Source organism: Actinomadura monticuli (assembly GCF_041463655.1).
Taxonomy (GTDB): Bacteria; Actinomycetota; Actinomycetes; order Streptosporangiales; family Streptosporangiaceae; genus Spirillospora; species Spirillospora monticuli.
In genome coordinates this window covers 57392-110381 of sequence record NZ_JAXCEI010000022.1, presented here as the reverse complement: position 1 = coordinate 110381, position 52990 = coordinate 57392, and the positions used below count along the sequence as shown (strand labels likewise).

68 protein-coding genes (2 of these 68 cut by a window edge) are annotated in these 52990 nt (G+C 71.1%); 12 read left to right on the top strand and 56 right to left on the bottom strand.

Annotation, left to right across the window (positions count from 1 at the left end):
* Positions 1–882, top strand: the 3' portion of a protein-coding gene (locus SM611_RS33830) for a phosphotransferase family protein (RefSeq protein WP_371954401.1). 48 nt of this gene lie to the left of the window's left edge; only the last 882 of its 930 coding nucleotides appear in the window; its start codon lies off the left edge, out of view; its stop codon occupies positions 880–882.
* A 25-nt stretch (positions 883–907) separates the two neighbouring features.
* Here SM611_RS33830 and tsaD read toward each other — a convergent pair whose 3' ends face one another.
* The 8 genes from tsaD to SM611_RS33790 all read right to left on the bottom strand — a co-directional run bounded on the left by tsaD (position 908) and on the right by SM611_RS33790 (position 9200).
* Positions 908–1945, bottom strand: a complete 1038-nt coding sequence (gene tsaD / locus SM611_RS33825) for a tRNA (adenosine(37)-N6)-threonylcarbamoyltransferase complex transferase subunit TsaD (RefSeq protein WP_371954400.1) — start codon at positions 1943–1945, stop codon at positions 908–910.
* Between the two features lie 102 nt (positions 1946–2047).
* The gene (gene rimI, locus SM611_RS33820; RefSeq protein WP_371954399.1) at positions 2048–2539 is read right to left on the bottom strand and encodes a ribosomal protein S18-alanine N-acetyltransferase; all 492 of its coding nucleotides are present in this window, start codon (positions 2537–2539) and stop codon (positions 2048–2050) included.
* Positions 2536–3204, bottom strand: coding sequence for a tRNA (adenosine(37)-N6)-threonylcarbamoyltransferase complex dimerization subunit type 1 TsaB (gene tsaB / locus SM611_RS33815; protein WP_371954398.1), 669 nt, complete (start codon positions 3202–3204; stop codon positions 2536–2538). Before tsaB ends, rimI begins: the two co-directional genes overlap by 4 nt.
* 53 nt (positions 3205–3257) lie before the next feature.
* Entirely contained in the window at positions 3258–4550 is a 1293-nt protein-coding gene (locus SM611_RS33810) for a hypothetical protein (protein ID WP_371954397.1), read from the bottom strand.
* Between the two features lie 189 nt (positions 4551–4739).
* Complete coding sequence (gene tsaE, locus SM611_RS33805) at positions 4740–5171, bottom strand: tRNA (adenosine(37)-N6)-threonylcarbamoyltransferase complex ATPase subunit type 1 TsaE (protein ID WP_371954405.1); 432 nt, start codon at positions 5169–5171, stop codon at positions 4740–4742.
* A gap of 35 nt (positions 5172–5206) precedes the next feature.
* Positions 5207–6274: an alpha/beta fold hydrolase gene (locus SM611_RS33800; RefSeq protein ID WP_371954396.1), complete on the bottom strand. Its 1068-nt coding sequence runs from the start codon at positions 6272–6274 to the stop codon at positions 5207–5209.
* Positions 6275–6286: 12 nt separating this feature from the next.
* Positions 6287–7411: an alanine racemase gene (gene alr / locus SM611_RS33795; RefSeq protein WP_371954395.1), complete on the bottom strand. Its 1125-nt coding sequence runs from the start codon at positions 7409–7411 to the stop codon at positions 6287–6289.
* A 289-nt stretch (positions 7412–7700) separates the two neighbouring features.
* Complete coding sequence (locus SM611_RS33790) at positions 7701–9200, bottom strand: NAD(P)H-hydrate dehydratase (RefSeq protein WP_371954394.1); 1500 nt, start codon at positions 9198–9200, stop codon at positions 7701–7703.
* A gap of 225 nt (positions 9201–9425) precedes the next feature.
* On the opposite strand from SM611_RS33790, the gene SM611_RS33785 reads away from it, so the two are divergent.
* The 3 genes from SM611_RS33785 to SM611_RS33775 all read left to right on the top strand — a co-directional run bounded on the left by SM611_RS33785 (position 9426) and on the right by SM611_RS33775 (position 11013).
* Positions 9426–10286 carry a helix-turn-helix domain-containing protein gene (locus SM611_RS33785; protein ID WP_371954393.1) on the top strand — a complete coding sequence of 287 codons (861 nt, stop codon included), beginning with the start codon at positions 9426–9428 and terminating at the stop codon, positions 10284–10286.
* On the top strand, positions 10283–10549 hold the full coding sequence (locus SM611_RS33780; RefSeq protein WP_371954392.1) for a DUF397 domain-containing protein: 267 nt from the start codon (positions 10283–10285) through the stop codon (positions 10547–10549). The genes SM611_RS33785 and SM611_RS33780 overlap by 4 nt, the downstream gene beginning before the upstream one ends.
* A 257-nt stretch (positions 10550–10806) precedes the next feature.
* Positions 10807–11013 carry a DUF397 domain-containing protein gene (locus SM611_RS33775; protein WP_371954391.1) on the top strand — a complete coding sequence of 69 codons (207 nt, stop codon included), beginning with the start codon at positions 10807–10809 and terminating at the stop codon, positions 11011–11013.
* Positions 11014–11176: 163 nt separating this feature from the next.
* Here SM611_RS33775 and SM611_RS33770 read toward each other — a convergent pair whose 3' ends face one another.
* From SM611_RS33770 to glmS, 3 genes are all read right to left on the bottom strand, one after another.
* On the bottom strand, positions 11177–12151 hold the full coding sequence (locus tag SM611_RS33770; RefSeq protein ID WP_371954390.1) for an ABC transporter permease: 975 nt from the start codon (positions 12149–12151) through the stop codon (positions 11177–11179).
* Between the two features lie 6 nt (positions 12152–12157).
* Positions 12158–13102: an ABC transporter ATP-binding protein gene (locus tag SM611_RS33765; protein ID WP_371954389.1), complete on the bottom strand. Its 945-nt coding sequence runs from the start codon at positions 13100–13102 to the stop codon at positions 12158–12160.
* A 78-nt stretch (positions 13103–13180) separates the two neighbouring features.
* Positions 13181–15025 carry a glutamine--fructose-6-phosphate transaminase (isomerizing) gene (gene glmS / locus SM611_RS33760; protein ID WP_371954388.1) on the bottom strand — a complete coding sequence of 615 codons (1845 nt, stop codon included), beginning with the start codon at positions 15023–15025 and terminating at the stop codon, positions 13181–13183.
* Positions 15026–15148: 123 nt separating this feature from the next.
* Between glmS and coaA the strand changes: the two genes are divergently transcribed.
* The gene (gene coaA, locus SM611_RS33755) at positions 15149–16090 is read left to right on the top strand and encodes a type I pantothenate kinase (RefSeq protein WP_371954387.1); all 942 of its coding nucleotides are present in this window, start codon (positions 15149–15151) and stop codon (positions 16088–16090) included.
* 22 nt (positions 16091–16112) lie between these two features.
* Here the strand turns inward: coaA and SM611_RS33750 are convergent, their stop codons facing one another.
* From SM611_RS33750 to SM611_RS33720, 7 genes are all read right to left on the bottom strand, one after another.
* On the bottom strand, positions 16113–17477 hold the full coding sequence (locus tag SM611_RS33750) for an alkaline phosphatase PhoX (RefSeq protein ID WP_371954386.1): 1365 nt from the start codon (positions 17475–17477) through the stop codon (positions 16113–16115).
* Between the two features lie 95 nt (positions 17478–17572).
* Positions 17573–18211 carry a DUF4328 domain-containing protein gene (locus SM611_RS33745; protein WP_371954385.1) on the bottom strand — a complete coding sequence of 213 codons (639 nt, stop codon included), beginning with the start codon at positions 18209–18211 and terminating at the stop codon, positions 17573–17575.
* Between the two features lie 245 nt (positions 18212–18456).
* Positions 18457–19173: an ABC transporter permease gene (locus tag SM611_RS33740; protein ID WP_371954384.1), complete on the bottom strand. Its 717-nt coding sequence runs from the start codon at positions 19171–19173 to the stop codon at positions 18457–18459.
* Complete coding sequence (locus SM611_RS33735) at positions 19170–20108, bottom strand: ABC transporter ATP-binding protein (RefSeq protein WP_371954383.1); 939 nt, start codon at positions 20106–20108, stop codon at positions 19170–19172. Before SM611_RS33735 ends, SM611_RS33740 begins: the two co-directional genes overlap by 4 nt.
* A gap of 131 nt (positions 20109–20239) precedes the next feature.
* On the bottom strand, positions 20240–21118 hold the full coding sequence (locus SM611_RS33730) for an ABC transporter permease subunit (RefSeq protein ID WP_371954382.1): 879 nt from the start codon (positions 21116–21118) through the stop codon (positions 20240–20242).
* Positions 21115–22092 (bottom strand): ABC transporter ATP-binding protein, encoded by a 978-nt coding sequence (locus tag SM611_RS33725; protein ID WP_371954381.1) that lies wholly within the window; start codon positions 22090–22092, stop codon positions 21115–21117. Before SM611_RS33725 ends, SM611_RS33730 begins: the two co-directional genes overlap by 4 nt.
* A gap of 86 nt (positions 22093–22178) precedes the next feature.
* Positions 22179–23135, bottom strand: coding sequence for a DUF389 domain-containing protein (locus SM611_RS33720; RefSeq protein WP_371954380.1), 957 nt, complete (start codon positions 23133–23135; stop codon positions 22179–22181).
* Between the two features lie 120 nt (positions 23136–23255).
* Between SM611_RS33720 and SM611_RS33715 the strand changes: the two genes are divergently transcribed.
* Positions 23256–24053 carry an HNH endonuclease family protein gene (locus SM611_RS33715; RefSeq protein ID WP_371954379.1) on the top strand — a complete coding sequence of 266 codons (798 nt, stop codon included), beginning with the start codon at positions 23256–23258 and terminating at the stop codon, positions 24051–24053.
* Positions 24054–24111: 58 nt separating this feature from the next.
* The gene (locus SM611_RS33710) at positions 24112–24432 is read left to right on the top strand and encodes a hypothetical protein (protein WP_371954378.1); all 321 of its coding nucleotides are present in this window, start codon (positions 24112–24114) and stop codon (positions 24430–24432) included.
* Here SM611_RS33710 and glmM read toward each other — a convergent pair.
* From glmM to rplM, 3 genes are all read right to left on the bottom strand, one after another.
* Positions 24429–25772 carry a phosphoglucosamine mutase gene (gene glmM / locus SM611_RS33705; protein WP_371954377.1) on the bottom strand — a complete coding sequence of 448 codons (1344 nt, stop codon included), beginning with the start codon at positions 25770–25772 and terminating at the stop codon, positions 24429–24431. The genes SM611_RS33710 and glmM overlap by 4 nt on opposite strands.
* Before the next feature lie 119 nt (positions 25773–25891).
* Positions 25892–26401, bottom strand: coding sequence for a 30S ribosomal protein S9 (gene rpsI, locus SM611_RS33700; protein WP_371954376.1), 510 nt, complete (start codon positions 26399–26401; stop codon positions 25892–25894).
* Between the two features lie 95 nt (positions 26402–26496).
* Positions 26497–26949 (bottom strand): 50S ribosomal protein L13, encoded by a 453-nt coding sequence (gene rplM / locus SM611_RS33695; protein WP_371954375.1) that lies wholly within the window; start codon positions 26947–26949, stop codon positions 26497–26499.
* Between the two features lie 524 nt (positions 26950–27473).
* Between rplM and SM611_RS33690 the strand changes: the two genes are divergently transcribed.
* The 3 genes from SM611_RS33690 to SM611_RS33680 are packed head-to-tail and all read left to right on the top strand — an operon-like array spanning position 27474 to position 31228.
* The gene (locus tag SM611_RS33690) at positions 27474–28400 is read left to right on the top strand and encodes a CAP domain-containing protein (RefSeq protein ID WP_371954374.1); all 927 of its coding nucleotides are present in this window, start codon (positions 27474–27476) and stop codon (positions 28398–28400) included.
* Between the two features lie 41 nt (positions 28401–28441).
* Positions 28442–29491 (top strand): hypothetical protein, encoded by a 1050-nt coding sequence (locus tag SM611_RS33685; protein ID WP_371954373.1) that lies wholly within the window; start codon positions 28442–28444, stop codon positions 29489–29491.
* A 39-nt stretch (positions 29492–29530) separates the two neighbouring features.
* Positions 29531–31228, top strand: a complete 1698-nt coding sequence (locus SM611_RS33680) for a hypothetical protein (RefSeq protein ID WP_371954372.1) — start codon at positions 29531–29533, stop codon at positions 31226–31228.
* A gap of 71 nt (positions 31229–31299) precedes the next feature.
* Here SM611_RS33680 and truA read toward each other — a convergent pair whose 3' ends face one another.
* The 8 genes from truA to infA form a co-directional block, all read right to left on the bottom strand.
* On the bottom strand, positions 31300–32178 hold the full coding sequence (gene truA, locus SM611_RS33675; protein WP_371954371.1) for a tRNA pseudouridine(38-40) synthase TruA: 879 nt from the start codon (positions 32176–32178) through the stop codon (positions 31300–31302).
* Between the two features lie 212 nt (positions 32179–32390).
* A complete protein-coding gene (gene rplQ, locus SM611_RS33670) occupies positions 32391–32912 on the bottom strand; it encodes a 50S ribosomal protein L17 (protein ID WP_371954370.1) in 522 nt (173 codons plus the stop codon).
* Between the two features lie 94 nt (positions 32913–33006).
* Positions 33007–34020, bottom strand: a complete 1014-nt coding sequence (locus SM611_RS33665; RefSeq protein WP_371954369.1) for a DNA-directed RNA polymerase subunit alpha — start codon at positions 34018–34020, stop codon at positions 33007–33009.
* Positions 34021–34126: 106 nt separating this feature from the next.
* The gene (rpsD, locus tag SM611_RS33660; protein WP_371954368.1) at positions 34127–34753 is read right to left on the bottom strand and encodes a 30S ribosomal protein S4; all 627 of its coding nucleotides are present in this window, start codon (positions 34751–34753) and stop codon (positions 34127–34129) included.
* 89 nt (positions 34754–34842) lie between these two features.
* A complete protein-coding gene (rpsK, locus tag SM611_RS33655) occupies positions 34843–35244 on the bottom strand; it encodes a 30S ribosomal protein S11 (RefSeq protein ID WP_021596710.1) in 402 nt (133 codons plus the stop codon).
* A gap of 48 nt (positions 35245–35292) precedes the next feature.
* Positions 35293–35673, bottom strand: coding sequence for a 30S ribosomal protein S13 (gene rpsM / locus SM611_RS33650; protein ID WP_371954367.1), 381 nt, complete (start codon positions 35671–35673; stop codon positions 35293–35295).
* A 188-nt stretch (positions 35674–35861) separates the two neighbouring features.
* The gene (rpmJ, locus tag SM611_RS33645) at positions 35862–35975 is read right to left on the bottom strand and encodes a 50S ribosomal protein L36 (RefSeq protein ID WP_021596712.1); all 114 of its coding nucleotides are present in this window, start codon (positions 35973–35975) and stop codon (positions 35862–35864) included.
* Between the two features lie 65 nt (positions 35976–36040).
* The gene (infA, locus tag SM611_RS33640) at positions 36041–36262 is read right to left on the bottom strand and encodes a translation initiation factor IF-1 (protein ID WP_371954366.1); all 222 of its coding nucleotides are present in this window, start codon (positions 36260–36262) and stop codon (positions 36041–36043) included.
* A gap of 257 nt (positions 36263–36519) precedes the next feature.
* On the opposite strand from infA, the gene SM611_RS33635 reads away from it, so the two are divergent.
* Complete coding sequence (locus SM611_RS33635; protein WP_371954365.1) at positions 36520–37077, top strand: hypothetical protein; 558 nt, start codon at positions 36520–36522, stop codon at positions 37075–37077.
* Positions 37078–37086: 9 nt separating this feature from the next.
* On the opposite strand, the gene SM611_RS33630 is transcribed toward SM611_RS33635, so the two are convergent.
* A complete protein-coding gene (locus SM611_RS33630) occupies positions 37087–37710 on the bottom strand; it encodes a GNAT family N-acetyltransferase (protein ID WP_371954364.1) in 624 nt (207 codons plus the stop codon).
* 188 nt (positions 37711–37898) lie between these two features.
* Here SM611_RS33630 and SM611_RS33625 point away from each other — a divergent pair, with 188 nt between their 5' ends.
* Complete coding sequence (locus SM611_RS33625) at positions 37899–38714, top strand: phosphodiesterase (RefSeq protein WP_371954363.1); 816 nt, start codon at positions 37899–37901, stop codon at positions 38712–38714.
* 13 nt (positions 38715–38727) lie between these two features.
* On the opposite strand, the gene SM611_RS33620 is transcribed toward SM611_RS33625, so the two are convergent.
* From SM611_RS33620 to tuf, 26 genes are all read right to left on the bottom strand, one after another.
* Positions 38728–39174 (bottom strand): DUF1707 SHOCT-like domain-containing protein, encoded by a 447-nt coding sequence (locus tag SM611_RS33620; RefSeq protein WP_371954362.1) that lies wholly within the window; start codon positions 39172–39174, stop codon positions 38728–38730.
* A 14-nt stretch (positions 39175–39188) separates the two neighbouring features.
* A complete protein-coding gene (map, locus tag SM611_RS33615; protein WP_371954404.1) occupies positions 39189–40028 on the bottom strand; it encodes a type I methionyl aminopeptidase in 840 nt (279 codons plus the stop codon).
* A gap of 67 nt (positions 40029–40095) precedes the next feature.
* Positions 40096–40746 (bottom strand): adenylate kinase, encoded by a 651-nt coding sequence (locus SM611_RS33610; protein ID WP_371954361.1) that lies wholly within the window; start codon positions 40744–40746, stop codon positions 40096–40098.
* Positions 40746–41972, bottom strand: coding sequence for a preprotein translocase subunit SecY (gene secY / locus SM611_RS33605; protein WP_371954403.1), 1227 nt, complete (start codon positions 41970–41972; stop codon positions 40746–40748). Before secY ends, SM611_RS33610 begins: the two co-directional genes overlap by 1 nt.
* A 301-nt stretch (positions 41973–42273) precedes the next feature.
* Entirely contained in the window at positions 42274–42747 is a 474-nt protein-coding gene (gene rplO / locus SM611_RS33600; protein ID WP_371954360.1) for a 50S ribosomal protein L15, read from the bottom strand.
* Between the two features lies 1 nt (position 42748).
* Positions 42749–42931 carry a 50S ribosomal protein L30 gene (gene rpmD / locus SM611_RS33595; RefSeq protein WP_089324452.1) on the bottom strand — a complete coding sequence of 61 codons (183 nt, stop codon included), beginning with the start codon at positions 42929–42931 and terminating at the stop codon, positions 42749–42751.
* Positions 42928–43548, bottom strand: coding sequence for a 30S ribosomal protein S5 (rpsE, locus tag SM611_RS33590; protein WP_371954359.1), 621 nt, complete (start codon positions 43546–43548; stop codon positions 42928–42930). The genes rpmD and rpsE overlap by 4 nt, the downstream gene beginning before the upstream one ends.
* A 37-nt stretch (positions 43549–43585) precedes the next feature.
* The gene (gene rplR / locus SM611_RS33585; protein ID WP_131942734.1) at positions 43586–43972 is read right to left on the bottom strand and encodes a 50S ribosomal protein L18; all 387 of its coding nucleotides are present in this window, start codon (positions 43970–43972) and stop codon (positions 43586–43588) included.
* Between the two features lie 58 nt (positions 43973–44030).
* Positions 44031–44567 carry a 50S ribosomal protein L6 gene (rplF, locus tag SM611_RS33580; protein ID WP_371954358.1) on the bottom strand — a complete coding sequence of 179 codons (537 nt, stop codon included), beginning with the start codon at positions 44565–44567 and terminating at the stop codon, positions 44031–44033.
* A 16-nt stretch (positions 44568–44583) separates the two neighbouring features.
* Positions 44584–44982, bottom strand: coding sequence for a 30S ribosomal protein S8 (gene rpsH / locus SM611_RS33575; RefSeq protein ID WP_067889220.1), 399 nt, complete (start codon positions 44980–44982; stop codon positions 44584–44586).
* Between the two features lie 144 nt (positions 44983–45126).
* Entirely contained in the window at positions 45127–45312 is a 186-nt protein-coding gene (locus tag SM611_RS33570; protein ID WP_018657585.1) for a type Z 30S ribosomal protein S14, read from the bottom strand.
* Between the two features lie 2 nt (positions 45313–45314).
* Entirely contained in the window at positions 45315–45890 is a 576-nt protein-coding gene (gene rplE / locus SM611_RS33565) for a 50S ribosomal protein L5 (RefSeq protein ID WP_371954357.1), read from the bottom strand.
* The gene (rplX, locus tag SM611_RS33560; protein ID WP_371954356.1) at positions 45883–46233 is read right to left on the bottom strand and encodes a 50S ribosomal protein L24; all 351 of its coding nucleotides are present in this window, start codon (positions 46231–46233) and stop codon (positions 45883–45885) included. Before rplX ends, rplE begins: the two co-directional genes overlap by 8 nt.
* Positions 46233–46601: a 50S ribosomal protein L14 gene (rplN, locus tag SM611_RS33555; protein WP_021596728.1), complete on the bottom strand. Its 369-nt coding sequence runs from the start codon at positions 46599–46601 to the stop codon at positions 46233–46235. The genes rplX and rplN overlap by 1 nt, the downstream gene beginning before the upstream one ends.
* Positions 46602–46698: 97 nt before the next feature.
* On the bottom strand, positions 46699–46971 hold the full coding sequence (rpsQ, locus tag SM611_RS33550; protein WP_371954355.1) for a 30S ribosomal protein S17: 273 nt from the start codon (positions 46969–46971) through the stop codon (positions 46699–46701).
* On the bottom strand, positions 46968–47213 hold the full coding sequence (gene rpmC, locus SM611_RS33545; RefSeq protein WP_371954354.1) for a 50S ribosomal protein L29: 246 nt from the start codon (positions 47211–47213) through the stop codon (positions 46968–46970). The genes rpsQ and rpmC overlap by 4 nt, the downstream gene beginning before the upstream one ends.
* A gap of 76 nt (positions 47214–47289) precedes the next feature.
* On the bottom strand, positions 47290–47709 hold the full coding sequence (rplP, locus tag SM611_RS33540) for a 50S ribosomal protein L16 (protein WP_371954353.1): 420 nt from the start codon (positions 47707–47709) through the stop codon (positions 47290–47292).
* A gap of 7 nt (positions 47710–47716) precedes the next feature.
* A complete protein-coding gene (gene rpsC, locus SM611_RS33535; RefSeq protein ID WP_371954352.1) occupies positions 47717–48586 on the bottom strand; it encodes a 30S ribosomal protein S3 in 870 nt (289 codons plus the stop codon).
* Positions 48586–48969 (bottom strand): 50S ribosomal protein L22, encoded by a 384-nt coding sequence (gene rplV / locus SM611_RS33530; RefSeq protein ID WP_371954351.1) that lies wholly within the window; start codon positions 48967–48969, stop codon positions 48586–48588. Before rplV ends, rpsC begins: the two co-directional genes overlap by 1 nt.
* A 36-nt stretch (positions 48970–49005) precedes the next feature.
* Entirely contained in the window at positions 49006–49287 is a 282-nt protein-coding gene (gene rpsS, locus SM611_RS33525; protein ID WP_371954350.1) for a 30S ribosomal protein S19, read from the bottom strand.
* Between the two features lie 12 nt (positions 49288–49299).
* Complete coding sequence (rplB, locus tag SM611_RS33520; RefSeq protein WP_371954349.1) at positions 49300–50133, bottom strand: 50S ribosomal protein L2; 834 nt, start codon at positions 50131–50133, stop codon at positions 49300–49302.
* 42 nt (positions 50134–50175) lie between these two features.
* A complete protein-coding gene (rplW, locus tag SM611_RS33515) occupies positions 50176–50475 on the bottom strand; it encodes a 50S ribosomal protein L23 (RefSeq protein ID WP_371954348.1) in 300 nt (99 codons plus the stop codon).
* A gap of 12 nt (positions 50476–50487) precedes the next feature.
* Complete coding sequence (rplD, locus tag SM611_RS33510; protein WP_371954347.1) at positions 50488–51090, bottom strand: 50S ribosomal protein L4; 603 nt, start codon at positions 51088–51090, stop codon at positions 50488–50490.
* Positions 51087–51737 carry a 50S ribosomal protein L3 gene (gene rplC, locus SM611_RS33505; RefSeq protein WP_371954346.1) on the bottom strand — a complete coding sequence of 217 codons (651 nt, stop codon included), beginning with the start codon at positions 51735–51737 and terminating at the stop codon, positions 51087–51089. Before rplC ends, rplD begins: the two co-directional genes overlap by 4 nt.
* A 14-nt stretch (positions 51738–51751) precedes the next feature.
* Positions 51752–52060 (bottom strand): 30S ribosomal protein S10, encoded by a 309-nt coding sequence (rpsJ, locus tag SM611_RS33500; protein ID WP_018657599.1) that lies wholly within the window; start codon positions 52058–52060, stop codon positions 51752–51754.
* Positions 52061–52160: 100 nt separating this feature from the next.
* On the bottom strand, positions 52161–52990 hold the 3' portion of the coding sequence (tuf, locus tag SM611_RS33495) for an elongation factor Tu (RefSeq protein ID WP_371954345.1). Its footprint extends 364 nt past the window's final position; 830 of the gene's 1194 nt are visible here — the last part of the coding sequence; its start codon lies beyond the right edge, outside the window; its stop codon occupies positions 52161–52163.

The window sequence follows — 52990 nt, the reverse complement described above, 5'->3', positions numbered from 1 at the left end:
CCGCCCGGCCACCCCACCCTGCGCTGGGTCGAGGAGTGCCTCGGCAAAGGCGCCGAGGTGCGCATGGTGCGGCCCCTCGCCGGCGGGACCTCGCACGCCAACCACGCCCTCCTCGTCGAGAGCGGCTCGGGCAGCGCCCACCGGCTCGTCCTGCGCCGCTGGACGGCCCGGCCGGGCGACGGCCGCGGCGGCGCCGACTTCTCCCCCGAACGCGAGATCGCCGCGCTCGCCCTGCTCGCCGGATGCGAGATCCCCACCCCGGCCCTCGTCGCCGCCGACCCCGCCGGCGCCTACTGCGACGTCCCCGCGCTGCTCATCACCCGGCTCCCCGGCCACCCGCCCCGGCCGTCCCCCGACGACCTGCCCGAATACCTCATCCAGCTGGCCGCCGCCCTGCTGGCCGTGCACGCGCTGAACGGGGTGTCCACGATGCCCCCGTACGTCCCGCACAACCGCCTCGACGTGCGGTGCCCGCCCAAGCACGCGCTCCGCCCCGCCCTGTGGGAACGCGCCTTCGAGGTCGCCGTCCGGCCGGCCCCCGAGGCGCCCGCCCGCTTCATCCACCGCGACTACCACGCCGACAACACGCTGTGGTCCTACGGCAAGCTCACCGGCGTCGTCGACTGGTCGGACACCTCGTCCGGGCCCGTCGCCATCGACATCGCCTGCATGCGCCGCGGCCTGGCCCTGCGCTACGGCCCGTCCGTCGCCGACCGCTTCCTGTCCGCCTTCGACCAGGTGTCCGGCGGTCACGTCCACGACCCGTACTGGGACGTCCGCTGCCTCCTCGACCTGCTCCCCGAAACCGACGACCACACCATGGACGAAGCCAAGGTCCCCCTCTTCGAGGACTACCTCGCCAACCTTCTGGCAGAGTGCTGATGGGCTGACGCCGCGGGCGTGGCGGTCAGAGGGTGATGGTTTCTATGGGGAGGCTGGAGTCGGCCGGTAGTTGCAGGTCGGAAGGGGCTATGCCGGACGCGACCAGTTCGGAGCCCAGGGCGGCGACCATCGCGCCGTTGTCGGTGCACAGTTTCGGGCGCGGGACGCGCAGGCGCACGCCCGCCGCCTCGCAGCGTTCCGCGGCCAGGGCGCGCAGCCGGGAGTTCGCCGCGACGCCGCCGCCGATCAGCAGGTCGTGGACGCCGTTGTCCGCGCAGACCTTCAGCGCCTTCTGCGTCAGGACGTCCACCACGGCCTCCTGGAAGGACGCCGACACGTCCGCGACCGGGACGGGCTCGCCGGCGCGCTCCTTCGCCTCGACCCAGCGGGCCACCGCCGTCTTCAGGCCGGAGAACGAGAAGTCGTAGGTGCCGTCGTTGTACTTTCCGCGCGGGAACGCGATCGCGGCGGGGTCGCCCTCGCGGGCCATGCGGTCGATGACGGGGCCGCCGGGGAAGCCCAGGTCGAGGACGCGCGCGACCTTGTCGAACGCCTCGCCGGCCGCGTCGTCCACCGTGCTGCCGAGCGAGCGGACGTCGCCCGCCACGTCCGGGACGAGCAGGATCGAGGAGTGCCCGCCCGACACCAGCAGCGCCACGCACGGCTTGGGCAGCGCGCCGTGTTCGAGCTGGTCGACGCACACGTGCGCGGCCAGGTGGTTGACGCCGTACAGCGGCTTGCCGAGCGACAGCGCGTACGCCTTGGCGGCGGCGACGCCGACCATCAGCGCGCCCGGCAGGCCGGGGCCGGCCGTGACGGCGAACGCGTCCACGTCGGCCAGGGTGACGCCGGCGTCCGCGAGGGCGCGCTCGACCGTCGGCGTCATCGCCTCCAGGTGCGCGCGCGAGGCGACCTCCGGCACGACGCCGCCGAATCGGGCGTGCTGGTCGACGCTGGAGGCGATCGCGTCCGCCAGCAGCGTGTGCCCCCGCACGATCCCGACCCCGGTCTCGTCGCACGAGGTCTCGATCCCGAGCACCAGCGGCTCGTCCCGAATCATCATGTCTCCCTGTCTCCCGTTCGCCTCCGGGGCGCTTCCTGCCGCCGTCCTCCCTCGTCGCTCGTTCCTCGCTCCTCAGTCCAGACGACGGCGCGCCCCTCCGGCTCACTCAGTCCTGTTGAAGCCCATGGGCGGACGGGACCGGAGCGGGCGGCTCATGACGATCGCGTCCACGTTCGAGGGCTGGTAGTAGCGCTTGCGGAGGCCGACCCTGATGAAGCCGAACCGCTCGTAGAGGCGGTGGGCGGCGTCGTTGTCGGCGCGGACCTCCAGGAACACCGCCTCGCTGCTGCGGCGGACGGCCTCGTCCAGCAGTTCGGTGAGCAGCGCCGCGCCGACGCCGCTCTTGCGCCGGTCGGCGCGCACCCCGATGGTCTGCACGTCGGCCTGCCCGCCCGCCGCGGCCAGGCCCGCGTAGCCGACGATCTCGCCGCCGGGTTCCTCCGCGACGACGTAGTGCCGGGTGCGCGGCTGGTCGGCCAGCTCGCCGCGGAGCATCTCCTCGCTCCAGGCGTCCTCGGGGAACAGGAGCCGCTCCAGCCGGTGGACGGCCGGCAGGTCGGCCTCCGTCATGGGCCGCAGGACGACGCCGGTCATGCCGGAGTCACCTTCTTGCGCGGGCCCGGTTCCTTCGCGTCCGGTCTGCGCAGGTAGAGCGGCTCCGGCGGGAGGAGCGCGGGCACCTTGAGGCCGGCCAGGCGGGCGACGGTCAGCTCCGCGAGGGCGCCGGCGGCCGGCAGCAGGGGCTCGTGGCCCGAGTCGCCGAGGACGTCCGGGTAGAGGGCGCCGCCCTCGCCGACGACGGGCAGCCCTTCCGGGACGTCCGACGGCGGGCCGACGGCGGGCTCGGTGGCGCGCGCGCGGGCGGAGTCGTACCGGGCCCAGAAGACCTCTTTGCGGCGGGCGTCGGTGGCGACCACGAACGGCTCGTCCCTGCCGGTGGCCCAGGCGATGATGTCCAGCGTGCAGGCACCGTGCACGGGGATGCTCAGGGCCTCCCCCATGGCACGGGCGGTGACGAGCCCGACGCGCAGTCCCGTGTACGGTCCGGGCCCGACGCCGACGGCGATCGCGCTCAGGTTGTCCGGCGCGGCTCCCGCCTCGGCCATCACCTGCGCGATGGACGGTGTGAGCAGCTCGGTATGCCTGCGCCCGTCGACGGCCTCGGCCACGCCGCGCGGCACGGCGCCCTCACCCGGGGTCCACTCGTACAGCGCCACGGTGATCGCGGCGGTCGCGGTATCGAAAGCCAAGACCAGCACGGGTTGTAAGCCTACCGGTCGGGACGGGCGGCGGTGGTTCGGCTCCGCGCCGCTCAGGCCTGGCTGAGGGCCTGGATCACGGTCTTGGCGACCTCGCCGGCGCCGTCGGTGGCCGACTTGGACGACAGCGGGTCCCCGTCGTTGGAGCCCGAGTAGTGGATCGTGATGAGGACGTTCGCGAGCCGGACGTTGCCGACCGCCTCGCCCGCCCCCTGCCCCTTGTCGACGCTGTAGACGATGTAGCCGTCGTCGCCGACGCCCTCAAGGCGGAACTTGTCGGTGAGCTTCTGGCCGGGCAGCAGCGCCTTGCCGGACTCGTCGGCGGTGCGCTCGGCCGTGAACGTCTTCGTCGCGGCGTCCGTGGGGGTCTGCTCGGCGCTGCCCTCGATCGCGCGGAGCTCGACGGTGAGCTGCCGCTTGGTGTCGCCCGCGTAGGCGCCCCACACGCACTGGTTCTGCCGCTCGCTGCTCTGGTAGTTGTCGGCCTGGGTCCGCTCGGAGCCCGGCGCCAGCCGGTCGATGAGGTCCTGGCCGACGATCGTGCAGGAGTCGGGGACGAGGGAGCGCTCGCCCTTCGCCGTCGGGGAACTGTCGGCGGCCCCGCTGCCGACGACCTGGCCGCCCTCCTTGTCGCCGCCCGAGCCGACGCCGCTCAGGATGACGACCACCGCGAGCACGCAGACGGCGGCGGCCGCGACGACGCCCCCGAGGATGGCGGCCCAGCGCCGTCCGCCGCGGTCGTCGCGCGCGACCCGGTGGCTGCCGGTGCGGTAACCGCCGCTGCCCGAGCGGTAACCGCCGCTGTCGGTTCGGTAGCCTCCGCTGTCGGTCCGGCGGCCGCCGCCCGCGGCGCGGTATCCGCCGGTGTCGGACCCGTAACCGCCGCTGCCGGCCTCGTAGGGGCCCGTCTCGCGCTGGTAGGGGCCGCTGCCGGCCCGGTACGGGCTCGACTCGCGCCCGTACTGGCCGCTCTCACGCCCGTACTGGCCCGACTCGCTTCCGTACTGGCCGGAGTCCCTCCCGTACTGGCCGCTCTCGCGGCCGTACTGGGCCGCGGCCTCACGCCCGTACTGCCCGGAATCCCGGCCGTACTGGCCGGACTCACCCGGATAGGGGCCGCTGTCCCTCTGGTAGGAGCCGCTACCTGATTGACCGGACGGGTACCCGCCGGTCGGATAGCCGCCGGTCGGCTGACCCCCCGTCGGATAGCCGCCCGTCGGATAGCCGCCGGTCGGATAGCCGCCGGTCCCCGCGGCACGGCCGGCGTCCTGGCCCTGGTACGGCCCGGAATCCCGGCCGCCCGTGCCGTATCCACCGCCGTCCGGCCGGTAACCGCCGCCTGGCACCTGGCCACCGCCCGAACCGCGGTAGCTGTCGCGGTCACTACCGCTGCGATGGCTACCACTCACCGGTTCCCACTCCCGAGGAAATCGATATGCCGCATAGGGGAGGTTCGTTCCGGCAAAGAGTACGACATGTAGCCGTAAAGTGGTCCATCCCGGTTGGCAAAAACCGGAGAAGTTGCCCGCAGGCCCTCACACAGCGCCGAGATCCAGGTCGGACCAGCGATGACCGACCCCGACGATCCTTACTTCACGTTCCTCGCCGGGCCCGTCCCCGCGCGAAATGATCAGTTCCAGACGGTCCTCCGCGAGGCCCTCAGCGAGCCCTTCGCCCCATTCCACGATCGTCACCGATTCGGCGATCGACGCGTCCAGATCGAGATCGTCCAACTCGGCGAAACCGCCCAGCCGGTATGCGTCCACATGGACCAGCGACGGCCCGCCCGCCAGCGACGGGTGCACCCGCGCGATCACGAACGTCGGCGAGGTGATCGGCCCCCGCACCTTCAGTCCCTCGCCGATCCCCTGGGTGAGCGTCGTCTTGCCCGCGCCGAGGTGTCCCGTCATCACGAGCAGGTCGCCCGCCCGCAGCAGCCCGGCGAGGCGCAGCCCCAGCTCGTGCATGTCCGCCGCGGTCGGGACGGTCACGGTGATCGTGTTCACGCGGTGCGCTCCTCGTACTCGGGCCGGACCCGGGCGATCAGCCGCCGCAGCCCGCCGGTCACCACCCCCGGGTACTCCAGCGGCAGGACGTGCCCGGCCACCTCCACCTCCACCAGTTCCGCGCCCGGCAGGTCCGCGGCCATGCGGCGCGCGTGCTCGGCCGGGGTCAGCCGGTCCCGGCCGCCGGCGACCACCAGGGCCGGCACCGAGCCGAGGACGCCGAGGCAGGCGGCCTTGTCATGGCCTATCAGCGACGGATAGAACTCCGCGATCACGTCGATCGGCGTCGCCCTGATCATCTGCTCCAGGAAGTCGACGACGGACGGGCTGACGTACTTGTCGGCGAACGCCATCTTCCGGGTGACGACGAACGCGAGGTCGGCGCCCAGCCCGCGGGCCCGCTCCACCAGGTCGACGCGGCGGCCGAGGCCGCGCAGCGTCCCGGGCGCCAGCGGCCGGACGACCTTGGCCAGCACCAGCGGCAGTCCCAGCGTCATCTCCGCCAGGTCGCCGCAGGACGTGTTGACCAGCGCGACGCCCACCACCTGCCGGCCGAACAGCTCCGGATGCCGCTCGGCCAGCGCCATGATCGACATTCCGCCCATGGAGTGCCCGACCAGCACGACGGGCTCGTCCGGGCCGACCGTCGCCTTCAGGACGGCGTACAGGTCGTCGCCGGTCTGGTCGATGGTCGCGTGCGTGGGGGCGCTGCGCCCCGACCGGCCGTGGCTGCGCTGGTCCCAGAACACCATGCGCAGCTCGCCCTGCAGGTCGCGGCGCTGGTAGTGCCACGAGTCCTGGTTGAGGGTGTAGCCGTGGCAGAACACGATGGTGAGGCCGGCGTCGTCGGGGCCGTCGATCTCCACGTGCAGCGGGACGCCGTCGTCGGCCTCGACGGTCAGCTCCCGGCCGCGCAGCCCGCCGAACGGCTCGCCGGCGTCCGGATCCGGCCGCAGCCGCACCCGGCCGACGGCGAAATGCCGCAGCCCGACGGCCGCGCCCACGCCCGCCGCGCCGATGCCCGCGGCGGTGATGCCGATCCTGCGCCTGCTCTTGCCGTCCATGCGCGCGCCCCTCTACAGCGCCCGTCCCGGATACGCCCTCGGCACCCGGGACCCGATGCGGGTGACGATCTCATAGGAGATCGTGCCCAGTGCGTCCGCCCACTCCTGCGCGGTCGGCTCGCCGTGGTCGCCCGGCCCGAACAGGATGATCTCGTCACCCGCCGACAGCCGGTCGTCGCCGAGGTCGATGACGAACTGGTCCATGCAGACCCGCCCGGCGATCGTCCGGCGGCGTCCCCCCGCGAGGACTTCCAGGACGTTGGACCCGTGCCTGGGGATGCCGTCGCCGTACCCGACGGGCACGACGGCCAGGGTGGTGGCCGCTCGCGTGGTGTACGTGTGACCGTACGACACTCCGCGACCTGCCGGGACACGCTTGACCAGCGCCGCGTCCGCCACCAGCGTCATCGCGGGGCGCAGCCCGAACGTCCCGAGCGCCGGCACCGGGGTGAGCCCGTAGGTCGCGATCCCGGGCCGGACGAGGTCGAACCGCGCCTCCGGCAGGGTCAGCGCGGCCGCCGAGTTCGCCAGGTGCCGCACCTCGAACCGCGCCCCCGCCTTCTCCGCGTGCGCGACCATGTCGGTGAACGCGCCGAGCTGCGCCGCGATCGACGGATGGCCGGGCTCGTCCGCGCAGGCGAAGTGCGACATCACCCCGGCGACCCGGACCTGCCCGGCGGCCTCCGCCTTCAGCGCCGCGCCGACCAGCGCCTCCCAGTCCGCGCCGGACGCGCCGCCGCGCGACATGCCGGTGTCGGCCTTGAGGTGCACCCGCGCCTGCCGCCCGGCCCGCTCCGCCGCGCGGACCACCTCGTCCAGCATCCAGACCGCCCCCACCGTGAGGTCGACGTCGCGGGCGACGGCCTCCTCGTACGGCTCGCCGGGCACGCCGAGGCACACCAGCGTCCGGACGGTGAGGCCCGCGTCCCGCAGCCGCAGCGCCTCCGCGAGCTTCGCCACCCCCAGCCACGACGCGCCCCCGGCGAGCGCGGCCCGCGCGGCCTCGACCAGCCCGTGCCCGTACGCCTCGGCCTTCACCATGGCCATGACCTCGGCCCCCCGCGCACGCTCGCGCAGCAGCCCGACGTTGTCGCCGATGGCACCGAGATCGACGCGCGCCTCCGCAGGAACCCTCATGACCAGCCCTTCTTATTGCCTCGCCCTCGGCGTCAGGCGCTGGCGCGCCTTCCTTCAACGGGCGAAGCGGCGATCGCTGCATCGCTTCGGCTCGCCTGGCGGCTCGCTGCGCGATCAGGTTCTCGCTCGCTCGAACCTGGCTTCGCACGCGATCGCGACGTTGAGGTCGTTGCCAGTCCAGCTTAGGGACGATCGCCATGAGCTGGTCGCATGGTCGCGGTTCCTTGGCAGGTGGTGATACCGAGGGCTGTGGGAATTGCGCCTGTATGAGGTTGTTGCGCGGTCGGTGCTAGGACGGTCCGCCCGCGGTTACCTGGTGGGTGATGGCGCGGAAGGCGGCGGGGAGGGCCTCAATGACGTCGTAGGCGCTGATCGGGGATTCGGCGCCGGGGGCAGGGGCCGAGGCCAGGCGGGCGGCCAGTCCGTGCAGGTAGGCGCCGGTCGCGGCCGCGTCGATGGCGGGCATGCCGGCGGCCAGGAGGGCGCCGATCAGGCCGGAGAGGACGTCGCCGGTGCCGGCCGTCGCCAGGCGGGGGGTGCCGGTCGGGTTGACGCGGACGGGGCGGTCGGCTTCCGCGATCAGGGTCGTCGAGCCCTTGAGCAGGACGGTCGCCGAGAGTTCGGCGGCGGCGCGGCGGACGTGGTCGAGGCGGGCGGCCTCGATCTCGGCGCGGTCGGCCGAGATCAGGCGGGAGAGTTCGCCCGCATGGGGTGTCAGGAGGGTCGGGGCGGCGCGGCGCAGCAGGTCGCGGCGGCGGGCCAAGACGGTGAGGCCGTCGGCGTCCACCAGGACGGGCAGGTCGGTGGTCAGCACGGCTTCGAGGAGGGACTCCGCGGCGTCGCCCGTCCCGAGGCCGGGGCCGGCGACCCACGCCTGGACGCGTCCGATGCGTTCGAGGACCGTGGCGTCGTGGCGGCCAGGCTCGATCACCGTGGTGACGGCCTCGGGCCAGCGGTGCCGGACGAGTTCGACCGGGTGCGCGACGGAGGCGAAGCGGACCATGCCGGCCCCGCCGTGCACGGCGCCGCCGGTGCACAGGACGGCCGCGCCGGTGAACTCGTCGCCGCCCGCGAGGATGCCGACGACGCCTCGCCGGTACTTGTCGGACTCGGGGCCCGGCTCGGGCGGCTCGAGGTCGGACGGTCGCGCGGCGACGACGTCCGGGTCGGGCAGGTCGGGGCCGAGCCCGATGTCGACGAGTTCGACCACTCCGCAGCAGGACGCTCCGGGATCGATGAGAAGGCCCGGCTTGTGCGTTCCGAACGTGACGGTGATGTCGGCGTGGACGGCGGCGCCCTCGACCCGGCCGGTGCTCGCGTCCACCCCGCTCGGCACGTCGCAGGCGACGACGAGGGCGGACGACTCGGAGGCCAGGACGGCGTAGCGGGCGTGCGGGTCGCGGAGGCCGCCGGTGCCGCCGATGCCGGTGAGGCCGTCGATGATCAGGTCGGCGCCGGCGATGGCCGCCTCCGCGCCGTCGGTGCGGAGGCGTCCGCCGGCGGCGAGGAGGGCCGCGAGGCCATCGGCGTGGATCTTGGAGCCGGCCTGGACGGCGTGGACCCGGGCGCCCCGCCGGGCCAGGCGGGCGCCGGCGTAGAGGGCGTCGCCGCCGTTGTCGCCGCCGCCGACCAGGAGGACGACGCGTGATCCGTACACGGCGGGCAGGACGCGGGCGCAGACCGAGGCGAGGCCGGCGGCGGCGCGCTGCATGAGGGCGCCGTCGGGGAGTCGGGCCATCAGGGCCCGTTCGGCCGCCCGGACCTTGCCGACCTCGTGCGCGTACCTCATCGCCCGCTCCCCCAGTCGATCACACACTTAGCGTGCCACGGGAATGCGCTCCGCAACCCCGCACCGGCGCCTTTGTACCTTGCGCTGCAAGTTTCAGTGTCATGTGCGCAAAAGAATCATCGGCCGTAGAATCTTCCTCATCCGCTCCGATGTATTCGCACTCCCGCACCCCGGTGCGGCAGAATGCGCCCTGATCAGTCCGCCGGGACTGGAGAGGCCCGAGCAATGAGCACTTCCCGAGGTCCCTCCGTCCGGCAGCGCCGGCTGGCCGCCGAGCTCCGGCGGCTGCGCGAGCGCAGGGGTCTCACCGGAGACGAGGTCGCCGAGCGGCTCTCCTGGTCCACCGCCAAGGTCAGCCGGATCGAGAACGCGCGCACCGGCGCGAAGATCGGCGACGTGCGGCGGATGCTGGAGCTGTACGACGTCGACGGCCCCCGGCACGCGGACCTCGTGTCCCTCGCGCACGACGCCGCCCAGCGCGGCTGGTGGGAGGAGTACCGCGACCTGCCGAGCCCGCTCGCCGATTTCATCGCCCTGGAGTCCGAGGCCACGGCCGCCAGGGAATGGGGCAGCACCGTCTTTCCCGGGCTGCTGCAGACGGAGAACTACGCGCGGCACGTGATCGGCGGCTGGAGCGACCTGGCCACGCTGCCCCCGCAGGAACTGGAACGCCGCCTCGAAGTGCGAATGCGCCGCCGCGCGCTGCTGGAGGGCCCGCGCCCGCTGGAACTGTCGGCGGTGCTGGACGAGGCGGTTCTGCAGCGCCTGATCGGCGACCAGAAGGTGATGCGCGAGCAGCTCGAACATCTGTACCGGATGACCGAGTCGCCGAACGTGACCGTGCAGATCCTGCCCTTGGGTATCGCACACTCGGTGTTGGCTGAATCGTTTATCCTTCTGGAATTCTCACCTGTGCATGACATCGTTTTCCCTGATATCGTGCACGTCGAATCCCTGACAATCAGCCACTTCGCGGAGGAGGCTGTCACCTATATGTACAGCCTCGCCTATTCGAGCCTGGCCGGCCAGGCGCTGGACGCCGAGGAATCGCGGCGCCGCATCGCCGCGGCCAAAGACGCCTGGTGACGGGGTCCGCTAAGGGGCTCAATCCTTGTGAAAGGCACCGAGTGTCCCCTTTCGCCACTCCTGCTCCGCACTGGAGGAGAAGCGCCCACTGCGGGGCGAGCAACACGTGCGTCGAAATCGCCGCACTGGTCGATTCGTCCCTTTCCATTGGGGCGCGCGACGCCAAGCACGGTACGCAGAGCCCGGTCCTGTCGTTCTCGCACGGAGAGTGGCGCGACTTCCTCGAACGAGCCAAGAAGGGCGAATTCGACCTGGGCCGATGAGGCGGCGCTGAAGCGCCGCTGAGCCCGCTCCGCCGCCTCACGAGGGCGGGCGGACGGCACGCCGGACGGGCCGGGTCCACCTCAGACCCGGCTCGTGGCCACCCCACCGGAAACTCCCGACCTACCTCGCCGCGCCTGTCACACGGGTACCGCGCCACCCGTTCGTGATCAGGCGTTTTTTGCGATCTTGTTACCGTGTGCTTGATGCACCGGCAGCGCGGCCGCGTTCAATGCAACTTTCGATGCAGGGAGCCGGAATGAGTTTCCATGCGACACCGCCCGACCAGTGGCGAAGGAGCACCCGATGCGGTGCCAGCAACGGCTGCGTCGAGGTCGCCCGGCGCGGCGACGGGGCGATATCCGTGCGCGACACCGAGGACACCGCGGCGACCCTCGCGTTCGGTCCCGGTGAATGGCGCAGGTTCACCGAGCACGTTCGGGACGGCCGTTACGACCGCCCCTGAAAGGCACTCTGCAACTTGCATCTTGGTTGAGAATTTCAGCGAGCCGGAGAATTGCATCCAACGATAGGGAACGCCTGTTGTTCCAGGGCCCGTTGAACATTTTCGCGCAGAACGTGCTCTGCCCGCGTGCTTTTCAACCGAGGTGATCAGCGGGACGCGCTCATCATGCCACCCGGACGCCCCTCGGCACCCGGTAAAGGGGCGTCCGCAGCCGGGAGGCGGTGAGGACGACGGCGCCCGCCGCGAGGGCCAGGTCGAAGGCCAGGCCCCACGGCCACACGGCCGCCTCGCCGTGCGCGTGCGCCGCGGACGTCCGCTCGCCCTGGCGGATGTCGCGCATGCTGCGGCTGAGCTCGCCGAGCGGATCGGACGACGGCGACCGGCGGATCACCTCGTCGCCGACGACGATCTCGGTCTCGGGCAGCCGCGGCGCCGCGTCGGCGAGCACGACGACCGGGTTCGGCGCCAGCAGCCACCAGACGCGTTCGCTGTGCTCGACGGTGTAGCCGCCGCCGTACGTGGTGGGCCGGTGCTCGCCGGTCATCTGGAGGGCGATCCCGTACACCACCGGCGTCCCTGCCAGCAGGACGAACACCGTGATGTAGGACATCAGCACCGAGGTGATGCTGCGGGCCAGGACCGCCGACCACGCCTGGGAGATCGCGCAGACCACGCCGATGAGCAGGCCCGTGACGAGGAGGACGGCCTGCGCCCGGATCGGGCTGATCACGCCCTCGGCGACCGGGAGCAGCAGGACCGGCAGCGTCAGCAGGAGGGTGACCAGGCCCGTCCCCCACGCGGCGGCGAGCTTGCCGAGCGCGATCTCGCCGGGGGTGAGCCGGGTGACCTGCAGCGTGGCGAGCGTCCCGCGCTCCCGGTCACCGTTGATCGACTGGCCGCTGAGCGCGGGGGTGACGAGCAGCATCAGCACCAGCACGCCGAGCAGCACGCCCCCGAACATGGGGATGCCGGGCCGGTCGTCGGCCGAGTCGTCGCCGGCCTCCAGCGCCAGCCGGAACAGCAGGCCGAGCCCGTTGACGGTCAGGAACCAGGCCGCGAGCAGCGCCTTCCAGCGGCCGGTCCGCAGCCGGGTCCTGATCTCCTGCCGTGCCACCAGGCCGATTCCGCGCGCGGTCATGGCCGGTCACCTCCGGGTCTCGGTCATCGCCAGGTAGGCCGATTCGAGTGCGCTGCCGGCGGGGGCGAGCCCGGTGACGGGCACCCCCGCCTTGACCAGTTCGGCCAGCAGCCCCGCGGCCTCGGCCTCGGTGAGCGGGCCGACCTCGGCGCCGCCCGGCAGATCGGTGGCCTCCAGCCACGGCAGCCCGTCCAGCGCGCCGGCCAGCGCCGCGGCCAGCCGTTCCGGGTCGAGCGAGCGGATCCGCCACCGGACGCGGGACGACGCGCCGGCGAGCTCCGCCATCGCGTGGTCGCCGACCGTGCGGCCGTGGTCGACGAGGACGACCCGGTCGGCGATCTCCTCCAGCTCGCTGAGGATGTGGCTGGACACGAGCACCGCGACGCCGTCCGCCGCCAGCGAGCGCAGCAGGTCGCGCAGCTCGACGCGCGAGCGCGGGTCGAGGCCGGAGGCGGGCTCGTCCAGCAGCAGGACGCGGGGCCGGTGCACGAGGGCGCGCGCCATCCCGAGCCGCTGCTTCTGCCCGCGCGACAGGGCGTGCACGGGCCGCCCGATGCGGTCCTCCAGGTGGACGAGGCTGAGCAGCGCCTTGACCCGCCGCGCGCGCTCGTCGTTCGGCAGCCCGTAGGCGTCGGCGAAGAACGTGAGGTACTCGTCCACCGTGAGCTGGTCGTACACGCCGAACGTGTCCGGCATCCAGCCGAGCGAGTCGCGGGCCTCGGCGGGGCGGGCCAGCGCGTCGTGCCCCGCGATCCGCACCGTGCCCGTGTCGGGCGCGAGCAGCGTCGCGAGGATCAGCAGCAGCGTCGTCTTGCCCGCGCCGTTGGCGCCGACGAGCGCCGTGACCTGCCCGTACGGAACGGTGATGTCGAGGCCGCTGAGCGCCTCCACCGGTCCGAACCGGCGCGTGATCCCGCGCGCCTCGACGCCGGCATCGCCCTGTCCTGGCACCCGCCACCTCCGCCGCCGGGCCGGTCTCGATCCTCCTGAGACGCGACCCGGAACCGGCGGGTTCCGGGAATGCCGGGCCTACTCCACGGTGACGGACTTGGCGAGGTTGCGGGGCTGGTCGACGTCGTGCCCCTTGGCGGTCGCCAACTCGCACGCGAACACCTGGAGCGGGACGGTCGTGACGAGCGGCTGGAGCAGCGTCGGGACGGGCGGGACGCTGATCAGCGTGTCCGCGTACGGCTCGACCGACTCGTCGCCCTCCTCGGCGATGACGATCGTCCGGGCGCCGCGGGCCCGGATCTCCTGGATGTTCGACACGATCTTGTCGTGCAGGACGTCCCGCGCGCGCGGCGGCACCACCACGACGACCGGCAGGTTCTCCTCGATGAGCGCGATCGGCCCGTGCTTCAGCTCGCCGGCGGCGAAGCCCTCGGCGTGCATGTAGGCGAGTTCCTTCAGCTTGAGCGCGCCCTCCAGCGCCACCGGGAAGCCGACGTGGCGGCCGAGGAACAGCACGCAGTGCTCGTCCGACAGCGACCGGGCGAGCTCGCGGACCGGCTCCATGGTCTCCAGGACCTTGTCGACCTTCTCCGGCATCCGCTCGAGGAGCTGCACCATGGCGAACACCTCGTCGCCCCACTTGGTGCCCCGCACCTGCGCCAGGTACAGCGCGATCAGGTACACGGCGACGAGCTGGGTGAGGAACGCCTTCGTCGACGCGACCGCGATCTCAGGCCCGGCGTGCGTGTAGAGGACGCCGTCGCACTCGCGCGGCAGCGTGGACCCGTTGACGTTGCAGATGCCGAGCAGCTTGGCCTTCTGCTCGCGGGCGTGCCGGACGGCCATCAGCGCGTCCATCGTCTCGCCCGACTGGGAGATCGCGATGACCAGCGTCGACGGCGACAGGATCGGGTCGCGGTAGCGGAACTCGCTGGCCAGCTCGACCTCGCAGGGCAGCCCGGCCCAGTGCTCGATCGCGTACTTGGCGATCATGCCCGCGTGGTAGGACGTCCCGCACGCCACGATGATGATCTTGTCGACCTCGCGCAGCTCCTGGTCGGAGATGCGCATCTCGTCCAGGTGCAGCCGCCCATCGGCGCCGATCCGGCCGAGCAGCGTGTCAGCGACGGCGCGCGGCTGCTCGGCGATCTCCTTGAGCATGAAGTAGTCGTAGCCGCCCTTCTCGGCGGCGGACACGTCCCAGTCGACGTGGTACTCCTTCACCTCGGCGGGGCGCCCGTCGAAGTCGGTGACGGCGACGCCGCCGGCGCGCAGCTCGACGACCTGGTCCTGGCCCAGCTCGATCGCGTCGCGGGTGTGCGCGATGAACGCGGCGACGTCGCTGGCGAGGAAGTTCTCGCCGTCCCCGACGCCGACGACGAGCGGCGAGTTGCGGCGCGCCCCGACGACGAGGTCGGGGTCGCCGGTGTGCACGGCGACCAGCGTGAACGCGCCGTCCAGCCGGCGGCAGACGCGGCGCATGGCGTCGGCGAGGTCGCCGCCCGCCTTCAGCTCGTCCTCCAACAGGTGCGCGACGGCCTCGGTGTCGGTGTCGGACGCGAGGCCGTGCCCGCCCTCCTCCAGCTCGGCGCGCAGCTCGGCGAAGTTCTCGATGATCCCGTTGTGGATCACCGCGACGGAGCCGGTGCAGTCGACGTGCGGGTGCGCGTTGCGGTCGTTCGGCGGGCCGTGCGTGGCCCACCGGGTGTGCCCCATACCGAGCGTGCCGGCGGGCGGCGGCTCCTCCTCCAGCGCCCCCCGCAGGTTCGCGAGCTTGCCCGCGCGCTTCGCCGTCGCCAGCTTCCCGTCGGCCAGCACGGCCACTCCGGCCGAGTCGTAGCCGCGGTACTCCAGCCTGGCCAGCCCCTCGACGACCACGTCGAGCGCCGGCCGGCCGCCTACGTACCCCACGATTCCGCACATGGCGGCAACTCTATTCGGTGTCCTGGCCAGGGCCCACCCGCAGGAGGCGTAGCGGGGCTCCGCTAGCGTGAACCGGCGGTGAAAACCCGGTAAGCGGCTGACCTGCCCGGTTAGTGTTCAGCCATGACGAGCGGATGGGACAGCGTGCCGAGCCCCTATGTGGAACTCTCCCGCGGCGCCTGGCGCGGCCTGCGCGAGAGCACGCCGCTGCCGCTCACGCCCGGTGAGCTGGACGCCCTGCGCGGTCTGAAGGACCCGATCGACATCACCGAGGTCGAGGAGGTCTACCTGCCACTGTCCCGGCTGCTGAACCTGTTCTTCCTCGGCGACTGGCGGCTGCGCGACACCGTCAGCGGGTTCCTCGGCGGCGAGGTGCCGTCCACCCCGTTCATCATCGGCGTGGCGGGCAGCGTCGCGGTCGGCAAATCGACGACGTCCCGGCTGCTGCGCACGCTGCTGGCCCGCTGGCCGGAGCATCCGAGCGTGGAGCTGGTGACGACCGACAGCTTCCTGTACCCGAACGCCGTGCTGTCCGAGCGCGGCCTCATGGACCGGAAGGGGTTCCCCGAGTCCTACGACCGGCGCGCCCTCGTCCGGTTCGTCTCGGAGATCAAGGCGGGCGCGGCGGAGGTGGCCATCCCGGTGTACTCGCACCTGGAGTACGACATCGTGCCGGACGCGGCGCAGACCGTCCGACGGCCCGACATCCTGATCGTCGAGGGGCTGAACGTGCTACAGCCCCCGCCGACCGGCACCCTCGGTGTGTCCGACTTCTTCGACTTCTCCATCTACGTGGACGCGCGGGTCGAGGACATCCGGCAGTGGTACATCGACCGGCTGTTCGCGCTGCGCCGCACCGCGTTCACCGACCCGCGCTCCTACTTCCACAAGTACGCGCACGAGCTGGACGAGGACGAGACGGCCGCGTTCGCGCAGCGCGTGTGGCGGGACGTCAACGAGATCAACCTCGTGTCCAACATCCTGCCGACACGCGCGCGCGCCACGCTCGTCTTGCACAAGGACCGCGAGCACGCCGTCCAGCGGGTGCGGCTGCGCCGGATCTGAGAGGGCCGCTCTGCCGGGCCGCCTACCGCCAGGGGCCGGTGACGGCGAACGTCGTGCCCGGCGTGTAGACGTTGACGAACATGGTCCGCCCGTCCGGGGAGAACGTGACCCCGGCGAACTCGCCCCACTCCGGCTCGTCCTCGGTACCGATGTTCTGCCTGTTGCGCGCCATCGCGTAGACCGTCCGGCGGCGGGACACGCCGAACACGTACTGCGCGCCGCCACCGTCCTCGCACACCATCAGCCCGCCCTGCGGCGCCAGGCAGATGTTGTCGGGCGACTCGCCCGGTTTCTGGACGTCCGTGCCGGGGCCGAACACGATGACGAGGGTGAGTCGGCGGTTCCGCGGCTCGTACGACCACACCTGCCCGAAGTGGTCGGCGCGCGAACCGTCCGCCGTCTTGGCGAAGCTCGACACGAAGTAGACGCGGTCGCCGCCCCAGTAGCAGCCCTCCAGCTTCTGGGCGTGCGTGACGCCGCCGGGGCCGAAGTCCTGGAACCGGATCGCGGTCTGTTTCGCGAGCGGATCGGGGACCTCCTTCCACTCCACGTCACGGAACACGGTGCCGGGTTCCTGCACGACCGACAGGTCCGGGACGTCCGGGACGTGCAGCGCCTCCAGCCGCCCGCCGGCCCGCAGGCTGCCGAAGCCGCCGCGCGGATTCTTCGGCAGGAAGCGGTAGAACAGCCCGAACGGCTTCTCGAACGCGTCCTCGGTCTCGTAGACGGTGCCGTCGCACGGGTCGACGGCGATCGCCTCGTGCTGGAACCGTCCCATCGCGGTCAGCGGCTCCGGGACGGTCCGGTCCTGCCGGTACGGGTCGACCTCGAAGATGAACCCGTGGTCCTTGGTGTAGTTCCCGGTTCCGGCCTCGTCCTCGGTCTCCTCGCAGGTCAGCCAGGTGTGCCACGGTGTGGGCCCGCCCGCGCAGTTGACGGCCGTCCCGGCGATGGCGACCCGCTCGGTGCGCACGCGCCCGGCGTGGTCGACCTCCAGCGCGGTGCAGCCGCCGAGGCCGGCGGGGTCGTAGGTGACGCCCTCGACCGGCGGTACCCGGTGCTCGGCGTCCGGACGGTTCTCGTGGTTGCGGACGAGCCACGCCCGGCCGCGTCCAGGGAAGGCGGACATGCCGTCGCAGTGGCTCGGCACCGGGCCCTCCCCCGAGCGCAGCGGCTCGCCCTCCCGGGACAGGACGGTGTACCGGAACCCGCGCGGCAGGTCCAGCAGGCCGTCCGGATCGGGCACGAGCGGTCCGTACCCGTCATGGCGGCCGGCCGGCGCGGCGGCGGCGCTCCCGGCGAACAACTGCTCGACGTCACCGGTGACGGCGATTCCCGCCCCCACCGCGGCCGTCCCCGCCAGGAGACGACGGCGCGTGACTGACATGGGTGCACACTCCCTGGTCTGGAACGATCAAAGACCCTCCAGCCCGTTGTAACACGGGTCACACCGGCGGGATACGGCACACCTCCACAGGCGTGTCACGCGGGCGGCGCGGCCATCGCCTCGTCCAGCCGGGCGGCCTGCTCCTCCTGGAAACCGGTGATCCGCCAGACGATGAACATCGCGAACAGCGCCGCGACGGCGCCGACCTCGCAGACGACGGGGAACAGGACGCTCTGGACGCCGCCGTGGTCGTCCAGGCTCATGATCCGGGAGCCGAGCAGGTACACGAGCCAGGCCGCCCACCACACGTTCACCGGCCAGGCGGACCGGCCGTGCGGAGCGCTCGCGTACCAGACGCCGCCGACGATGGCGCGCGGCACGAAGAAGTTCATGATCGGCAGGATCCAGCCGAAGACCACCCAGGGCCGGGCCCAGGAGCCGGGCAGCTCGTTGATCACGTCGGCGTTGGTGCGCGCCCCCCACAGCCACACCATCACGGCGACTCCGGCGACGATCAGCGGTAGGAACCCGAGGAGCGTCGCGAGCGACAGTGCGTCGGCCGACAGGGCGTCGCCGTCGCGGACCAGATTGATCGTCGCCAGCAGGGCGAGGACGTTGAGCACCAGGGCGTTGGCGCCGAGCGCGGTCACCGCGACGACCGCCGCCACGCGCGGCGGCTCGACCAACCCGGCGCCGAACGGAACGTAGGGCGGTGCGTACGAGGGTTCGGCCATCTCTGCTCCAGCGCGGCTCGGGGGACGGGCGCCTGATCATCCCGCCGATGCCGCCGCTCCCGGAAGCGCATGATGATCACAACAGCGTGACGACCCGCCGCCGCGTGATCGGAAATGTCCGCCACCACCGGATCCCGCAGCGGCACTTCGCCGCGCGGCTCTGGTTCGGATGGCGCGGACCGGCCGCGGCGCCGTTCGTCGTCCCGGGCGGGTCCGACCGGTGGACGGCGAGCTCGGCCGAGGCGCTAGTCGGCGCTGGCGACGGTGAGGGAGCGCAGGCGGAAGGTCGCCAGCAGCGTGCCCGCGGCCGTGACCAGGACCAGCAGCGTGATCGCGAGCGGCAGGTCGACGGTCGAGGTGACCGGCGACGCGTCCGTCAGCGCATCCGTGACCGACAGGCACCACTGCTGGACGGACGCCGACTTCGCGCCCGGCGCGAAGCTGCCGAGCAGCGACTCCCAGACCAGCGCGTACAGCAGCCCGATCGTGACGGCGTTGCGGCTCGCGACGGCGAGCGCGACGAACACCGCGCTGTAGGCGACGCCGCCGACCAGCACGCCGATCGCGAACGCGGGCGTCAGCTGCGCCGTCGTCCCGGTGAGGATGAGGCCCGCGAGCAGCGTCGGGACCGTCGCGAACGCCGTCACCAGCACGATCGCCACGGCGAGCTTCGTCAGCACGATCACCTCGCGCCGGATCGGCTTCGTCAGCACGTACATGATCTGGCCGTCGTCGATCTCCGGCCCGATCACCCCGGTGCCGGCGATCAGCGCGAGCAGCGGCAGCAGCGTCGCCAGCCCGAACTGCTGCAGGACGCCCGCGGAGACGTCCAGGTCGTCGTTGCCGGTCGCGCGCAGCACCACCGCCAGCGCCAGCATGATCAGCGGCAGCCCCAGCAGGAGCAGCGCGCGCTTGCGCCCGAGCATCCCGCGGAACGTGATCATCGCGATTGTCGTGTTCACCGTGCCACCAGGTAGGAGAAGACGCTTTCGAGGGACTCGTCCGCCGGGGAGACCTCCCAGAGCCGCACGTCCGCGTCGCGGGCGACCTGCGGGAGCAGCAGGGTGAAGCGCTGGAAGTCCACCGCCTCGATCCGCACCCCCTTGTCGGTGAGCTGGACGCTGCGGGCCGAGCCGTCCGCGATGATCGAGGCGGCGAGCCGCCGGTCGTCGGACGAGCGGACGAGGAAGATGTGCGGCCGGTCGGTCATCAGCCGCCGGATCTTGCGGAAGTCGCCGGACGCGGCGTGCCGGCCCGCGACGATCACCTCGATGTGGCTGGCGAGCCGTTCGACCTCCTCCAGGATGTGCGAGGAGAACAGGATCGTGCGGCCCTCGGCGGCCATCCGGGTGATGAGGTCCATGAGCTGGAGCCGCTGCCGCGGGTCCATGCCGTTGAACGGCTCGTCCAGCAGCAGGACGGGCGGGTCGTGCACCAGCGCGGACGCCATCTTGATGCGCTGCTTCATGCCCTTGGAGTAGTTGCCGATCGGGCGCTGCGCGGCGTAGTCCATCTCCACGAGGCCGATGGCGCGGCGGGCCGCCGCGGACGGGTCGGGCAGCTTGTGCAGCTTCGCCATCGCGACGATGAACTGCTCGCCGGTGAGGTAGTCGTACGCCGTCTCGCGTTCGGGGACGAGCCCGAGGCTGCGGTAGGCGCCCGGATTCCGCCAGATCGGCTCGCCGTTCAGCGTGACGCTGCCGGACGACGGCGCCAGGAACCCGCCCATCATGTGGATGAGCGTCGACTTGCCGGCGCCGTTCGGGCCGAGGAGCCCGGTCACGCCCGGCCCGACCCTCATCGACACGCCGTTCACGGCGACGACGTTCCCGTACCAGCGGGACACGTTCTCCAGGACCAGCTCGCTCGGCTTCCCTGCGGGCGCACGACCCCCCACGCCCTCAGGTTCGCTTCGCTCATGCGCACCACCTGCGGGGGGACGACCCCCCACACCCCCCGGCTCGCTCCGCTCGTACGCACCACCCGTGGGGGGACGACCCCCCACACCCCCCGGCTCGCTTCGCTCGTTCATGAAAGCCCCGCCTTCCGGAACCGGCGGTACAGGACCGCGATCGAGCCGACGACGATGAGGGCGCACAGGGCGAGCGCGACGAGCCCGCCGGTGACGCCGGGCGCGATGCCGGCGGAGGACGACTGCGCGCCGAGCAGGCGGACCTGCACGATGTCCACCAGGTTGAACGGCGTGAACAGCCCCGCCCAGCCCTGGACGGTGAAGTTCGTGTTCGCCTCGGCGATGCCCTGGACCGCGCCGACGACCGCCGCGCTGATCATGTAGACGGCGATGACGGCGGCGACGCCGAAGCCGCGGCGCGGCGTGAACGCCGCGACCACCATCCCGATCGCCGCCAGCACCAGCGCGAACAGCACGCAGCCGACGAGCGCGCCGAGGTACCTCAGCAGCTGCTCGCCCGAGTCGGGCATCTTGGTGATCAGCCCGCCGACGTACAGGACGGTGACGGGCACCGCCATCATCGCCAGCAGCGCGGTCGTCAGCGCGGCGGCCTTGGCGAGCACGAAGTCGAGATGGTCGACCGGGCGGGAGAAGTACAGCGGGATGACGTGGAAGCGGACCTCCCGCGAGGCCAGCACCGGCGCCTGCGTGGCCAGGAAGATCGCCACGATGACCTGCATGATGTTCGCGTAGGACGCGTAGCGGATCAGCGCGTCCGGCTCCTTGCTGAACGCGAACGCCGCGACCGACCCGGCGGCCGGCAGCAGCATGATCGCCGACAGCAGGAACGGCATGACCTTGGCGCGCGCGGGACGTCCGAGCCCGAACGCCGCCCGCAGGTTGTGCACGTACAGGGACCGCAGCACGTACCCGCGGCCGTTCCGGCGCCCCTCGTAGTGGCGGTAGCCGATGTCGTGGATGGTGCTCGTGCTCATCGCGGCGCTCCCTGCTGCACGGTCCCCGGCTGCCCGGTCCCGGGCTGGACGGCCCCGGCGGGGGCGGGCGGCGCGGGCGGCCCGGTCTGGAAGACCTCCTCGATGTGGTGGCGGCGCTGCTCCATCCGGATCAGCCGCAGCCCGAGATCGGCGACACCGTCGCGGATCAGGTCGTAGGTCGTCTCGCCGGCGATGTCGACGATGAGGAACCGGCCCTCCGGGTGGACGGCCACGCCCTGGTCGTAGAGGTGCTGCCCGAGCACGTCCCGTCCCTCGTCGACCTCGACGGTCAGCACGCCGCTCGCGGTCGTGTACGCCGCGACGGCCTGGGACCGCAGCAGCTTCCCGCCGTCGATGATGACGACGTGGTCGCAGACCCGCTCCAGCTCGCCCAGCAGGTGCGAGGTGACGAGGACGCTGATCCCGAACTCGGCGCCGATGCGGCGGATCAGGTCGAGCATCTCGTCGCGCCCGGCCGGATCGAGGCCGTTGGTGGGCTCGTCCAGGAACACGAGCTTCGGGTCGTGGACGAGGGCCTGCGCGAGCTTCACCCGCTGGCGCATCCCGGTGGAGTAGCCGCCGATCGGACGGTAGCGCTCCTCGTACAGGCCGACGTGCCGGAGCGTGTCGGCGGCGCGTTCGCGGGCGGCGGTCGCGGGGAGCCCGGACATCCGGGCCATGTGCACCACGAACTCGGTGGCGGACACGTCCGGCGGCAGGCAGTCGTACTCGGGCATGAACCCGACGCTCTCCCGGATCCGCAGGCCCTCGCGCGCGATGTCGAGCCCCAGCACGGTCGCGGTGCCGGACGTCGGCGGCAGCAGCCCCAGCAGGATCTTGATGAGCGTCGACTTGCCGGCGCCGTTGGCTCCGACCAGCCCGACGACGCCCGGCTCGACGGCCACGGAGAGGTCGTCCAAGGCGGTCACCCGGGGGAACCTCATCGTCAGGCCCTGGGTGGCGATTATCGGCATACGGACGAACCTAGCGGCTGGCCCCGCGCCGCACGTCACCCTAAAGGGCGATGCGGGGGCAGCCTTTCGTCCGATGCCGCATCGACCTAAGTCCGCCGGCCGATGGCCGGACGTCCGCCCCGCCGGAGGACGGCGCTCCACAGCACCTTCTGCACGAGCAGCGTCAGCGTCCCCGCGATGATCATCCCGGCGAAGTTGACGGCGAGCTGGAGCAGCGACCCGGTGATCTCGCTGCCGTGCTTGAGCGCCAGCGCGACCGCGAGGTTCCCGGCGGCGGGCACGGTCGTGACGGAGATGAACACCCCGACCAGCGCGGACGACTTGCCCGCGGTGAGCGACAGCACCCCGGCGCCGCCGGCGAGCAGCGCGACGATGAACGACCAGCGATCCGGGCTGTAGATGAACGCGGTGAGCGGGCGTTCGTCGGGCAGCCGGTCCAGCTCGATCACCCCTGTCCACCGGCTGACCAGCGCGCATGCGTAGGTGAGCACGATGGCGACGGTGAACCCGACGACCAGCGCCCGGACGGCCTGGACGATGTGCGACGGCTGCCACCGGACGAGCCCGTAGCAGATCGCGGCGATCGCGCCGAACTCCGGCCCGAGCACCATCGCGCCGACCACCAGCACCGGCGAGTCGATCAGCGCGGCGATCCCGGCGAGCTGCGTGGCGAGCACGAGGAACGCGACGAACGACCAGGTCAGCGCCGTCCCCTCGCTGACCTGCCGGTCGAGCTCCGCCCAGACGACGGCGTCGTCGCCGTGCCCGGGCGCCCGTTCCTTGGCCTCCTCGGCGGTCTCCGACAGCGTCAGGTCGACCTTGTCGAGCGCGATGGAGCCGTCCCGGTCGACGCCCAGGCCGCGCAGGGCGTCCAGCACCTCGTTGGCGGCCTCGCGCGCGATGTCGCTGGTCACGAGGTCGCCGCGCGGCGACCGGGCGGCGCCCGCGAGCACGACGACGTTGGTCGCGCCCGCGCACTCCGCCAGCGCGGCGCAGACCGCGTCCGTACGGTCCGCCGGGACGATCGCTCTCAGATGCAGCACCGGCCAATCCTGCCTCAAACGGCGGTCCCGTGTGGCCGGGACGGTAGGACATGCGATTTGATCGACTATTTGCGTTCTTTTTGGTGAGAAATAACCACAACGACCTCAGGTGGTGGCGGTATGACGCACAGTGACCGGACTCGTCGGGAACCGGGCCGGAGGCTCCTGGCCGCGGCGGCGCTCGCGCTCGCCGTTCCGCTGGCGGTGTCCGGCTGCGAAGGGGGTCTGAGCGTCGCCGACCCGTCCGGCTCGCCCAGCGGCGCCGCGACCGGCCAGAGCGACGGTGACGCGGCCAGCCCGCTCGACAACGAGGACGGCACCAAGCCGGGCCTGGCCGCCATCACCTCCGGCGGCGACCGGAAGGAGGCGCGCACGCTCATCGCCAAGGTCGCCACCAAGGGGCGCGGCCCGAAGACCGGCTACGAGCGCGACGAGTTCGGCTACGCGTGGATGGACAACGCGCCCGACGTCCCCTTCGCGCGCAACGGCTGCGACACCCGCAACGACCTGCTGAAACGCGACGGCGAGAAGCTCCGCTACCGGTCCGGGTCCGACTGCGTGCTCATCTCCCTCACGCTGCACGACCCGTACTCCGGCAAGACGATCGAGTGGAAGAAGGCGCGCGCGGCCGCCGTCCAGATCGACCACGTGATCCCGCTGTCGTACGGCTGGCAGATGGGCGCGTCGCGCTGGCCGAAGGGCAAGCGCGAGTCCCTCGCCAACGACCCGCTGAACCTCATCCCGGTGGACGGCCCGCTCAACGGGGCCAAGAGCGACTCCGGCCCGGCCTCGTGGCTGCCGCCGAACAAGCGCATCCGCTGCTCTTACGGCGTCCGGTTCGCGCAGGTGGCGCTGAAGTACGATCTGCCGGTCACCGACGCCGACAAGAAGATCATGCTTGACCTGTGCGGCGGCTGACCGCCGCGATCGCGTCCGATGGCGGCGGGGTCGCCGGGGCGCCGAATATGCTCGTCCGATGAGCAACGAACCCGACGACAGGCCGGACGGCGAGAAGGACGCGACGGAGGCGACGCCCCGCGTCCGCACCGAACGCGGAGTCGGCGCGCGGGCGACCGGCGCCGAGGTCACCGGGGCGTCCGCGACGGGCATCACGGTGCGGGCGGGGAACGCGTTCGGCTCCCTCGCGCTGGGGTCGATGGCGCTCGGCGCGCTGGCGATCGGCGCCGTCGCGATCGGCAAGCTCGTCGTCAAGCGCGCCGTCATCGCCCACCTCGAGGCCGGGACCGTCGAGATCAAGCACCTCAAGGTCGGGCGGCTGGAGATCGACGAGCGTTAGCGGAGCGCCGTCCTCACCACGCCCGCGAGGTGCTCGGCGACGGACTGGGCCTGCTCCTGCGACGCCGCCTCGACCATCACGCGGACCATCGGCTCGGTACCGCTCGGACGGATCAGGACCCGGCCGGTCTCGCCGAGCCCGGCCTCCGCCGACGCGACCGCCTCGGCCAGTTCCGGGGACGCCTTCGCGCGGGTCTTGTCGACGTCCTTGACGTTGATGAGCACCTGCGGCAGCCGGGTCATCACCTTGGTCAGCTCGTCCAGCGGGCGGCCGCGGCGGGCCATCGCCGCCAGCAGGTGCAGGCCCGTCAGGACGCCGTCGCCGGTCGTCGCGTGGTCCAGCATGATGACGTGGCCGGACTGCTCGCCGCCGAACCCGAAGCCGCCCTCCTTCATCGCCTCCAGGACGTACCGGTCGCCGACCGCGGTCTCCACCACGGTGATCCCGGCCTCCCGCATGGCCAGCTTGAAGCCGAGGTTCGACATCACGGTCGCGACGACCGTGTCGGACGGCAGCGCGCCCGCCTCGCGCAGGTCGAGGGCGAGGATCGCCATGATCTGGTCGCCGTCCACGACCTCGCCGGCCGCGGTCACGGCCAGGCAGCGGTCGGCGTCGCCGTCGTTCGCGATGCCCACGTCCGCGCCGTGCTCGCGGACCGCCTTCTGCAGCGCCTCCAGGTGCGTGGAGCCGCAACCCGAGTTGATGTTCAGGCCGTCGGGCGCCGTCCCGATCGTGAAGACCTCGGCGCCCGCGCGGCGCATCGTCTCCGGAGCGACGTCGCAGGACGCGCCGTTCGCGCAGTCGACCACGACGCGCAGGCCGTCCAGCGACACCGTGACCGTCGACACCAGGTGCGCGACGTACTGCTCGACGGCGCCGTGCGCCTCGCGGACGCGGCCGACGCCGGCGCCGGTCGGCGGGTCCCACGGCTCGCCGAGCCGCGCCTCGATCCGGTCCTCCAGCTCGTCCGGCAGCTTGTAGCCGCTGCGGTCGAAGAACTTGATGCCGTTGTCGGGGGCCGGGTTGTGCGACGCCGACAGCATCACCCCGAGGTCGGCGTCGAGCGTGTGCGTCAGGTACGCGACCGCGGGGGTCGGCAGGACGCCGAGGCGCAGCACGTCCACCCCGGAACTGGCGAGGCCCGCCACGACGGCCGCCTCCAGGAACTCACCGGAGGCGCGCGGGTCGCGCCCGACCACGGCGAGCGGACGGTGGCCCTTGAACGCGCCCTGCTCGCCCAGCACGCGGGCGGCCGCGACGGACAGGTCCATGACGAGGGGGGCGGTCAGGTCGCGGTTGGCGAGCCCGCGCACACCGTCGGTCCCGAACAGACGAGCCACAGTTCAACTCCCGATGAGACAGGATGACCCCGGAAAAGCGGACGAGCCGCCGCACGCGCCGTGCCGTCCACGCGGAGGTGCCGCGTGGAGCCACGGGGTGCGACGGCTCGTACCGTCGATCAACGCTTGCTGTACTGCGGAGCCTTACGGGCCTTCTTGAGACCGGCCTTCTTGCGCTCCGGAACCCGCGCGTCGCGGGTCAGGAAGCCGGCCTTCTTCAGCGCCGGGCGGTGCTCGATGTTGGCGAACTGCAGCGCGCGGGAGATGCCGAGGCGCAGCGCGCCGGCCTGGCCGGTGGTACCGCCGCCGCCCACGCGCGCGAGCACGTCGAACTGGCCCTCCAGGCCCAGCAGCACGAACGGCTCGTTCACGATCTGCTGGTGCACCTTGTTCGGGAAGTACTGGTCCAGGGTGCGGCCGTTGATCTTCCACTGGCCGCTGCCGGGGACGATGCGGACCCGCGCGATGGCCTGCTTGCGGCGGCCGGTGCCGGCGGCCGGGCCGGTCGCGACCGGCTGGCCGAGGTAGCTCTCGCCGGCGGCCTCGGGGGTCTCGGTGCTGTACTCGGACGGGGCGTCCTCGTACGAGTCGGTCTCGGCGGCCTGCTCGGCGCCGGTGGTGTCGTCCACGGTTCTCCTAGTGGTGTTCTAGCCAGGGCGGCTGGCCCGTCCAACGGGTGCCCCGGCGGCCTCGTGTCTCTTCCCGCGCCCGGAGGGCGCGGACGTCACTTCGCGGTCTGGCTGATCTGGGTGATCTCGAACGGGACCGGCTTCTGCGCCTGGTGCGGGTGGTCCGGCCCGGCGTAGACCTTCACCTTGCCGAACATCTTCCGGCCGAGGGAGGTCTTGGGCAGCATGCCCTTGATCGCCTTCTCGACCGCCCGCTCGGGGTTCTTCGCCAGCAGCTCGGTGTAGGTCACCGAGCGGAGCCCGCCCGGGTACCCCGAGTGCCGGTACGCCTTCTTGCGCTCCGCCTTGTTGCCCGACAGCGACACCTTGTCGGCGTTCACGATGACGACGAAGTCACCGGTGTCGATGTGCGGCGCGTAGATCGGCTTGTGCTTGCCCCGAAGCAGCTGCGCGACCTGACTGGCGAGACGGCCCAGCACGACATCGGTCGCGTCGATGACGTACCACTGACGCTGGACGTCAGCGGGCTTAGGGGTGTACGTGCGCACGGTCGTCAGCCTTCGTTTCTCGTCGACTTCAGCGGTTTCGATCCTCCGCTCCCCCTCGCGGGCGAGCGCCACGTGTCAGCGGAAATCCTGCTCGCGCCGATCAGAGGATCATCCGACCCGGCGCTCCGGGAGGCCGGGGCCCGCATCCGCGGCTAGGACGCGAACGATCTGGGACGCACCGGCTCGCTGCGGCGTCGCCCCCGCCCACGGGCAGGCGTCACGCACACAACAAACACGCAGAATACTCGGGCCCTTGGCCGGGGGTCAAAACGAACCGCCCCGGCCGTCCGCCGACCACCGAAAAGGGGGACGGACGGCACTGCATTCAACACTAAGCGTAGTGATTTCGATCTTTCTTGAGAGATCTTCGTAACTCGGGGTGCATATGGGGATAAGGTGCCGGGCGACCGAGTCCACGCCGGCTCGCGCCGGCCCGTACCCGGGAGCCCCCGCTGTCCACTCCCCGCAGACCCGGCGGTCCCGCCGGAGGCCACCAGCCCTGGAACGACGGGCGGGACGGCCGCATGCCGCGCGCCAACGTCACTCCTCCCCGCGACGAGCTCGTCGCCGGCGGTCGGCGGCGCGAGGCGTCCCCCGCCGGCCCGCCGCCCGGTGGACGCCGGCCTGACGGCGACTTCTGGGGCGGACGCCCCGGCGGCAGGGGACGCAAGCGCTCCCCGGGGAAGAGCGCGACCAGGGTGCTGGCGGTCGTCGCCGCGTCCGGACTCGCCATCGGCATCGGCGTCGCGATCGACCAGCTCGTCCTGCCCGGACGGTCGGAGAAGACCTCCGCGTCCGGCCCCGGGTCGGACCCGTCCACGCTGGACCTGCCGGGGCCGCAGAGCGACACACCGACCACCGCCGGCCCGGGGTCCGGAACCCCGACGAGCGGCGCGCCGGGCGCGCCCGGCGGTTCGCCCACGCCCACGGCGGCGGAGCAGACGCCGCCGCTGAAGCCGATCCACCCGCGCAAGACGGCGTCGGCCGAGCCGTCGAAGTCCAGGAAGGCGTCCGAGCCGGCCGCGCCGCCGTCGACCGGCGGAGGCGGCACCCCGGGCGGTTCCGGCGGATCGTCCAGCTCCGAGGCCGCCGTCGTGTCGCTCACGAACACCGAGCGCGTCAAGGCGGGCTGCCAGCCGCTGCGCACCGACCAGCGGCTCGTCGTCGCGGCGCGCAAGCACTCCGCCGACATGGCGGCCAACAACTACTTCGACCACACGTCCCGCAACGGCGACAGCCCGTGGAAGCGGATGGAGGACGCCGGCTACACGAGCCCTGGCGCGGAGAACATCGCCAAGGGCTACCCCACGGCCGCCGCCGTCGTGAAAGGCTGGATGAACAGCCCCGGCCACCGGGCCAACATCCTCAACTGCGGACTGCGCGCCATCGGCGTCGGGCGGGCCTCCGGGTCCGGCGGCCCGCTGTGGACGCAGGACTTCGGCTGGAAGTGACCCGCCCCCGCTCCCGAACGAGGGACGGTAAGGTCCAACCCATGCATTATCCGGGCGATCAAGGCAAACCCGGCGACTGGCCCCCTCGGCCGTCGCCGCAGGCGCCGTACGGCCCCGGAGCCGAAGCGCCACCGTACGGCCACGACAAGGACGAGGCCCCCTTCGCGCCACGCGACCGGGGCGACGACGGCCCCTCCCCCTGGAGCGACCAGCCGGGCGGATGGGACGACCGGCCCACCGCGGCCTGGGACGACGAGCCCGTCGCGGGCGACGCGTTCGGCGCCGACCCCTACGGCTCCCCGGAGGGCGTGCCCCCGGGGCCGCCGGGCGGTCCGTCCGGCGGGCCGCGCCCGCCCGAGCGGCGCCGCAACCTGCCGCTGATCATCGGCGGCTCGGCGGTCGCCGGGATCCTGCTCATCGGCGGCGGCGTCGGGCTGTCGTCGATGCTGGAGGACGACCCCGCGCCGAAGGCGCCGCCGACGCAGGCCGCCTCCCAGCAGGCCCAGCCGACGCCGAGCCCCACGAAACCCGTCCTCACGCCGGTGAAGCTGCAGAGCCGCGGCACCGACCCCAAGCCGCTGACCCTCAAGGAGGTCTTCGGCAAGGCGAAGTTCACCGCGGGCGGCTACAAGTACGTGCGGACGGCCGCGAGCTACAACAAGAGCTGCACCGGCGTCGTCGGCGGCGCGACGTTGGAGAAGGCCCTCAAGAAGGGCGGCTGCACGCAGGCGCTGCGCGCCACGTACGCGCTCTCGACGGGCTCGCTCATCGGCACCGTCGGCGTGTTCAACCTCGAGAACGAGGCCGCCGCGAAGACGGCCGTGAAGGCCGCCGCCGCCAAGGACGCGTTCCTGCAGGCACTGCCCGGCAAGGGCGTGTCCAAGACCAACGGCAAGGGCGAGGCGTTCGGCACCTCGCAGGCACGCGGCCACTACGTCATCATGACGTGGGTGCAGCGTCCGGACGGTAAGAAGGTCGCGAGCAAGTACCATGCGGCCGTCCGGGTCTTCGGTACGCAGATGGTCAAGGGCAGCAACCTCGCCCTGGCCCTGCACTACAGGGAGACCGAAGGCAAGCCCCTCCAGAAGTGACCCCTCCGAATCCCCCCTCGCTCATGTCTGGCACCGCTTATGTCTGGACCTAGAGATACCCGGGAGACCGCCGAGCCGGCGGGGACGTCCGCCGTCCCCGCGGACTCCGCGCCCCCCAGCTTCGGCGACGCGGCTCCCCCGGCCGCCGCGCCGGACGCCGCCGCGGGCCCGGCCCCCGGCGCGACGCCCACCGCGGCCGAGCCCGGAGGCGAGCCCGCCGCCGAGGCGCGGTCCGCCGCCGAGGCCGCGTCCTTCCGGCTTCCCACGTTCGGCCTGGAGGCTCCCTGGTGGGCCGCCGAGTCCCCGAACACGGGCCCGCCGCCCGCCTCAGGGCCCGCCTCAGGGCCCGCCTCAGGGCCCGCCTCAGGGCCCGCCTCCGGGCCCGCCTCCGGGGCGACGACCGCCACAGCGGACGCTCCGGCCGCGGTACCCGAACCGCCGGGACCCCAGGCCGCCGAACCCGAACCCGCCGACGGCGTCGACGCCGAGAAGCCCCCGGCCGTCCGGCCGCCCGGGACGCTCGTCGCCGGCGCGGGCGTCCCGTCCGTCGACTCCCGCCGGGCCGTTCCGGCCGAGCCGATCGTCAAGCCCCAGATCTCGGACGCCGACACCGACCCCGAGGGCTTCCAGGCCATCGGCGCGGAGGACGGCGCCCCCGGAGAAGAGACCCCAGAGGACGACACCACCGTGGAGAACTCCGTCGCCAACGAGACCGCGGAGGGCCGTCCCGCGCCGAGCTCCGCCTTCCAGAAGGCGAAGGAGGCGGAGAACGCGGCAGGGCAGACAGCCGTGCTGGTACCCGACGCGATCCTGCCGCCCGGTGTGGTGCCGCCCACCGGCAGCGGACCGTTCCCGACCTCTGAGACGCCCGACGGCGCCCCCGCCGCCGCCGGGGCGCAGGCCCCCGTGATCGCGCCGGTCTACCACGCCGAGGGCGGCGTCCCGCTGGACACCCCGCCACCGCCCGGACAGCAGCCCCCGAAGGCCCCGTCCGGCGGACGGGGCGGCGGGAACAGGCGCCGGACGGTGCTGATCGGCGGCGGCGCGGCCGTCGTCCTCGCGGCGGCCATCGCCCTGTTCGCCGTCGGCGGGACCGGGTCGAGCGCCGAGGACGGGAACAAGGCGGCGGCCGAGCCGTCGACCGCGCCCACACCGCCCACACCGTCCGCCGCGTCCACCCCGTCCGCCCCGGCGACGCGGGCGCCCGCCCCCGCGCGCGTGAACATCGCCAACGAGAAGACCGACACGAAGGACCTCACGTTCCGCGACGTGTTCCCCGACGGGACGCTCAAGCTCGGCGGCCGGACCTACACCCGCGACCGCTGGTCGCTCAACCGCGACGTCAAGTACGCGGCCCGCGGCTCGATGCTGCGCACCCTGGTGCGGGAGCGGTGCCGCAAGATCATCCGCGCCACGTACATCGACCCGAAGAGCGGCCTCGCCGTCACCTCCGGGATCGCCGTGATGCCGACCAAGGCCGCCGCGATCACGGTGAGCAAGGCCGGCGACCCCGCCAAGTACGAGTGGTTCCGCGGCATGGCGGGCAAGCGCGCCCCCGACCTCGACCGCGCCGGCGGCTACGCCGCGGCGACCGTCCGCGGCCGGTACGTGGCCTACGCCTACGTCCAGTGGGCGAACGGCAAGCAGGCCAAGCCCGGCGACCCGCTGATCAAGCAGGCCGCCCAGCAGTTCATCGACTACGACCTCCGCCCGATCCTGGCCCGGGCCCGCGGCTGAGCCGAGCGCGAGGCGCCGTCCGGAGACGAACACGGCCGCGGGACCCGCCGGGCCCCGCGGCCGCGTCGCGCCTAGGCGCTGCCCTGGTGGGACGGGGCGGCCTGCTGCTCGACGCCCGCGGTGGCGTTCAGCGTCCGGACGCGGCGGGTTTCCTGCGCGCGCCTGGCCAGGCTGTCGTCGTCGGGGTAGCGGATCTCCTCAAGCGACAGCCCGTGCGCCGGCGCCACGTTCACGCCCGAGTCGCGGACGCGGGCGGCGAGCACCTCCGCCGGCCACTCCACCTCGCGCCGGCCGTCCCCCACCATGAGCAGCGCACCGACCAGCGCGCGGACCATCGAATGGCAGAACGCGTCGGCCTCCACGGTCGCGAGCACCAGATGCGGGTCGCGGTCGTCGCGGGCCCACTCGTAGCGCAGCAGTTCCCGGATCGTCGTCGCGCCCTCCCGCCTCCGGCAGTACGCGGCGAAGTCGGCCTCGCCCACCAGCCGCCGCGCGGCGTCGTTCATCCTGGCCAGGTTCAGCGGGCGCGGATGCCACAGCACGTCGTGGCGGCGCAGCGGCTCCACCCCGAAGGAGTTGTCGCACACCCGGTACACGTAGCGGCGCGACAGCGCGGAGAACCGCGCGTCGAACCCCTCGGGCGCGATCGACACGCGCCACACCCGGACGTCGGGCGGCAGCAGCCCGGCGAGGCGGCGCGGCATCGTCCCGTTGATCGCCGAGTACGCGGCGACCGGCACCACCAGGTGCGCGACCTGCCCGCGCGCGTGCACGCCCGCGTCCGTGCGGCCCGCGACGGTGAGCATGGGCGGGGGGTCGAGGCGCAGCATCCGCGCCAGCGCGTCCTCGATGACGCCCTGCACGGTCCGCTGGTTCGGCTGTCTCGCCCAGCCCGCGAAGTCCGACCCGTCGTAGCCGATGTCGAGCCGGAGTCGTACCAGAGCGGTCATGTCAGCCGATTGATCCTTCTGCAACGTTCGCCGTCCGTTCCGCCCGATGATCCGCGTTCATCGGGCACTCCCCTGACACGCTCCCCGGTGAATCGTCGCCCCCCTGACCTGGCCATGTGATCCAGTCTGGCAAAGATCAGGGCCCACCGCCCGTTACGGACGGTGGGCCCTGACGAATGTCGAGCAAACGCTCGGCCAGATCGCGCGGCGATCTACTCCTTGGCGTCGTCCTTGGCGCCGTCCTTGGCGTCGGCCGCCTCGTCCGCCGGAGCGTCGTCGGCCGGGGCGTCGTCGGCCTTGCTGAGGGTGACCTCACCCTCGGCGGGCAGCTCCTCCTCGGCGACCTTCGGCGCGGCCTTGCCGGTCGCGGCCGGCATCGGCTCCGTCACCAGCTCGATGACCGCCATCGGGGCGTTGTCGCCCTTGCGAGGGCCGATCTTGGTGATGCGGGTGTAGCCGCCGGGACGGGTCTCGAAGCTCGGCGCGATCTCGGTGAAGAGCGCGTGGACGACGCTCTTGTCGCGGATCGTCTTGGCCACCAGGCGGCGGTTGTGCAGGTCGCCCTTCTTGGCCTTGGTGATCAGCTTCTCCGCCAGCGGACGCACCCGCCGGGCCTTGGCCTCGGTGGTGGTGATGCGGCCGTGCTCGAACAGCGCGGTGGCCAGGTTCGCCAGGATCAGCTTCTGGTGCGCCGCGGAGCCGCCCAGGCGGGCGCCCTTGGTGGGCTGGGGCATGACGTCGTCCTTCCTGCACCGGCCGTGTCAGGTACCGGTGTCAGCTGGTTCCGGCACGGCCGGGGAACGCGCCCCGGCCGTCCGGCATCGGTTTCTAGTACTGCTCGGTCTCGGCGTAGCTCTGGTCGTCGTCGCCGTAGGCGTCCGCCGCCGCGCTCGGGTCGAACCCGGGCGGGGAGTCCTTCAGCGAGAGTCCCATGTCGTTGAGCTTCTGCTTGACCTCTTCGATCGACTTGGCGCCGAAGTTGCGGATGTCGAGCAGGTCCTGCTCGGAGCGGGCGACGAGCTCGCCCACCGAGTGGATGCCCTCGCGCTTCAGGCAGTTGTAGGAGCGGACCGTGAGGTTCAGCTCCTCGATCGGCAGGGCCAGGTCCGCGGCGAGTGCGGCGTCCGTCGGGGACGGGCCCATGTCGATGCCCTCGGCCTCGACGTTGAGCTCCCGGGCCAGGCCGAACAGCTCGACGAGGGTCTTGCCGGCGGACGCGACCGCGTCGCGCGGCAGCATCGCCTGCTTGGTCTCCACGTCCAGGATGAGGCGGTCGAAGTCGGTGCGCTGCTCGACTCGGGTCGCCTCGACCTTGTAGGTGACCTTCAGCACGGGCGAGTAGATGGAGTCGATCGGGATCCGGCCGATCTCCTGGCCCGGCTGCTTGTTCTGCGCGGCGGAGACGTAGCCGCGGCCGCGCTCGACCGTCAGCTCCATCTCCAGCTTGGCCTTGTTGTTCAGCGTGGCGATGTGCAGGTCCGGGTTGTGGACCTCGACGCCCGCCGGCGGCGCGATGTCGGCCGCGGTCACCTCGCCCGGGCCCTGCTTGCGCAGGTACATGACCACGGGCTCGTCGTGCTCGGACGAGACGACGAGCTCCTTGAGGTTCAGGATGACGTCGGTGACATCCTCCTTGACCCCGGGCACGGTGGAGAACTCGTGCAGGACGCCCTCGATGCGGATGCTGGTGACGGCCGCACCGGGGATCGAGGAGAGCAGCGTGCGACGCAGCGAGTTGCCGATCGTGTAGCCGAAGCCCGGCTCCAGCGGCTCGATGGTGAACCGCGACCGGTACTCGTCGACCTGCTCTTCGGTGAGAGTGGGACGCTGAGCGATGAGCATGGTGATGCCTTCTTTCCGCGGTGCCCGCTATTTGACGACCGCGTTCTGGAGTGTTCCCCGTCCTGCCGGGATCCCACGTCGAGACCCCGGCGGGACGGCGTGAGCCCTACTTGGAGTAGAGCTCGACGATCAGCTGCTCCTGGACGGGAGCTTCGATCTGCTGCCGGACGGGCAGCGAGTGCACGAGGATCCGCATCTTCTCGCCGTCGACCCCGAGCCACGCCGGGACGGGACGCTCGCCGATCTCGGCCTTGGCGACCTGGAACGGCGTCGACTCCAGCGACTTGGGCTTGACGTCGATGATGTCGGCCTCGCCGACCAGCGCCGACGGGATGTTGACCTTCTTCCCGTTGACGCGGATGTGGCCGTGCCGGATGAGCTGGCGGGCCATGTCGCGGGACTTGGCGAAGCCGCCGCGGTAGACCACGTTGTCGAGCCGGCGCTCCAGGAGGGCGAGCAGGTTGTCACCCGTCTTGCCCTGCTGGCGGTTCGCCTCGACGTAGTAGTTGTGGAACTGGCGCTCCAGCACGCCGTAGATGCGCCGCGCCTTCTGCTTCTCGCGAAGCTGCAGCAGGTACTCGGTCTCCTTGGGCCGACCGCGGCCGTGCTCACCCGGCGGGTAAGGACGGATCTCGATCGGGCACTTGGGGCCCATGCACTTGCTGCCCTTGAGGAACAGCTTCATCTTCTCGCGGCGGCAGAGCTTGCAGTCCGCACCGGTGTAACGAGCCATTGTTCTAGATCTCCCCTGCCTCAGACCCGGCTGGCCAGCGCAGTGGCGGGCGGTGCCGCCAGCGCAAATTCCAGATTGCTCTTCACGGGTCAGACCCTCCGACGCTTGGGCGGGCGGCAGCCGTTGTGCGGAACGGGCGTGACGTCCTGGATCGAGCCCACCTCCAGGCCGGTCGCCTGCAGCGACCGGATGGCGGTCTCGCGGCCCGAGCCCGGGCCCTTCACGAAGACGTCGACCTTGCGCATGCCGTGCTCCATCGCGCGCCGGGCGGCGGCCTCGGCGGCCTGCTGCGCGGCGAACGGGGTGGACTTGCGCGAGCCCTTGAATCCGACGTGGCCCGAGGAGGCCCACGAGATCACGTTGCCGTTGGGGTCGGTGATCGAGACGATCGTGTTGTTGAACGTGCTCTTGATGTGGGCGTGCCCGTGAGCGACGTTCTTCTTTTCCTTGCGGCGCACCTTCTTGGCGCCGACACGGCTCTTAGGAGGCATGTGCTCTCTCTACTCTTGAGGTCATCGATCCGGAGGACCGACTCCGGACTACTTCTTGCCGGCCTTCTTCTTGCCGGCCACGGTCTTCTTCTTGCCCTTGCGGGTGCGCGCGTTGGTCTGCGTGCGCTGACCGTGCACCGGAAGCCCGCGGCGGTGCCGGATGCCCTGGTAGCACCCGATCTCGATCTTGCGGCGGATGTCCGCCTGGACCTCGCGGCGAAGATCACCCTCGATCTTGTAGTTCGCCTCGATCCAGTCGCGGAGCTTGACCAGCTCGTCGTCGCCGAGCTGGTGCACCCGCATGTCGCCGCTGACGCCGGTACCCGCCAGGGTCTCCAGCGCCCGCGTCCGGCCGATGCCGAAGATGTAGGTGAGAGCGACCTCCAGGCGCTTTTCGCGCGGGAGGTCGACGCCGAGGAGGCGTGCCATCGTGGGCAGTTCCCTTCATTGTGCGGAGGTATGGACGCACCGCGTCCGCACACACCCTGCCCGGGTGGCGGCCCCGGCCTCCGACGGTCCGAGGGTGGTCCTCCACGCGACGCTGCCGTACGGCCCCGGAGGGCGCGTACGGCCACGTTGTGCGAAGGCTGCGATGCGCTTGCCTTGGTTGTGGAGCGTCAGCCCTGACGCTGCTTGTGGCGCGGGTCGGAGCAGATGACCATGACCCGGCCGTGCCGACGGATGACGCGGCACTTGTTGCAGATCTTCTTGACGCTCGGCTTGACCTTCACTGGGTCTCCTTGGGATCAGGGTCACCCCCGCGCCGCCACGCACGGGGAAGGCAACCCCAGTGGGATTACTTGTAGCGGTAGACGATCCGACCGCGCGTGAGGTCGTAGGGGCTCAGCTCCACAACGACGCGGTCGTCCGGCAGGATCCGGATGTAGTGCATCCGCATCTTGCCGCTGATGTGGGCGAGCACCTTGTGCCCGTTCTCGAGCTCCACCCGGAACATGGCGTTCGGGAGGGACTCGATGACGGTGCCCTCGATCTCGATGGCCCCTTCTTTCTTGGCCATGTCCTCCGCGCTTCACTGTCGGCTCATTGGACGCGGCCCGGCTCTCCGTGGAGAATCGACCGCAACCCACCACGACGCGAGAGCGTCGGAAACGGGGAATCAGGCGGTCGGCGACGGACCGACAAAGGAGTCTACGTCAACCGGACGCGCATTGCGAAATCGACGCACGCCACGGGCCCGGAGACTGCTCCCGAGTCAAGCATACATCGCGTGCGCGTTGTACCTTTCCAGGAGAGAGACGTTCGAGGAGGATCAGCATGCCGAGCTATGACTTCGCGCTGATCCTCAGCCGTCCCCTCTACGAGGACGAACTGGATCCGCTGTTCGACCGCACGCACGGCGCGGTCACGGTGTCCATCGTCAGCGAGCCGGAGCACGCCCAGCGGCCCGGCAACGCGTCCTGCTCCTGGCCGGGCGCCACCCTCGCCGCGGCGATCATGGAAGTGGTCGAGCACGTCGAGGAGAGCGCCCCCGGCCTGCACGTCCTGCGGGTGGAGGCCGACCCCCTGCTGACGATCCGCGACATCGCCGAACGCGTCGGCCGGTCGCTCGACTCCGTCCGGCACGCGATCACCGGCGCCCGCGGCGCCACCGGCTTCCCCTCGTCGGAGATGTCCACCGCCGGTCACCGGCTGTGGCGCTGGTCGAAGGTGGCCGCCTGGTACGGCCTGGACGACCCGCAGCTCATCGAGGCCAAGCCGACCGTCCAGGCGATCAACGGCTGGCTCGCCCTCCGCGACGTGGTCCCGGACGTGGCCCCGCCCGCCGAAGAGGTCACCACGGCCCTCTCCCTGGTCATCTCCCGCGTCGCCTGAGGCGCGCCCTCAGCGGCCGGACGGGCACCGGGCCGGGTTCGGCTCCACGCCGGCGAACCAGGAGGGCCGGATGACGCGGCCGTCCGCGAGGCGGTAGGTGTCCGGGCCGGCGGCCGGGTCGAGGCCGGCCCGCCACAGGGAGCGGACGCTCGCGGCGTTCTCGGGCTCGGCGCCCGCCCGGACCTCGGCGAAGCCCAGGTGCCGGTGCGCGAGCGCCAGGCCGGCGGTGAACAGCTCGGCGCCCAGCCCGCGGCCACGGTAGGCGGGGGCCAGGTGGCCGCCCAGCTCGCACGCTTTCTCCGACCGCGGGGTCAGGGTGACCATTCCGGCGGCCAGGCCCCGCTCCGGGTCGATCGCGAGCATCGAGGTCCAGACGCGCCGGCCCGGCAGGCCGAAACGCGCGCCGCCGCGACCGGGCGGCGCCGCCAGCAGGCGGTCGCGCTCGTCCTCGGGGACCAGGTCCGCGGGATGCCAGCCGAGCCACCGCTGGGCCGCCGGGTCGCTGCCGGCCGCGGCGGCGACCCGCACGTCCGCGACGGTCAGCGAGCGGAAGTGCAGGCTGGGGGTCAGGACCACGTGCCGGCCCCGCGCGCATCCGCGGAGGGCCTCCCTGGCCCACTGGCGCGTCGGCATGTTCGATCCTCCCGGTCCCCGCGCCGCACGATAGCGGGCCGGCGGCGGGACGGGTAAGCATCCGTAACGTCGTCTTCATCCGCGCCGAGTCGACAGTCCGGGCCGGTGAGCGCGAAGATCGTCACCGGGGCGGCCGGGTGGTGCCCGGCACGGGGGTCCGTGATGTGCTTGGGGCAAGGGGAGGATCCATGGCGATCATCGCGCAGCTGAGCGACATCCATCTGGCGGCGGGGCGCGACGGCGAGGTGGACGACGGCTCCGGGCCGGTGCGCGCACTGCGCGCCGCCGTGTCGAGCCTGCTGTCGCTGCCCGCGCGCCCGGACGCCGTCGTCCTCACCGGCGACCTCGCCGACGCCGGCCGGCCCGCCGAGTACGCGCGGCTGCACGCGCTGCTGTCGCCGCTGCCGATGGCCGTCTTCCCCATGTGCGGCAACCACGACGACCGCGACGAGATGCGCAGGGTGTTCAAGGACCACCAGGCCGTCGCCGCGACCGCCACCTTCCCGCAGGCCCCCGTGCAGTACGCCGTCGACGTCGCGGGCGTGCGGCTCGTCTGCTGCGACACCACCGTGGACGGCCACCCGCACGGGCACATGAGCGAGGAGCGGCTCGGCTGGCTGGACGAGGTGCTCGGCGCCGCACCCGGCACGCCGACGGTCGTCGCCACCCACCATCCGCCGTACCCCATCGGCATGCGGTTCATCGACGACCTGCGGTTCGTCGACCCGGCCGGGTTCGCGGCGGTGATCTCCCGGCACCCGCAGGTCGTCCGGATCATCTCCGGGCACGTCCACCGGGCCTCGGTCGGATCGCTCGCCGGGACGGTCAGCACCACCTGCCCCAGCACCTACCGGCAGCTGTTCCTCGACCTCACCAAGCAGGGGCGCGCCGCCGTCACCGGGGAGCCCGCCGGGTTCGCGCTGCACCTCATCGGCGAGGACGGCACCGCCACCACGCACTTCGCCCCGACCGGCAACTACCGGCCGCTCATGGACGTCGAGTAGGACCGGCCGGCGGTCAGGAGCCGCCGTGCCGGTCGCCGAAGATCGTGCGCATCAGCAGGATCGCGCCCCACGGCCCCGCCACCCAGATCCACCACGGGTACACCGCGCCGGACGTCACCAGGATGATCAGCCAGACGGTGAAGTTGATCGCGCTGACCGTCGCCCACGCGCCCCACATCGCCCGGACGCGCTGCGATTCGAGGCCCTTGGGCGCGGGCACCGCCGGGGACGCGGTGCCCTTCGGCTGCGTCGCCGGGACGGGCAGCTGGTACAGATCCTCCTCGGGCAGGTCGGAGGTGACCTCCTGGAGCTGCCCGAGCGTCTTGGAGTCGTACACCGACTCCAGCCGCTCCTGCAGCTCGTCCATCGTGATCCGGCCCAGGGCACAGTGCTCGCGCAGGCTCGCGGCCACCCGGTCGCGGTCGGCGTCCGAGGCCCGGATCTCAGGGTTCGGCGCCATCGTTCCTCCGAATCTCAGGACGAGCTGTCATTCCCATTCTGCGTGGCCGGAGCCAGCTTCTGGAACCATTCGCGGCCCTCGTCCAGGGCGGTCAGGACGCGCGGGCCGTCCGGGGTGACCGCGAACGTGTGCTCGAAGTGCGCCGAGGACAGCCCGTCGGTGGTCACGACCGTCCAGCCGTCGTCGAGCTCGCGGGTCTCCTTGGTGCCGAGGTTGACCATCGGCTCGACCGCGAAGCACATCCCCGGCTCCAGGACGGGCCCGTGCCCGGCCTCGCCGTGGTTGGGGATCAGCGGGTCCATGTGCATCTCGGTCCCGATGCCGTGCCCGCCGTAGCCCTCGACGATGCCGTAGCGGCCCTGAGAGCGAATGTGAGCCTCGATCGCGTGCGACATGTCCGTGAGGCGGGCCCCGGCCGTTCCAGCCGCGAGACCGTGCCACAGGGACGTCTCGGTGACGTCCAGGAGCGTCCGCAGCTCGTCGGTGATCTCCCCGACCGGGACGGTGATCGCGGCGTCGCCGTGCCAGCCCTCCACGATCGCTCCGCAGTCGATGGAGATGACGTCGCCGTCCCGCAGCACCTTCCCGGCGCGCGGGATGCCGTGCACGATCTCCTCGTTGATCGACGCGCAGATCGTCCCGGTGAAGCCGTGGTAGCCCTTGAAGGAGGGGATGCCGCCGTTGTCGCGGATGTGCCGCTCGGCGAGCGCGTCGAGGTCGAGGGTGGTGATCCCCGGCTTGACGGCGTCGCGCAGCAGCTCCAGCGTCCGGCCGACGAGCAGGCCCGCCGCCCGCATCAGCTCGATCTGCTCCGCGGTCTTCATCTGGATCACGGGCCTGCGCCGTTTGAACATCATTCCCCCTGCACCGGATTCGCCGCCGCCGAGCCGGGTGCGGGGCCGCGGCCCCGCACCCGTGCCCTCACTTCTCCAGCGGGCGGAGCGCGGCCAGAGCGCGCTTGGTGACCTCTTCGACCGGACCGGTCGCGTCGATGCCGACCAGGATGTTCTCGTCGGCGTAGAACTGCACCAGCGGGGACGTGTCGTGCCGGTACACCTCCAGGCGGTGCATGACGACCTCTTCCTTGTCGTCGTCGCGCTGGAACAGGTGACCGCCGCAGTCGTCGCAGATGTCGTCCTGCTTGTCGTCGAAGTCGACGTGCCAGATCCGGCCGCACTTGTCGCACGTGCGCCGGCCGGACAGCCGCCGGACGACCTCGTCCTCGTCGACGACGAGCTCCAGGACCATGTCGAGGCGCGCGTCCCACTCGGCGAGGATCTTCTTCAGGGTCTCCGCCTGCGGGACGTTGCGCGGGAACCCGTCCAGCAGGAACCCGTCCCGAGCGTCGTCCTCGCCCAGCCGGTCGCGGACCATGGCGATCGTGACCTCGTCGGGGACGAGGTCGCCGCGGTCCATGTACTGCTTCGCCTGCAGGCCGAGTTCGGTCCCGCCGCTGACGTTGGCGCGGAAGATGTCACCTGTCGAGATCTTCGGGACCGACAGATGAGATGCGATGAACTGGGCCTGCGTCCCCTTGCCCGCTCCCGGGGGGCCCACCAGCACGATGCGCACTACCGGAGGAAACCCTCGTAGTTGCGCTGCTGCAGCTGACTCTCGATCTGCTTCACGGTATCCAGTCCGACGCCGACGACGATGAGGATGCTCGCGCCACCGAAGGGGAAGTCCTGGGTCGCGTTCAGGAGTGCGAACGCCACCATCGGGATCAGGGACACGAGCCCCAGGTACAGCGCACCGGGTGTGGTGATCCGGGTCAGCACGAAGTCGAGGTATTCGGCGGTGGGCCGACCAGGACGGATACCTGGGATGAATCCACCATACTTCTTCATGTTGTCGGCGACTTCAGTGGGGTTGAAGGTGATCGCCACGTAGAAGTAAGTGAAGAAGATGATGAAGACGAAGAAGATCCCCATGTGCCAAGCGTTGTCCTGCTGCAGGTAAGGCTGGACCTTCTGCAGCCACTTGGTGTTGGGCCACAGCTGCGTCGCCAGGATCGGCAGGTAGAGCAGCGAGGACGCGAAGATGATCGGGATGATGCCGGCCTGGTTCACCTTCAGCGGGATGTACGTCGACGTCCCGCCGTACATGCGCCGGCCCACCATCCGCTTGGCGTACTGGACGGGAATGCGCCGCTGCGCCTGCTCGACGAACACGACGCCCGCCATGATGGCCAGGCCGACGAGGATCACGATCGCGAAGACGAAGCCGTTCTTGGCCTTGTAGATGCCCCAGAACTGGGCCGGGAAGACCGCGACCACCTGGGTGAAGATCAGGATGGACATGCCGTTGCCGACGCCGCGGTCGGTGACCAGCTCGCCCAGCCACATGATGACGGTCGTGCCCGCCACCATGCAGATCACCATCGTGATGATCGGGAAGAGGGCGGTGTCGTAGAGGATGTCGCCGCTGCCGGACACGCCCTGGAACAGCTGCCCGGTGCTCGCCATCGCCACGATGCCGGTGGCCTGCAGGATCGCCAGCCCCACCGTCAGGTAGCGGGTGTATTGTGTGATCTTGGTTGTACCGGCCTGCCCCTCCTTCTTCAGGGCCTCCAGCCGGGGGATCACCACCGTCAGCAGCTGCAGGATGATGCTCGCCGTGATGTACGGCATGATGCCCAGCGCGAAGATCGACAGCTTGAGCAGCGCGCCACCGCTGAACAGGTCGACGAGGCCGTAGAGCTGGTTGCTCTCCTTGGCCGCGTCCGCGGTGTCCTTCAGCACCTTCACGTTCACGTTCGGTGTCGGCACGATCGACCCGAGCCGGAACACCAAGATCATGAACAACGTGAAAAAGAGCTTTTTACGCAGGTCAGGCGTACGGAAAGCCCGAGCGAACGCGGTCAGCACCATTCCTCCTGCGTTACTGGCGGGTTCATCATGGCCACCGAGGGGCCGGTTACAGGTCCATGAGGTCGGGCGGAGGATACCCGAGGAGACGCGCACGTGCGCAATCTCACGCGAGTCGCCTTCGCCCGTGTGACTCTAACAGCAGATGGCACCGGGGCCGCCCCGCCTTTCCCGGCGACCTCACGGCCCCGGGAGTCTGGCGAGCACGGCCCCGGCATCGAAGTGTGCTTTCTTACAGCTCGTCGGTGGTGCCGCCGGCGGCGGCGATCTTCTCCTTGGCGGCGCCGGAGAAGGCGTGCGCCTTCACCTGGACCGCCACGGAGATGTCGCCGGTGCCGAGGACCTTGACCGGACGGCCGCGGCGCACCGCGCCCTTCGCCGCCAGGTCCTCCGCCGTGACCTCGCCGCCCTCGGGGTAGAGCGCGGCGAGCTTGTCCAGGTTCACGACCTGGAACTCGACCCGGTTCGGGTTCTTGAAGCCCTTCAGCTTCGGCACCCGGCGGATCAGCGGCATCTGGCCGCCCTCGAAACCGACGGGGACGGTGCTGCGGGCCTTGGTGCCCTTGGTGCCGCGGCCCGCGGTCTTGCCCTTGGACGCCTCGCCGCGGCCCTTGCGGACCTTGGCCTTGTTGGCGCCGGGGGCCGGACGCAGGTCGTGGACCTTGAGCGGGGTGCCCTCGGTGTCCTTACCGAGATCAGCCGCCATGTCAGTCGACCTCCTCGACGGTGACCAGGTGCGCCACCGTCCGGATCATGCCGAGCACCTCGGGGCGGTCCTCGCGGACCACGCTCTGCCCGATCTTCTTCAGGCCGAGGGTGCGCAGCGTGTCACGCTGGTTCTGCTTCTCGCTGATCACGGACTTGGTCTGCGTGATCTTCAGGTTGGTCACGACGACGCGGCCTCCGTCCTGGGCTCGCTGCCCGCGGCGCGCGCGCGCAGCATGGCCGCCGGGGCGACGTCCTCGATCGGCAGGCCGCGCTTGGCCGCGATCTCCTCCGGACGCTTCAGCGACTTCAGCCCCGCGATCGTGGCGTGCACGATGTTGATGGCGTTGTCGCTGCCCAGCGACTTGCTCAGCACGTCGTGGATGCCGGCGGCCTCCAGGACGGCGCGCACCGGGCCACCGGCGATGACGCCGGTACCGGGGCTGGCCGGACGCAGCAGGACCTCGCCCGCCGCGTCCCGCGCCTGCACGAGGTGCGGGATGGTGCCCTGGATCCGCGGCACCTTGAAGAAGTGCTTCTTGGCCTCCTCGACGCCCTTGGCGATCGCCGCGGGCACCTCCTTGGCCTTGCCGTAGCCGACGCCCACGGTGCCGTTGCCGTCACCGACGATCACCAGGGCGGTGAAGCTGAAGCGACGCCCGCCCTTGACGACCTTGGCGACGCGGTTGATCGCGACGACCTTCTCGATGTACGACTGGCCCTTGTCGGCGCCACCGCGGCGGTCGTCGCGGCGGTCGCGACGGTCGCCACCCTGACCGCCACCACGCCTCTGCGCTGCCATCAGTGGTTCCTCTCGTTGACCTTGTTGCGGGCCGTGGTCACAGCTCCAGGCCCCCCTCGCGCGCACCGTCCGCGACTGCGGCGATGCGGCCGTGGTACTTGTTGCCGCCGCGGTCGAACACGACCGCGTGGACGCCGGCCTGCTTGGCCCGCTCGGCGACGAGTTCGCCGACCTTGCGGGACTTGGCCGTCTTGTCGCCGGAGTCGGCGCGCAGGTCCGCCTCCATCGTCGACGCGCTGGCCAGCGTGTGGCCCTTGTCGTCGTCGATGACCTGGACGAACACGTGCCTGCTGGAGCGGGTCACGACCAGGCGAGGCCGCGCGGCGCTGCCCACGACCTTCTTGCGGACCCGCAGGTGCCGGCGCTTGCGGGACTTGGCCCGCGCCGACGTGGCCTTCGCGGCCAGGGTCTTGGTGCCTGCCATGACTACTTACCAGCCTTTCCGACATTCGGAAGCGCAGCGGCGGATCTGCTCCCCCGCATCACTTGCCAGCCTTTCCGACCTTGCGGCGGATCTGCTCGCCCTCGTAGCGCACGCCCTTGCCCTTGTACGGGTCGGGCTTGCGCAGCTTGCGGATGCGGGCGGCGATCTCACCGACGAGCTGCTTGTCGATGCCCTCGACGGTCAGCTGCGTCGGCCTGTCGACGGTGAGCTTGATGCCCTCCGGCGCCTCGAACGGGATCGGGTGGCTGTACCCGAGCGAGAACTCGACGTTCTGGCCCTTGGCCACCACCCGGTAGCCGACGCCCTGGATGACCAGGGTCTTCTTGTAGCCGTCGGTGACCCCGACGACCATGTTGTTGATCAGCGTCCGGGTGAGCCCGTGCAGCCCGCGCACCTTGTTCATGTCGTTCGGCCGGGTGACGACGATCCTGCCGTCCTCCTGGCTGACCTCGATGGGCTCGGCGACGGTGTGCGACAGCGTGCCCTTCGGCCCCTTGACGGTGACCTCCCGGCCGTCGAGGCTGATCTCGACGCCGCTCGGCACGGTGATGGGAAGACGTCCGATACGAGACATTGTTGAGTACCTCCCCTCACCAGACGTAGGCGAGGACTTCCCCGCCCACGCCGCGCTTGCCCGCCTGACGGTCGGTCATGAGACCGGAGGACGTCGAGATGATCGCGACGCCCAGTCCGCCCAGGACCTTCGGCAGGTTGTCCTTCTTCGCGTACACGCGCAGACCCGGCTTCGAGACGCGCTTGATGCCGGCGATCGAACGCTCGCGGGTCGGGCCGAACTTCAGCTCGATCATGAGCTCCTTGCCGACCTTGGCGTCCTGCACGCTCCAGCCCGAGATGTAGCCCTCCTGCTGGAGGATCTCGGCGATGTGCGCCTTGATCTTCGAGTACGGCATCGCCACCGAGTCGTGGTACGCCGAATTCGCGTTCCGCAGACGCGTCAGCATGTCTGCGATCGGGTCGGTCATCGTCATGGCCTACTGGCCCTCCCTCGCCACGGTTTCCTCGGGTTGATGCGGCCCGTGGACCTTTGGCGCGGTCGTGGACGTCCTCGCGGACGCCCGGTTGGTCATTACAGGCCGGTCACCGTCCCCGGGGGTCGCCCCCCGGGGACGCGGTCACCAGCTGGACTTCGTGATGCCGGGAAGCTCGCCGCGGTGGGCCATCTCCCGGAAGCACACCCGGCACAGGCCGAACTTCCGGTAGACGGAGCGCGGGCGCCCGCAGCGCGAGCACCGAGTGTACGCGCGCACACCGAACTTCGGCTTCCGCGCCGCCTTGGCGATCAGCGACTTCTTCGCCATGCTCAGCTCTCCTTGAAGGGGAAGCCCAGGAGCTTGAGCAGCGCCCGGCCCTCGTCGTCGGTCTTCGCGCTCGTCACGACCGTGATGTCCATGCCCCGCTGCCGGTCGACCTTGTCCGGGTCGACCTCGTGGAACATGACCTGCTCGGTCAGCCCGAAGGTGTAGTTGCCGTTGCCGTCGAACTGCTTCGGCGACAGGCCGCGGAAGTCGCGGATACGGGGCAGCGCGGTGGCGAGCAGCCGGTCCAGGAACTCCCACATGCGGTCGCCGCGCAGCGTGGCGTGCGCGCCGATCGGCATGCCCTCGCGCAGCTTGAACTGCGCGATGGACTTGCGGGCCCGGTTGACCGCCGGCTTCTGGCCGGTGATCAGCGACAGGTCGCGGATGGCGCCCTCGATCAGCTTGGCGTCCTTGGCCGCGTCGCCGACGCCCATGTTGACCACGATCTTGGTCAGCGTGGGGATCTGCATGACGTTGGCGTAGCCGAACTGCTCGCGCATCTGCCCCGCGATCTCCTCGCGGTAGCGGACCTTGAGCCTCGGCGCCGGCACGGGACGCTCGGTGACGGTCTCAGTCATCGGAAGCGGACTCCTTACCGCCCTTGCGGCCGGCCGCCGCCCGGCTCTTGCGCGGGCGCGTGACGCGGACCTTGTTGCCGTCCTCGTCGAACTCGTAGCCGATCCGGACCGGCTGGCCCTTCTCGACCAGCGCGACGTTGCTGACGTGGATCGGAGCCTCGACCTGGACCCGGCCGCTCTCCTTGCCGGCCCGCTGCGCGTCGGCCTTGATGTTCTTGGTGATGATGTTGATGCCCTCGACGACCACCCGGTCGGCACGCGGGTCGACGCGCAGGACCTTGCCCGTCGCGCCCTTGTCCTTGCCGGCGAGGATGATCACCTCGTCGCCCTTGCGGATCTTCATCAGAGCACCTCCGGCGCGAGCGAGATGATGCGCATGAACTTCTTCTCGCGCAGCTCGCGGCCCACCGGGCCGAAGATGCGCGTGCCGCGCGGGTCGCCGCCGTCCTTGATCAGGACGGCGGCGTTCTCGTCGAAGCGGATGTAGGAGCCGTCCGGGCGCCGGCGCTCCTTGCGGGTGCGCACGACGACCGCCTTGACGACGTCACCCTTCTTCACGCCCGCGCCGGGAAGGGCGTCCTTCACCGTCGCGACGATGATGTCGCCGACTCCCGCGTAGCGCCGACCCGAGCCGCCGAGAACCCGGATGCAAAGGATCTCCTTCGCACCCGTGTTGTCGGCGACCTTGAGTCGCGACTCCTGCTGGATCACGTCAACTCCTGTTCGTCACACCGGTTCTGCACCGGACGTCGTCCGGCCAGCCTGGTGGAACCAGTCATGTACATTGCGGGGCTGCGACCCCGCGGGCCTACTTGGCCTTCTCGAGGATCTCCACCACTCGCCACCGCTTGGTGGCCGACAGCGGGCGGGTCTCCATGAGACGGACGCGGTCGCCGACGCCGCACTCGTTGGCCTCGTCGTGCGCCTTGTAGTTCTTCGTGCGGCGGATCACCTTGTGGTACCGGGGGTGGGTCACGCGGTCCTCGACGGACACGACCACGGTCTTGTCCATCTTGTCGCTGACCACCAGGCCCTCAAGGATCTTGCGGCTGGTCCGCTTCTCCGTCTGCTGCTCGGTCATTCGTTGCCCTCCGCGGCGTCGTCCTCGGCGACCGTGACGATGCCGAGCTCGCGCTCCCGCATCACGGTGTAGATGCGGGCGATCTCGCGCTTGACGATGCGCAGCCGCCCGTGGCTCTCAAGCTGGCCGGTCGCGGCCTGGAAGCGGAGGTTGAACAGCTCCTCCTTGGCCTCCTTGAGCTTGGTGACCAGGACGTCCTCGGGCTCGGTCCGCAGGTCGTCGGCGGTAAGACCCTTGGCCATCAGGACTCACCCACCTCTCGCTTGACGGTCTTGCAGGTCAATGAACACAGCATGGGAAGCTTGTGGAGCTTGAACATCAGCTCTCACCGACCTCACGCTTGACGATCTTGCACTTCATCGGAAGCTTGTGGATCGCGCGCGTGAGGGCCTCCCGAGCGATCTGCTCGTTCGGGTAGGAGATCTCGAAGAGCACGCGGCCCGGCTTCACGTTGGCCACCCACCACTCCACGGAGCCCTTACCGGAGCCCATGCGGGTCTCGGCGGGCTTCTTGGTCAGCGGACGGTCCGGGAAGATGTTGATCCAGACCTTGCCGCCACGCTTGATGTGGCGGGTCATCGCGATACGCGCGGCCTCGATCTGCCGGTTCGTCACGTACGCGGACTCGACGGCCTGGATGCCGTACTCGCCGAACGTCACCCTCGTGCCGCCCTTGGCCATGCCACGGCGCTTCGGGTGGTGCTGCTTGCGGTGCTTGACCTTGCGAGGGATCAGCATCGGTTACTCAGCTCCCCTCACCCTGCGGAGCAGCCTCGGCCGCCGGGGCCGGCTGCTCGGAAACCTGCTGCTGCTTCTGCTCGCCGCCGCGTCCGCCGCGCTCGCCACCGGCGCCGCCGCGTCCGCCACGGCCGCCGCGGCCACCGCCACGGCGCTCGCCGCCACCGCCGCCGCCGCGGCGCTCACGGCCACCGCCGCCGCCACCGCCCGCGGCGCGCTGCTGCGCCGCCCTCTGCTCGCGCTCGGCGCGCGTCGCCGCGGCCTCGCCCTTGTAGATCCACACCTTGACGCCGATGCGGCCGAACGTCGTCCGGGCCTCGTAGAAGCCGTAGTCGATGTCGGCGCGCAGCGTGTGCAGCGGGACCTGGCCCTCGCGGTAGAACTCCGACCGCGACATCTCGGCGCCGCCGAGGCGGCCGCCGCACTGGACCTTGATGCCCTTGGCACCGGACTTCATCGCGGACTGGATCGCCTTGCGCATGGCGCGGCGGAACGCGACCCGGCTGGACAGCTGCTCGGCCACGCCCTGCGCGACGAGCTGCGCGTCGATCTCGGGGTTCTTCACCTCGAGGATGTTCAGCCGGACCTGCTTGCCGGTCAGCTTCTCCAGGTCGCCGCGAAGCCGCTCGGCCTCCGCGCCGCGGCGGCCGATGACGATGCCCGGCCGGGCGGTGTGAATGTTGACCTCGACACGGTCCCGGGTGCGCTCGATCTCCACCTTGGAGATGCCCGCCCGGTCCATGCCCTTCTGCAGCATGCGCCGGATCTGGACGTCTTCCTTGACGTAGTCCTTGTAGAGCTTGTCGGCGAACCACACGGACTTGTGGTCGGTGGTGATGCCGAGCCGGAACCCGTGCGGGTTGATCTTCTGACCCACTACCGGGCCCTCCTCGTCTTCTTACCGCCACCGGACGCGGTCGACGCCTCGTCCCGCGACTCCACGACCACCGTGATGTGGCTCGTGCGCTTGTTGATGCGGTAAGCCCGGCCCTGGGCGCGGGGACGGAAACGCTTGAGCGTCGGCCCCTCGTCCACCCACGCACGGCTCACGACGAGCGTGTCCGAGTCGAGCTTGAAGTTGTGCTCGGCGTTGGCGATGGCACTCGCCAGCACCTTGCCCACCGGCTCACTCGCAGCCTGGGGGGCGAACCTCAGCACCGCCTGAGCCTCCGCGGCAGGCAGGCCGCGGATGAGGTCCACCACGCGGCGGGCCTTCCTGGGCGTGACGCGGATGTACCGCGCCTGGGCCCTGGCTTCCATCGCTGATCCTCTCCGTACGATCTGTGCTCTGCCTGCTCAGCCGCGTCGGCTGCGGCGGTCTTCCTTGACGTGGCTGCGGAACGTGCGCGTCGGCGCGAACTCGCCGAGCTTGTGCCCCACCATCGCGTCGGTGATGAACACCGGGACGTGCTTGCGGCCGTCGTGCACGGCGATCGTGTGACCGATCATGTCCGGCACGATCATGGAGCGCCGCGACCACGTCTTGATGACGTTCTTGGTGCCCTTCTCGTTCTGGCCGTCCACCTTCTTCATCAGGTGGTCGTCCACGAACGGGCCCTTCTTAAGGCTACGTGGCATGACGAGCGACTCCTACCGCTTCTTCTTGCTGCGACGACGGACGATCAGCCGGTCGCTCGACTTGTTCGCCTGGCGAGTGCGGCCTTCCTTCTTACCGTTCGGGTTCACCGGGTGCCGGCCACCGGAGGTCTTGCCCTCACCACCACCGTGCGGGTGGTCGATCGGGTTCATGGCCACACCGCGGACGGTCGGGCGCTTGCCCTTCCACCGCATACGTCCGGCCTTGCCCCAGTTGATGTTCGACTGCTCGGCGTTGCCGACCTCGCCGACCGTCGCGCGGCAGCGCACGTCCACCATCCGCATCTCGCCCGAGGGCATGCGCAGCGTGGCGTACTTGCCCTCCTTGGCCAGCAGCTGGACGCCGGCGCCCGCGCTGCGGGCGATCTTGGCGCCGCCGCCGGGGCGGAGCTCGATGGCGTGGATGACCGTACCGGTCGGGATGTTGCGCAGCGGCAGGCAGTTGCCCGGCTTGATGTCCGCGCCCGGCCCGTTCTCCACCCGGTCGCCCTGCTTCAGTCCGCGCGGGGCGAGGATGTAGCGCTTCTCGCCGTCCACGTAGTGAAGCAGCGCGATCCGCGCGGTGCGGTTCGGGTCGTACTCGATGTGCGCGACCTTGGCCGGCACGCCGTCCTTGTCGTGCCGGCGGAAGTCGATCACGCGGTAGGCGCGCTTGTGCCCGCCGCCCTGGTGCCGGGTGGTGATGCGGCCGTGGTTGTTGCGGCCGCCCTTCTTGGGGAGCGGACGCAGCAGCGACTTCTCCGGCTCGTCGCGCGTGACCTCGACGAAGTCGGCCACGCTGGAGCCGCGACGACCCGGAGTCGTCGGCTTGTAGTTACGGATGCCCATCTTTTTCGTTCATCCCTTGTCTGCTTCGGGGCCTCGGCCAGGTCAGGCCGGGCCGCCGAAGATGTCGATCCGCTCGCCCTCGGCGAGGCTGACGATGGCGCGCTTGGTGTCCTTGCGCTTGCCGTAGCCGAACCGGGTGCGCTTGCGCTTGCCCTGCCGGTTGAGCGTGTTCACGTTCGTCACCTTGACGCCGAACACGGCCTCGACGGCCTGCTTGATCTGCGTCTTGTTGGCGTCCGGGCGGACCACGAACGTGTACTTGTTCTCGTCCAGCAGCCCGTAGCTCTTCTCCGAGACGACCGGCGCGATGATGATGTCGCGGGGGTCGGCGATCTTGTTCATGTGCGACCCTCCTTACTTCTTCGCCGCGCGCGAGATGAACTCGTCGTACGCCTTCTTCGTGAAGACGACGTCGTCGTTCACCAGCACGTCGTAGGTGTTGAGCTGGTCAGAGACGATCACGTGCACGCTCGGCTCGTTGCGCAGGCTCTTCCAGGTCAGGTCGTCCTCGCGGTCCAGGACCAGGAGGACGCGCTTGGCCTCGGTGACCGTGCGCAGCGCCGTCAGCGCCGTCTTCGTCTTCGGGGTGTCGCCCTCGATGAGGCCGTCGACCACGTGCACCCGGCCGAACCGGGCGCGGTCGGACAGGGCGCCGCGCAGCGCGGCCGCCTTCATCTTCTTGGGCGTCCGCTGCGTGTAGTCCCGCGGCTGCGGGCCGTGCACGATGCCGCCGCCGGCGAACTGGGGCGCGCGGGTCGAGCCCTGGCGGGCGCGGCCGGTGCCCTTCTGCCGGTACGGCTTCTTGCCGCCGCCGCGGACGTCGCCGCGGGTCTTGGTCGAGTGCGTACCCTGGCGCGCCGCGGCCAGCTGCGCCACCACGACCTGGTGGATCAGCGGCACGCTGGTCTTCGCGTCGAAGACCTCTGCGGGCAGGTCGATGTCGAGCTTGGCAGTCACTTGCCCGTCCCCTTCACTGCGTCGCGGACCAGCACCACGGCGCCGTTGGGACCGGGAACCGCGCCCTTGATGAGCAGCAGGTTCTTCTCCGCGTCGACGGCGTGGAGGGTCAGGTTCTGCACGGTGGTACGGGCGTTGCCGTGCCGTCCCGCCATACGGAGGCCCTTGAAGACGCGACCAGGGGTCGCGCAGCCGCCGATCGAGCCCGGCGAGCGGTGCTTGCGCTGGGTGCCGTGCGAGGCGCCGAGGCCCTTGAAGCCGTGGCGCTTCATGACACCGGCGGTGCCCTTGCCCTTGCTCGTGCCGGTTACGTCGATCTTCTGGCCGGCCTCGAAGACGCTGGCGGTGATCTCCTGGCCGAGTTCGTACTCGGTGGTGTCGTCGGCCCGCAGTTCGACGAGGTAGCGGCGCGGCGTCACGCCGGCCTTCTCGAAGTGACCCGCGCGCGGCTTGTTCACCTTGCGGGGGTCGATCTGCCCGTACCCGATCTGCACGGCGGTGTAGCCGTCCTTCTCCTGGGTGCGGAGCTGGGTCACGACACACGGCCCGGCCTGGACGACGGTCACCGGAACGATCCGGCCCTCATCGTCGAAGACCTGGGTCATGCCGAGCTTCTCGCCCAGGACGCCCTTCCTCTGCGTACTCATTCTCGGTGCGTCCCTCAGAGCTTGATCTCGATGTCAACGCCGGCCGGAAGGTCGAGCCGCATCAGCGAGTCGACCGTCTTGGGCGTCGGGTCGATGATGTCGATCAACCGCTTGTGCGTGCGCATCTCGAAGTGCTCGCGGCTGTCCTTGTACTTGTGCGGCGAGCGGATGACGCAGTACACGTTCTTCTCGGTCGGCAGCGGCACCGGGCCCGCGACCTTGGCGCCCGTCCGCGTCACCGTCTCAACGATCTTCTTCGCGGAGGTGTCGATGACCTCGTGGTCGTAGGCCTTGAGCCGGATGCGGATCTTCTGTCCCGCCATGGTGGCCTCGGTGTCCTTTGCTGTAGTGCCGCTGTTTACTTCAGGGTCGTGGCGCGGCGCCCCTCACCCTCTGGGCGAGGGGCGCCGCTCACGAGAGGTGTTACTTGATGACCTTGGTGACGCGACCGGAGCCGACCGTCCGGCCACCCTCGCGGATGGCGAACTTGAGGCCCTCCTCCATGGCGACGGGCTGGATCAGCTCGACGCGCATCTCGGTGTTGTCGCTCGGCATGACCATCTCGGTGCCCTCGGGCAGGTTCACCACGCCGGTCACGTCCGTGGTCCGGAAGTAGAACTGCGGGCGGTAGTTGTTGAAGAACGGCGTGTGCCGGCCGCCCTCGTCCTTGGACAGGATGTAGACCTGCGCCTCGAACTCGGTGTGCGGGGTCGTGGTGCCCGGCTTGATGACGCACTGGCCGCGCTCGACGTCCTCGCGCTTGACACCGCGCAGGAGCAGGCCGACGTTGTCGCCCGCCTGGCCCTGGTCGAGCAGCTTGCGGAACATCTCGACACCGGTGACGGTGGTCGTGGTCTTCTCGTTCTTGATGCCGATGATGTCGACGGTCTCGTTGACGTTCACGACACCGCGCTCGATGCGGCCGGTCACGACGGTGCCGCGGCCGGTGATCGAGAAGACGTCCTCGATCGGCATCAGGAAGGGCTTGTCGATGTCGCGCACCGGCTCCGGCACGTTCTCGTCGACGGCGTCCATGAGCTCGCCGATCGACGCGGCCCACTTCTCGTCGCCCTGCAGCGCCTGGAAGGCGGAGACGCGGACGACCGGGACGTCGTCGCCCGGGAACTCGTACTCGGTGAGCAGCTCGCGGACCTCGAGCTCGACGAGCTCCAGGATCTCCTCGTCGTCCACCATGTCGCACTTGTTCAGCGCGACGACGATGTAGGGGACGCCGACCTGGCGGGCCAGGAGCA

What these genes read in the sequence shown, in the direction of transcription:
- tsaD (WP_371954400.1), bottom strand. Translation starts at nt 1,945, where the DNA reads ATGATGATTCGGGACGAGCCGCTGGTGCTCGGGATCGAGACCTCGTGC.
- rimI (WP_371954399.1), bottom strand. Translation starts at nt 2,539, where the DNA reads ATGACCGGCGTCGTCCTGCGGCCCATGACGGAGGCCGACCTGCCGGCC.
- tsaE (WP_371954405.1), bottom strand. Translation starts at nt 5,171, where the DNA reads ATGCACGAGCTGGGGCTGCGCCTCGCCGGGCTGCTGCGGGCGGGCGAC.
- SM611_RS33800 (WP_371954396.1), bottom strand. Translation starts at nt 6,274, where the DNA reads ATGGACGGCAAGAGCAGGCGCAGGATCGGCATCACCGCCGCGGGCATC.
- alr (WP_371954395.1), bottom strand. Translation starts at nt 7,411, where the DNA reads ATGAGGGTTCCTGCGGAGGCGCGCGTCGATCTCGGTGCCATCGGCGAC.
- SM611_RS33790 (WP_371954394.1), bottom strand. Translation starts at nt 9,200, where the DNA reads ATGAGGTACGCGCACGAGGTCGGCAAGGTCCGGGCGGCCGAACGGGCC.
- SM611_RS33785 (WP_371954393.1), top strand. Translation starts at nt 9,426, where the DNA reads ATGAGCACTTCCCGAGGTCCCTCCGTCCGGCAGCGCCGGCTGGCCGCC.
- SM611_RS33775 (WP_371954391.1), top strand. Translation starts at nt 10,807, where the DNA reads ATGAGTTTCCATGCGACACCGCCCGACCAGTGGCGAAGGAGCACCCGA.
- SM611_RS33770 (WP_371954390.1), bottom strand. Translation starts at nt 12,151, where the DNA reads ATGACCGCGCGCGGAATCGGCCTGGTGGCACGGCAGGAGATCAGGACC.
- glmS (WP_371954388.1), bottom strand. Translation starts at nt 15,025, where the DNA reads ATGTGCGGAATCGTGGGGTACGTAGGCGGCCGGCCGGCGCTCGACGTG.
- coaA (WP_371954387.1), top strand. Translation starts at nt 15,149, where the DNA reads ATGACGAGCGGATGGGACAGCGTGCCGAGCCCCTATGTGGAACTCTCC.
- SM611_RS33750 (WP_371954386.1), bottom strand. Translation starts at nt 17,477, where the DNA reads ATGTCAGTCACGCGCCGTCGTCTCCTGGCGGGGACGGCCGCGGTGGGG.
- SM611_RS33745 (WP_371954385.1), bottom strand. Translation starts at nt 18,211, where the DNA reads ATGGCCGAACCCTCGTACGCACCGCCCTACGTTCCGTTCGGCGCCGGG.
- SM611_RS33730 (WP_371954382.1), bottom strand. Translation starts at nt 21,118, where the DNA reads ATGAGCACGAGCACCATCCACGACATCGGCTACCGCCACTACGAGGGG.
- SM611_RS33725 (WP_371954381.1), bottom strand. Translation starts at nt 22,092, where the DNA reads ATGCCGATAATCGCCACCCAGGGCCTGACGATGAGGTTCCCCCGGGTG.
- SM611_RS33715 (WP_371954379.1), top strand. Translation starts at nt 23,256, where the DNA reads ATGACGCACAGTGACCGGACTCGTCGGGAACCGGGCCGGAGGCTCCTG.
- SM611_RS33710 (WP_371954378.1), top strand. Translation starts at nt 24,112, where the DNA reads ATGAGCAACGAACCCGACGACAGGCCGGACGGCGAGAAGGACGCGACG.
- SM611_RS33690 (WP_371954374.1), top strand. Translation starts at nt 27,474, where the DNA reads ATGCCGCGCGCCAACGTCACTCCTCCCCGCGACGAGCTCGTCGCCGGC.
- SM611_RS33685 (WP_371954373.1), top strand. Translation starts at nt 28,442, where the DNA reads ATGCATTATCCGGGCGATCAAGGCAAACCCGGCGACTGGCCCCCTCGG.
- SM611_RS33680 (WP_371954372.1), top strand. Translation starts at nt 29,531, where the DNA reads ATGTCTGGACCTAGAGATACCCGGGAGACCGCCGAGCCGGCGGGGACG.
- truA (WP_371954371.1), bottom strand. Translation starts at nt 32,178, where the DNA reads ATGACCGCTCTGGTACGACTCCGGCTCGACATCGGCTACGACGGGTCG.
- rplQ (WP_371954370.1), bottom strand. Translation starts at nt 32,912, where the DNA reads ATGCCCCAGCCCACCAAGGGCGCCCGCCTGGGCGGCTCCGCGGCGCAC.
- SM611_RS33665 (WP_371954369.1), bottom strand. Translation starts at nt 34,020, where the DNA reads ATGCTCATCGCTCAGCGTCCCACTCTCACCGAAGAGCAGGTCGACGAG.
- rpsD (WP_371954368.1), bottom strand. Translation starts at nt 34,753, where the DNA reads ATGGCTCGTTACACCGGTGCGGACTGCAAGCTCTGCCGCCGCGAGAAG.
- rpsK (WP_021596710.1), bottom strand. Translation starts at nt 35,244, where the DNA reads ATGCCTCCTAAGAGCCGTGTCGGCGCCAAGAAGGTGCGCCGCAAGGAA.
- rpsM (WP_371954367.1), bottom strand. Translation starts at nt 35,673, where the DNA reads ATGGCACGCCTCCTCGGCGTCGACCTCCCGCGCGAAAAGCGCCTGGAG.
- infA (WP_371954366.1), bottom strand. Translation starts at nt 36,262, where the DNA reads ATGGCCAAGAAAGAAGGGGCCATCGAGATCGAGGGCACCGTCATCGAG.
- SM611_RS33635 (WP_371954365.1), top strand. Translation starts at nt 36,520, where the DNA reads ATGCCGAGCTATGACTTCGCGCTGATCCTCAGCCGTCCCCTCTACGAG.
- SM611_RS33630 (WP_371954364.1), bottom strand. Translation starts at nt 37,710, where the DNA reads ATGCCGACGCGCCAGTGGGCCAGGGAGGCCCTCCGCGGATGCGCGCGG.
- SM611_RS33625 (WP_371954363.1), top strand. Translation starts at nt 37,899, where the DNA reads ATGGCGATCATCGCGCAGCTGAGCGACATCCATCTGGCGGCGGGGCGC.
- SM611_RS33620 (WP_371954362.1), bottom strand. Translation starts at nt 39,174, where the DNA reads ATGGCGCCGAACCCTGAGATCCGGGCCTCGGACGCCGACCGCGACCGG.
- map (WP_371954404.1), bottom strand. Translation starts at nt 40,028, where the DNA reads ATGTTCAAACGGCGCAGGCCCGTGATCCAGATGAAGACCGCGGAGCAG.
- secY (WP_371954403.1), bottom strand. Translation starts at nt 41,972, where the DNA reads ATGATCTTGGTGTTCCGGCTCGGGTCGATCGTGCCGACACCGAACGTG.
- rplO (WP_371954360.1), bottom strand. Translation starts at nt 42,747, where the DNA reads ATGGCGGCTGATCTCGGTAAGGACACCGAGGGCACCCCGCTCAAGGTC.
- rpsE (WP_371954359.1), bottom strand. Translation starts at nt 43,548, where the DNA reads ATGGCAGCGCAGAGGCGTGGTGGCGGTCAGGGTGGCGACCGTCGCGAC.
- rplR (WP_131942734.1), bottom strand. Translation starts at nt 43,972, where the DNA reads ATGGCAGGCACCAAGACCCTGGCCGCGAAGGCCACGTCGGCGCGGGCC.
- rplF (WP_371954358.1), bottom strand. Translation starts at nt 44,567, where the DNA reads ATGTCTCGTATCGGACGTCTTCCCATCACCGTGCCGAGCGGCGTCGAG.
- rpsH (WP_067889220.1), bottom strand. Translation starts at nt 44,982, where the DNA reads ATGACGATGACCGACCCGATCGCAGACATGCTGACGCGTCTGCGGAAC.
- SM611_RS33570 (WP_018657585.1), bottom strand. Translation starts at nt 45,312, where the DNA reads ATGGCGAAGAAGTCGCTGATCGCCAAGGCGGCGCGGAAGCCGAAGTTC.
- rplE (WP_371954357.1), bottom strand. Translation starts at nt 45,890, where the DNA reads ATGACTGAGACCGTCACCGAGCGTCCCGTGCCGGCGCCGAGGCTCAAG.
- rplX (WP_371954356.1), bottom strand. Translation starts at nt 46,233, where the DNA reads ATGAAGATCCGCAAGGGCGACGAGGTGATCATCCTCGCCGGCAAGGAC.
- rpsQ (WP_371954355.1), bottom strand. Translation starts at nt 46,971, where the DNA reads ATGACCGAGCAGCAGACGGAGAAGCGGACCAGCCGCAAGATCCTTGAG.
- rpmC (WP_371954354.1), bottom strand. Translation starts at nt 47,213, where the DNA reads ATGGCCAAGGGTCTTACCGCCGACGACCTGCGGACCGAGCCCGAGGAC.
- rplP (WP_371954353.1), bottom strand. Translation starts at nt 47,709, where the DNA reads ATGCTGATCCCTCGCAAGGTCAAGCACCGCAAGCAGCACCACCCGAAG.
- rplV (WP_371954351.1), bottom strand. Translation starts at nt 48,969, where the DNA reads ATGGAAGCCAGGGCCCAGGCGCGGTACATCCGCGTCACGCCCAGGAAG.
- rpsS (WP_371954350.1), bottom strand. Translation starts at nt 49,287, where the DNA reads ATGCCACGTAGCCTTAAGAAGGGCCCGTTCGTGGACGACCACCTGATG.
- rplB (WP_371954349.1), bottom strand. Translation starts at nt 50,133, where the DNA reads ATGGGCATCCGTAACTACAAGCCGACGACTCCGGGTCGTCGCGGCTCC.
- rplW (WP_371954348.1), bottom strand. Translation starts at nt 50,475, where the DNA reads ATGAACAAGATCGCCGACCCCCGCGACATCATCATCGCGCCGGTCGTC.
- rplC (WP_371954346.1), bottom strand. Translation starts at nt 51,737, where the DNA reads ATGAGTACGCAGAGGAAGGGCGTCCTGGGCGAGAAGCTCGGCATGACC.
- rpsJ (WP_018657599.1), bottom strand. Translation starts at nt 52,060, where the DNA reads ATGGCGGGACAGAAGATCCGCATCCGGCTCAAGGCCTACGACCACGAG.